We start from the raw sequence: 56963 nt of genomic DNA, 5'->3' as shown, positions 1-56963 counted from the left end.
TCGTCGGCGGCCTCGCCGTCGCGTGCGGCGACGGCGACGACGACAAGGGAGGCTCCGACAGCGGGCCCGTCGAGCTCACCGTCGACGTCTTCGGCGAGCCGGGTTACGACGCGCTCTACAAGCAGTACGAGCAGTCCCACCCGAACGTGAAGATCAAGCAGCGCAAGGTCTCCACGCTGGACGAGTACAAGCCGCGCATCCAGCAGTGGATGGCGACCGGCAGCGGCGCCGGCGACGTCGTCATGCTGGAGGAGGGCATCCTGCCGCTGTACATGCAGCAGAAGGCCAAGTTCCTCAACCTGTTCGACTACGGCGGCAAGGACCTGGAGAAGAACTTCCTGCCGTGGAAGTGGCAGATGGGCCTCAGCCCGGACGGCAAGCAGCTCGTCGGCCTCGGCACCGACGTCGGCCCCCTCGCCATGTGCTACCGCAAGGACCTGTTCAAGAAGGCGGACCTGCCCACCGACCGCGCCGAGGTCGGCAAGCTCTGGCCGACGTGGGACGCGTTCCTGTCCACGGGCCAGAAGTTCCAGCAGAAGGTGCCCGGCACCAAGTGGCTCGACGGCCCCACCGCCGTGTTCCGCGCCACCGTCCTGCAGAACGCCGGCGCCGGACCGGGCTACAGCTTCTTCGACAAGAGCAACAACCTCGTCTTCGACAGCAACCCGGCGGTCAAGCAGGCGTTCGACACGGCGCTGAAGTTCGAGCAGAGCAAGCTCACCTCCGACATGTCGATCTTCACCCCGCCGTGGCAGACCGCCCTCAAGCGGGACACCTTCGCGACCCTGCCGTGCCCGTCCTGGATGCTCGGCGGCATCGAGGAGTTCGCCGGCGACTCGGGCAAGGGCAAGTGGGACGTGGCGACCACGCCCGGCGGCGCCGGCTACTGGGGCGGCTCGTGGCTCGCGGTGCCCAAGCAGACCAAGCACGCCAAGGCGGCCGCCGAACTCGCCAAGTTCCTGACCTCCCCCGAGGGCCAGGTCGGCGCGTACAAGGCCTCGAACGTCTTCCCGTCCTCGCCGCAGGCCGCGCAGGACCCGGCGGTCGCGGGCGCCAAGAGCGCCTACTTCAACGACGCCCCCGTCGGGCAGATCTTCGGCCAGCTGGTGGCCGGGGTGAAGCCGGTCTACCTCGGGCCGAAGCACGAGGACGTGCGGGCCGCGGTGGAGAACGTCCTGGTCTCCGTGGGCCAGGGCCGGCAGAAGCCCGATGAGGCCTGGACGAAGTCCGTCGACGAGGCGAAGAAGGCCGCCCGCTAGCCGGCGGTCCCCCGACCACGGCGGCGGCGCCGGCCGACACCTCCCCGCCGGCGCCGCCGCCGTTCCCACTTCCCGCTTCGTCCCGTCCTCGGAAAGGAGGCGCACGACGTGACCACCGATCTGCGCCCCAACCGGAACGGCCCGCCGTCCGCCTCGCCCGCGGCGGCGCCGCCCGGGCCGCGCAGCGCCTGGCGCGCGCGGCTCACCCGGCTCGACGTGAAGGGCGCACCCTACGCCTTCATCTCGCCGTTCTACCTCGTCTTCCTGGTCTTCGGCGCCTTCCCGCTCGTCTACACGCTCTGGGTCTCCCTGCACGACTGGGAGCTGGCGTCCGGGACGCGCAAGTTCGTCGGGCTCGACAACTACGACTACCTGCTGGGCGACGCCGACTTCTGGCACGCCACGGTCAACACCCTCGGGATCTTCGTCCTGTCGACCGTCCCGCAGCTGCTGCTCGCGCTGCTCATCGCCAACACCCTGAACCGGCGGATGCGGCTGCCGACGCTGTTCCGGATCGGGATGGTCGCCCCGCTGGTCACCTCGACCGCCGCCGTCGCGATCGTGTTCACCCAGATGTTCGACCGGGACTGGGGCATGGTCAACTGGGCGATCGGGCTGATCGGCATCGACCCGATCAGCTGGCAGAGCAGCCGCGGCTGGTCCTGGGCCGCCATCGCGATGATGGTGGACTGGCGCTGGACCGGCTACAACGCGCTCATCTACCTCGCCGCCATGCAGGCGATCCCGAAGGACCTCTACGAGGCCGCCGCGATCGACGGCGCGTCCCGGATCCGGCAGTTCTGGCAGATCACGGTCCCGATGCTGCGCCCCACGATCATCTTCACGGTGATCATCTCGACGATCGGCGGGCTGCAGCTGTTCACCGAGCCCGTCCTGTTCAGCGTCGGCACCCCCAACAAGATGGACGGCGGCGCGGGCCACCAGTTCCAGACGATCACGATGTACATGTACGACAACGCGTTCGGCCATGACCGGTACGGCTACGGCGCGACCGTCGCCTGGGCGCTGTTCGTGATGATCATCGTGTTCTCCCTGATCAACTTCCTGGCCGTGCGGCGCACGGGAGGCTCCAAGTGACCACGCTCCTCGCCGGCCCCGACGGCCGGCCCCAGGGCGGCAGGCGCGCCGCCGCCCACCCCGGCCGCTACCGCGGCCTGTGGAACGCCAGCCCGCTGACCTACCTCACGCTGATCGTGGCACTGGCGCTGTCGATCTTCCCGATCTACTGGATGATCATCGTGGCGACCCGCACGAACAGCGTGGTCGCCGACGTCCCGCCGCCGCTGCTGCCCGGCGCCCACGGCGGCGACAACGTCGGCCGGCTGTTCGACAACCCCGAGGCCTACTTCGCCAAGGGCCTGCTGAACTCGGCGATCGCCTCCGCCGCGGTGACGGTCTCCACGGTCTTCTTCGCCTCGCTGGCCGGGTTCGCGTTCGCCAAGCTGCGCTTCCGCGGCAAGAACGGCCTGCTGCTCACCATCATCGCGACGATGATGATCCCGGTGCAGATGGGCATCATCCCGCTTTACATGATCATGGTGAAGCTGGGCTGGCAGAACCACCTGCAGGCGGTCATCGTCCCGTTCCTGGTCACCGGGTTCGGGGTGTTCATGATGCGGCAGTACGCCGACCAGGCCGTGCCGGACGAGCTGATCGAGGCGGCCCGCGTCGACGGGTGCACCACGTTCGGCATCTACTGGCGGGTCGTGCTCCCCGCGCTGCGCCCCGCCGCGGGCGTCCTCGGGCTGTTCACGTTCATGCAGACCTGGAACGAGTTCATGTGGCCGCTCGCGGTGCTGAGCCCGGACAACCCGACGGTGCAGCTGTCCATCAACAACCTGGCGAACGCCTACTTCAAGGACTACACGCTCATGTTCGCCGGCACCAGCGTGGCGATCCTGCCGCTGCTCGTCGTGTTCATCATTTTCGGCCGCCAGATCATCGGCGGGATCATGGAAGGTGCTGTGAAGGCGTGACCTCCCTCAAGGACGACACCAGCGCGGCTCCCGCCGCACCTTTCCCGACCGGGTTCCGCTGGGGGGCCGCCACCGCGGCCTACCAGATCGAGGGCGCCGCGGGCGAGGGCGGGCGCGGACCGTCCATCTGGGACACCTTCTCCCGCACGCCGGGCAAGACCCTGGGCGGCGACACCGGCGACGTCGCGGTGGACCACTACCACCGGTTCCCCGAGGACGTGGCGCTCATGGCCGACCTCGGCCTCACCGCGTACCGGTTCTCGATCTCCTGGCCGCGCGTGCAGCCCACCGGGGCCGGGGACTTCAACCCCGAGGGCCTCGACTTCTACCGGCGGCTGGTCGACGCGCTGCTGGAGGCGGGCATCGAGCCGTGGCCGACGCTCTACCACTGGGACCTCCCGCAGCCGCTGGAGGACAAGGGCGGCTGGCCCGAGCGGGACACCGCCCACCGGTTCGCCGAGTACGCCGACCACGTGCACGCGGCGCTCGGCGACCGCGTCACGAACTGGATGACGGTGAACGAGCCGTGGTGCGCGGCGTTCCTCGGCTACGCGTCGGGCGACCACGCGCCCGGGCGCATCGACCCCTCGGCGTCCCTGCTGGCCGCGCACCATCTGATGCTCGGCCACGGCCTGGCCGTGGACGCGATGCGCGCCCGCCGCCCGGACAACCGCTTCGGCGCCGCCGTCAACCTCTACGCGGTGTCCCCCGCCACCGAGGACCCCGCCGACCTGGACGCGGCGCGCCGCATCGACGGGCTGCAGAACCGGCTGTTCCTCGACCCGCTGCTGCTCGGCCGCTACCCCGACGACGTCCTCGCCGACACCTCGGTCTACGGGTTCACCCCGCCGGACGCGGACCTCGCGGTCATCAACCGGCCGATCGACCAGCTCGGCATCAACTACTACTCGCGGCACACCGTCGCGGGCACGCCAGGCGAGGCGGCGCAGACGGCGTCGTCGCCGTTCGCGACGAACTCCCCGTGGCCGGGCAGCGCCCACGTCCGGTTCGTCTCGGCCGGACGCCCGGTCACCGGGATGGGCTGGGAGATCGACGAGAGCGGGCTGCACGAGGTGCTGACCCGGCTGCACCGCGAGTACCCGGCCGTCCCGCTGTACATCACCGAGAACGGCGCCGGCTACGACGAGGTCCCGGACGACGATGGCACGGTCCAAGACGCCGGCCGCATCGCCTATCTCGACGCCCACCTCCGGGCGTGCCACGACGCCATTTCCGAGGGCGTCCCGCTGCGGGGCTATTTCACATGGTCGCTGCTGGATAATTTCGAATGGGCTTGGGGCTACTCCAAGCGTTTCGGGCTGGTCCACGTCGATTACGCCACGCAGCGCCGGGTGCCCAAGGACAGCGCACGGTGGTACGCCGGAGTGATCCGGCGGGGCGGGCTGCCCGAGCGGGGCTGACTCGGGGGCGACGGTACGGACGGAGGGGGCCACATGACGGGCAGGAGCACGCGCCCGACCCTTGAGGAGGTCGCGGCGCGGGCCGGTGTGGGCCGCGGCACGGTGTCCCGGGTGGTCAACGGCTCGCCGCGGGTCAGCCCGCAGGCCCGCGAGGCGGTGCTGAAGGCGATCGACGAGCTCGGGTACGTGCCGAACCGCGCGGCCCGCACGCTCGTCACCCGCCGCACCGACACCGTGGCGCTGGTGGTCGCCGAGTCGGACCAGCGGCTGTTCGGCGAGCCGTACTTCGCCGGGATCATCCGCGGGATCAGCAACGGCCTCGGCGACACCGGCCTGCAGCTCCTGCTCGCCCTCGCCCGCTCCCCCGACGAGTACGGACGGCTTGAGGAGTACCTCACCACCCAGCACGTGGACGGGGTGCTCCTCACCTCCCTGCACGCCGAGGACCCGCTGCCCGCCAAGCTGGAGGCCAACGGCGTGCCGACCGTCCTCGGCGGCCGCCCGCCGGGCCTGCACCCGGTCAGCTACGTCGACGTCGACAACCGCAGCGGCGCCCGCGAGGCCGTCGGCCACCTCATCGCGGGCGGCCGGCGGCGCATCGCGACCATCGCCGGCCCGCAGGACATGGGGGTCGGCATCGACCGGCTGGCCGGGTACCGGGAGGCGCTCGCCGAGGCGGGGCTGCCCGAGTACGTCGAGTACGGCGACTTCGGCGAGGCCAGCGGCATCACCGCGGCGGAGCGGCTGCTGGCCGCCGAGCCGGCCCTGGACGCGGTGTTCGCCGCCGACGACCCGATGGCGCTCGGCGCGCTGCGCGTCCTGCACCGCAGCGGGCGCCGCATCCCCGCGGACGTGGCGGTGATCGGCTTCGACGACTCGGCCGCCGCGCCGCTGGCCGACCCGCCGCTCAGCAGCGTCCACCAGTCGCCGGAGGAGATGGGCCGGGAGATGTCCCGGCTGCTGATCTCGCGGATCCGCGGCGAGACCGTCGCGGAACCGGTGGTCATCCTGCGCCCCCACCTGGTCCTGCGCGACTCCGCGTGAGGGGCGGGCCGCGCCCCGCCCCTATGATCATTCAGGTCGTCCCCGGGGCAAGGAGCTGAGCGATGGCCTACGAACCGACCGCCGGCGAGCGCGTCTTCCTCGACCGCTGCGTGGAGCTCGCGCGTGAGGCGCTGGAGTCGGCCGACGAGCCGTTCGGCTCGGTGCTGGTGTCGGCCTCCGGCGAGGTCCTGTTCGAGGACCGCAACCGCACTGCGGACGGCGACCAGACCCGGCACCCCGAGTTCGAGATCGCGCGCTGGGCGGCGGCCAACATGACGCCGGACGAGCGCGCGGCGGCCACCGTCTTCACCTCCGGCGAGCACTGCCCGATGTGCTCGGCCGCGCACGGCTGGGTCGGCCTCGGCCGGATCGTCTACATCATGTCGTCCCGGCAGCTCATGGAGCTGCGCGCCGAGCTGGGCGCCCCGGCCGGGCCGGTCAGCGCCATCCCGGTCCAGGACGTGGCGCCGGGCGTCCCGGTGGACGGCCCGGTCGCCGCCCTCGAGGCGACGATGCGCGAGCTGCACACGCGCGCCTGCGCCTGAGGGCGGCGACTCCCGGGCTCACCGCCGGGTCAGCGCCTCCAGCCGCTCGACGGCCTCGCGCCAGTCGGACGGCAGCAGGCACCGGGTCGCCCGGTGCCCGCGGTAGGTGAGCGTGTAGGTGAAGTGGTCGGCCACCTGGCAGCCGTCCGACGAGGACCAGGTGGTGACGACGCGGCCCAGCGCGTTCCGCAGGCCGCTCATCTCCGCCGCGCCGAGCGCGACCTTCTCGTCATTGACGAGGGCCGTTCCCGACATGTCAACGGTCACTTTCCGGTGAATTCCGGCGAATCCCCCGGAACGCTCGTAAGTGACCAGCACATCCGGTCCGGTGAAAGCGAGCATGAACGTCTCCTTTACAGCGCGGGCCGCCGGACAGCACCCCGCTCCCCATTCCGGCGGCCCGCAGACCATGGGTTACTAGCCGAAAAGGATTCCGCCGGTGGCGCGCGCGGCGGCGCACCGGTTCGGATACGTCCGGGTGAAGTACCGCGGAACGCCGTGCCAGACGCCGTTCGCGATCACCGTGACGGGCGCGTACTCCAGCGTGCACGGCTCCCGCCGCGCGGGGACGCGCCCGACGTCGCCGCCGGCGGCCTCGAGCTGGTCGCAGGCCTGGGACGCGGCGCCGAGCGTCCCGCCGTCGGGGTCGCACCACAGGGTGCGGGTGACGGCTGGGCCGTCCTGCGGCACGACCGTGAGCAGGTAGGCGCCGGCCGGTCCGTCCGCCCGCGCCGGCACCGCCGGGACGAGCATCGCCGCTCCGGCCAGGACGGCCGCCCACCGGAAACGGGCACGCGACATGTGCATGTCTTCCTCCCTGGATCGCCCGCCGCGATCTGCGGCATTGGCCGGCGGGGCATCGAATTGTGGTGAATGCCCCGCCGCATCCAGACATTAGGTGCCACAAACTCCACCAAACAAGGCCATTCTCCGTCCCAACCTAGCCACCCGTTCATTCTTAAATCAAGTCTGCCCGAATGTGCAATGCCGATTGGCAGTGAATTGCCCGCGGCCTGTGATATTCGCGGCCGTCCCGCCCATCGGGACCCGCCCGCCGCCGCACCCGCCCGCGGACGAGGATCGGACCATGCCCGCCGAGCAGCCGAGCCACCAGGCCGTCGCGAACCTCGTCCACCGCTACGCCGAATGCGTCGACCGCGCGGACTTCGCCGGCATCCGCGACCTGTTCGCCGACGCCGCGTTCACCGGCAGCCGCGGCACCCTGCGCGGCGGCGAGGCGATCGCGGCGATGTTCGAGCGGACGGTGATCGTCCATGCCGACGGGACCCTCCGCACCAAGCACGTCACCACGAACCTCGCCATCGAGGTGGACGAGGAGGCGGGCACGGCGACGTCCAAGGCGTACTACACCGTCTTCCAGGCCGTCCCCGGCCTCCCTCTCCAGCCCATCGCCTGCGGCACCTACAACGACGCCTTCTCGCGCACCAACGGTCGCTGGCACTTCACCGAACGCCGCATCACGCTCGACCTGGCCCGCGACCTGACCCGACAGCGCGTTGACCCTGATACCGGAGTCCCGGAGGGTGGTGGCGTAGATGAGCGTGACGGCGTTGAGCGCCGCCTTGGACGAGTTGTAGCCCAGCATCGTCGCGTACTGGGCGAACCACCTGCTGGAGCGGCTGGTCGACACTCCCGCGCTCGTCTGCGACGCCAAATACGACGTCCTCGCCTGGAGCCCCATGGCCGCCGCCCTGTTCGGGGACTTCTCCGCCGTTCCGGAGGACGAGCGCAACGTCGTCTGGCGTTTCTTCGCAAGGCCGCAGTCCCGGGACCGCATCGATCCCGGCGACGCCCGCCGGTTCGCCCGGGAGTCCGTGGCCGATCTGCGCGCGGTGGCCGCCCGGTATCCGCGCGACCCCGGCGTGCGCTCCCTCGTGGAGCGGCTGCTGGCGGCGAGCCCGGAGTTCCGGACGCTTTGGGCCGAGGGCGACGTCCGGCTCAGGCGCTCGACGCGCAAGCTCATCCGGCACCCGGTCGCGGGCCTGCTCGACCTCCAGTGCGAGGCCCTGCACGATCCGGCCCGCGACCAGTGGACCGTCTTCTACACCGCGGCCCCCGGTTCCCCCACCTCCGACGCCCTCCAGGCGCTGAGGGGCGCGAACCTGTGAGATCGCGCCCCTCGCGCCGGGACGGGGTCAGGGGGTCAGGGAGAAGGTGCTCAGGCGGGTCTCGCCCTTGAAGACCAGGTAGACGTCGTGGTTTCCGCGGGCGCCGGTCAGGGGTGCGGTGATCTCCTTGTAGGTGTAGTCGCCGCCGGTGGACGGGACGGTGAGGGTTCCGGCGCGGGGGCCGTCCGGGCGGTCCAGGCGGACCTCGATGGTGGTCGCGGACGAGCCCGCCACCCGCGCGGTGATCCGGCCGGCGGACGAGCCGAGGTCGGCGTCCGCGAACCGCAGCCAGGAGCCGGCCGCGCCCGCCACCGCGTCACCGGACGCCTTCGTCTCGTCGACCAGCCGGATCGCGTCGTGGTCGTCGAAGTCGGCGGCGCGGGTCGGCCCGGCGAGGTCGCGGGCGGGGATCGTCTCGCCGCGCACGTCGAGGGCCGCGCGGCGCCGGATGTCGGTGGACGAGGAGCCGATGAGCAGGTCGTGCTTCGACTTCTCCACCGTCCACTTGCCGCGTGTGACGTCCCAGACGGCGAGGTCCGAGGCGTTCAGCCGGAGTGTCGCGTTCACCGTCCTGCCGGGGGCCACGTGGACCTTGGCGAAGGCGCGGAGGCTCTTCACCGGCTGCTTCACCCGGGAACTCCGCTGGTGCGTGTAGAGCTGGACGACCTCGTCGCCGGCCTTCTTGCCGGAGTTGGTCACCGGCACCGTGACGGTCACCGTGCCGTCGCGTCCGATGGAGCGGCTGCTGAGGCGCGGCTCGCCGTACCGGAACGACGTGTAGGAGAGGCCGTAGCCGAACGGGTAGAGCGGCTTGCCCTTGAAGTACTGGTACGTGCGGTCCGACTTGATGATGTCGTAGTCGAGGATGTCGGGCAGGTCGCGGTCGGAGCGGTACCAGGTCTGCGGCAGCTTGCCCGAGGTGCTCTCGTCGCCGAACAGGACGGACGCCAGGGCGTTCCCCGTCTCGGCTCCGGCGTGGCTCGTCCACAGGATCGCCGGGACGTTGGCCTGCTCCCAGTCGAGCGTCGTCGGGTAGCTGTTCTCCACCACGACGACCGTGTTCGGGTTCGCCTTGCGGACGGCCCTGATGAGCTCCGACTGCCCCTCGGCGAGCGCCATCGTGGTGCGGTCGTGGTCCTCGCGGCCGTTGATGAACGGCATGCTGCCGACCACGACGACCGCGGCGCCGGCGCCGGTCACGGCCTTGACCGCCGAGTCCACGCCGCTGCTGACGACGTCCTTGGCGAAGCGGGACGCCTCGGCCTTCGCGGTGAGGACGAGCGTGCCGTCGTCCTGCGCCTTCACGTAGGTCTTCGCCGGGTCGGCCCAGTCGTAGGCCTTCTCGTACCCGGCGTAGCGGAGCAGGTAGTCGCCGCCGTCCTGCTTCTCCAGCTTGAACATCTGCTGGACGAACCAGCCGTTCGGCTGGTCCTGGTCGTTGGCGAAGGTGTCGCCCCAGTTGTAGCGGCCGACCGTCTTGCCGTTGGCGGCGCTGCGCAGGGTCACGACGCCCTGGCCCCAGTCGAACACGTCGAACTGCGCCGTGGCGTCGGAGGACGAGGCGGGCCCGGTCTTCAGGACCGCGCCGGAGCCCGTCCCGCCGGCGATGTACTTGCCCGTCTTCACGTCCTTGAGGGCGATGCGGTCGACGCCCTCGCTGGAGGCCACCGCGCCGGCGCGCTTCCTGATGCCCTCCAGCGGCGTGACCCTGTACGGCAGCGCGCCGGAGTACCAGTCGGTGTAGAGCGTGTCCGACAGCGGTCCCACGACCGCGACCTTCTGCGACGTGAGCGGCAGGGCCTTGCCCTGGTTCTTGAGCAGCACCATCTGCTCGGCAGCGGCGGTGCGGGCCAGGGCGCGGTGCGCGGGGCTGTCCACCGCGTCCTTGGTGATCTTGCCGTAGGGGCCGCCGCCCGGGTCGAACTCGCCGAGCCGCACGCGGAGGCTCAGGATGTGCTCCGCCGCCCGGTCGATGTCGGACTCGGCGAGCAGCCCCCGCGACAGCGCCGTCTTGACCGCGTTCACGGTGATGGACGAGTTGGTGTCGTCGGTGGTGAAGCTGTCCACGCCCGCCTTGAGGATCGCCGCGTCGCCGGTGGGCAGGTCGGGGTGGTACTTCTGGGAGCCGACGAGGTTGTTCGGGGCGCCCGCGTCGGTGACGTTGAACAGCGTCCGGTCCGACCAGGAGCGGACGAGCCCGCCGGCGTCGGGGCTGACCGTGGCGGGACGGCCGTTGACGAGGTTGTAGGACGTCATGATCCCGGTCGCCGCGTCGCGGGTCAGCGGGATCTTGAACGGGACCTCGTCGTACTCCTTCAGCACCCGGGGCCGCAGGCTGGAGGACGTCTGGTCGCGGCGGACCTCGTTGTTGTTGGCCATGTAGTGCTTGAGGACCGGCGCGGCCTTGAGGTGCTCGGGGTCGTCGCCCTGCATGCCCTGGCCGTACGCGGTGGCGAGAAGGCCGGTGAGCAGCGGGTCCTCGGAGTAGCCCTCCTCGTTGCGGCCCCAGCGCGGGTCGCGGAGCAGGTTCACGACCGGAGCCCACAGCTGGAGGCCCCACACGTCGGGGTTCTCGCTGTTGTAGCCGCGGGCCTCGTCGCCGACGGCCGAGCCGATCCGCTTCAGCAGGGCCGGGTCCCAGGTCGCGCCGAGCCCGACCGACTGCGGGAACACGGTGCCCTTCGCGGTCACGACGGCGCCGTTGTTGTGGACGTCGGTCGACCACGCGACCCCGTGCAGCGCCTCGGTGCCCGTCTTGAACCGGTTGATCCCGAGCCGCGGGATCGCGGGCTGGTACTGGTGCAGCAGGGAGATCTTCTCGTCGAGCGTGAGCCGCCCGACCAGGTCGTCCACCCGGGCCTGGACGGGCAGCCGCGGGTCGCGGAACGGGTAGGCCTCGCGTGCGGCGGCGGGTGCCGTCCACGCGAGGGGGGCCGCCAGCGCGACGGCCGCCACGAGGGTCAGCGACCGGCTGCGCCGGCCGGGGGAACGGGGATTGCGATGGGCTCTGTGCACCGGTTCTCCTTCTGGAAACATCCCCCGAGCGGATGGTGTATCGAAGCGCTTCGATAACGGGCCGGGACGGGCCCCTTCCTCCTTCGTCGGTGCGGCGGCGCCCGCTCGGTCAGCGGGGCGCGGGCGCGCTGCTGGCGCGCCTGGTCAGGGTGGGCGGGAGCAGGGTCGCGGCGGGCACGGGCGCGCCGTCGAGCTTGGACATCAGCAGTTCCACGGCGCGGCCGCCGACCTCCTCGGCGGGGATCGCGACCGACGACAGCGGCGGCTCGGCGTGCTCGGCGATCTCGTCAGGGCACAGCGCGACGACGGACACGTCCTCGGGGACGCGCCGCCCGGCCGCGCGCAGCGCCCGCACGACCGGGCCGACGACCGGCTCGTTGTGGACGAGGACGCCGGTGAGGCCGGGGCGCTCGGCGAGCAGCCGGGCGACGAGTTCGCGGGCCGCGTCGGCGGTCGACTCGCACGGGTACACCTCCTCCCCGGTCAGCCCGTGCTCGCGGACCGCGGCGGCGAACCCGTCGGCGACCCGCTGGGCGTAGCCGGTCTGCCGCGCGTACACCTCGGGCGGCGAGCCGATCAGCGCGATCTCGCGGTGGCCGAGCCCGGCGAGGTGCTCGACGCAGACCGCGCCGGCCGCGTGGAAGTCGAGGTCGATGCAGGTGAGGTCGCCCGCGTCGGCGGGGAAGCCGATCAGCACGCTCGGCCGGTCCAGGGAGCGCAGCAGCGGCAGCCGCGGGTCCTCCATCTGGACGTCCATGACGATCAGCGCGTCGACCAGGGCGCTGTCGGCGACGCGCCGCAGGCCGTCCTCGCCCTCCTCCTGGGTGAGCAGCAGGACGTCGTGGTCGTGGCGGCGCGCGGCGGTGACGACGGAGACCGCGAACTGCATGACGACGGGCACGGCGATGCCCGAGCGCAGTGGGATCATCAGCGCCAGCACGTTGGAGCGGCTGCTGGCGAGCGCGCGGGCGCCCGCGTGCGGCCGGTAGCCGAGCTCGCGGATGCTCTCCCGGACGCGCCGCCGGGTCTCCTCGGAGATCGAGCGCTTCCCGCTCAGCACGTAGGAGACCGTGCTCGGCGACACTCCCGCGTGCCGCGCCACGTCAGTGATCTTGACCACGGACCGTCCCGTCGTCCTCGTAGCGGTTCAGAGTGCGAATGATGGTAACCCCGCCCGAACCGGTCGGAGCGCGGACGCGCGCGGGCCGGTCGGCCCCGATCACCGCGAGCGCCGTCCCGGCGGCCGCGGCGCCCGCGAGGGCCGTGCCGCGCACGCCGGTCACCGGCAGCAGGACGCCGCCGAACAGGGCTCCGCCGGCGATGCCGACGTTGAAGGCGGCCGACGTCCAGGCCGAGGCGACGTCGGTGTCGCCCGGCGCCGACTCCATCACCCGGGCCTGGAAGGCGGTCGCGGCGCACGGCAGCCCGATCCCCAGCAGGACGAGCATGAGGACCGCGGGCACCGCCGCCGCGCCGAAGGCGAAGAGGCCGAGCAGGGCGGCCGCCAGCACCGCGGCGGACCCGGCGAGCAGGGCGCGCGGGCCACGGTCCACCACGATGCCGGCGACGACCACTCCCGCTGTGTCGGCGGCGCCGTTCGCCAGCAGGAGCGGGCTGGTGGCCGAGTCCGGGAACCCGCTGACGCGGGTCAGGAACTCGGTGATGTAGGTGAAGGCGGTGAAGACGCCGCCGACCAGCAGCATGATCGTGACGACCAGGAGCCGGAAGCGCCGCGCGTCCGGCGCGGACGCGGGGACGGGGTCGCGGCCGCCCGCCTCCCCGCGGGGCAGCAGGGCGGCGAGCGCGGCGAAGGACACCAGGCAGATGACGCCGAGCGCGGCGAAGGAGGCGCGCCAGCCGGCGGCCCGCCCGAGCCAGGCGCCGGCGGGGACGCCGAGGACGATGGCCAGGGACCCGCCCCCGAACACGTAGGCGGCGGCCCTGCCCCGCGCCTCGGGCGGCAGCAGCCCGGCAGCGGCGACCACGGCGACCGGCCAGAACACCGCCTGCGCGAGCGCGGTCACCAGGCGCGCGGCGAACAGGGACCCGTAGCCGGGGGCGGCCGCCGACGCGAACGTCATGACCAGGAAGACCGCCATGACGCCGGTGAGCAGCGGGCGGCGACCCACCCGGACCGTCAGCCGGACGAGCGGGACCGACACGACCGCGACCACGACCCCGTAGCCGGTGACGAGCAGCCCCACGGTGGAGGCGGAGACGTCCAGGTCGTCCGCCATGAGCGGGAGCAGCCCGATCGGCAGGTTCTCGGTCGTGCCGAAGGCGAACGCGCCCAGGGCCAGCGCCGCCACGGCCGCGCCCGCGCGTCCTGGGTTCACCGCGCGTCCGGCGTTCACGACGGGCCGCGGGCGATGGCGTCGCGGTACCAGGAGGCGCTGTCCTTCCAGGTGCGGTCGCCGGTGGCGTAGTCGACGTGGACGAGGCCGAAGCGCTTGGAGTAGCCGTAGGCCCATTCGAAGTTGTCCAGCAGCGACCAGGCGAAGTAGCCGCGGACGTCGGCTCCCGCCTGGCACGCCCTCTCGACGGCGGCGATGTGGTCGCGCAGGTAGGCGATGCGGCGGTGGTCGCGCACGCGGCCGTCGGCGTCCAACACGTCGTCGAACGCGGCGCCGTTCTCGGTGACCATCAGCGGGGTGTCCGGGTACTCGCGGTGCAGCCGCAGCAGGAGCTCTTCCATCCCGGTCGCGTCGATCGGCCACCCCATCGCGGTGTGGGGGCCGGGCTGCTCGGCGAACTCCACGGCGTCGCAGCCGACGAACGGGCTGGCCGCGCCCTGGCGGTGGCCGTCCGCGTGCGCGCGCGGGGTCGTGCCGTCCCAGTCCCGGACGAGGGTGGGCGAGTAGTAGTTGACGCCCAGGACGTCGAGCGGCGCGGCGATGATGTCCTCGTCCCCGTCGCGCAGGAAGCCCCAGTCGGTGAGGGACGCGGTGTCCTCCAGCAGGTCGGCGGGGTAGCCGTTGCCCAGCATGGGGTCGAGGAACACGCGGTTGGAGACGGCGTCCGCCCGCCGGACCGCCTCCGCGTCGCCGCGCAGGTGGTGCAGGTTGAGCGTGACCGAGTGCCGCGCGTGCGGCGACACCACGCCGCGCAGCGCCCGCACCGCCAGGCCGTGCGCGAGGTTCAGGTGGTGCGCGGCGGTGAGCGCGGCCACCGGGTCGGTGCGTCCGGGTGCGTGCACGCCGGACGCGTAGCCGAGGAACGCCGAGCACCACGGCTCGTTCAGCGTCGTCCAGGTGTGGACGCGGTCGCCGAGGACGCGCCCGACGCGCTCGGCGTAGTCGGCGAAGCGGCGGGGGGTGTCGCGGTCCGGCCAGCCGCCCGCGTCCTCCAGGGACTGCGGCAGGTCCCAGTGGTAGAGGGTCGCGACCGGGGCGATGCCGTGCTCCAGCAGCGCGTCGGCCAGGCGGGAGTAGAAGTCCATGCCCTTGGGGTTGGGCGTGCCGTCCGGCAGGACCCGCGACCAGGAGATCGAGAACCGGTACGCGCCGATGCCGAGTTCGGCCATCGTCGCGATGTCCTCCTCCCACCGGTGGTAGTGGTCCGTGGCGACGTCGCCGGTGTCGCCGTTCAGGACCTTGCCGGGAGTGTGGCTGAACGTGTCCCAGATGGACGGCGCGCGGCCGTCCTCCTGGGCCGCGCCCTCGATCTGGTAGGCGGCGGTGGCCGTGCCCCACAGGAACCCTTCCGGGAACCCCATCAGCTCTCCTCTTCCAGGGTGACGACCAGGTCGCCACCGGCGGCCTTGATGAGAACACCGTGCGGATGGTCTTCGGGCTCACCGCCCTCGACCCCGGCCACACGTGCGTTGACGAGGAGGACGTTCCAGGTTCCGTCGCCTGTCACGCGCACCTTTCCACCGTTTCTCACCGTCGTGAACGTGGTGTCTCCGACCCGGGTGACGACCGTGGCCCCCTCGGCGGGCTCGTACACGCGCAACGTGACGCCGTCCGCGTGGTCGTAGTCGGGACGGTCTTCCACCGCGCCCTCCGGCAGGACGGCGCCCGGACGGACCAGCAGCGGCACGCTGCCGAACCCGTGCCGCTCGCGGACCCAGCGGCCGCCCTCGACGCGTTCGCCGGTGAGGTAGTGCGTCCACACGCCTTCCGGCACGTAGTAGGCGACCTCTCCGCCGGACGAGAACACCGGCGCGACGAGCAGGTCGTCGCCCAGCATGTACTGGCGCTCCAGATGCGTGCAGGCGGGGTCGTCCGGGAAGTCGACGACCATCGCGCGCATCATCGGCAGCCCCTCCCCGTACGCCTGGCGTGCGGCGCCGGCCAGGTAGGGCATGAGCCGCATCTTCAGGCGGGTGAAGTGCCGCAGGACGTCCACGGACTCCTCGTCGAACAGCCACGGCACCCGGTAGGAGTGGCTGCCGTGCAGGCGGCTGTGCGAGGACAGCAGCCCGAACGCGATCCACCTCTTGAACAGCGCCGGATCGGGCGTCCCCTCGAAGCCGCCGATGTCGTGGCTCCAGTAGCCGAACCCGGACATGCCCAGGGAGAGGCCGCCGCGCAGGCTCTCCCCCATCGCCTCGAAGGTCGACTCGGCGTCGCCGCCCCAGTGCACGGGGAAGCGCTGGCCGCCGGTCGTGGCGGACCGGGCGAAGACCACCGCCTCCCCCTCGCCGCGCTTCTTGCGCAGCAGGTCGAAGACGGTCTGGTTGTAGAGGTAGGTGTAGTAGTTGTGCGCCCGCTCCGGGTCGGAGCCGTCGTGGTAGACGACGTCGGTGGGGATGCGCTCGCCGAAGTCGGTCTTGAAGCAGTCCACGCCCATGTCGAGCAGCGCTTCCAGCTTCCCCGCGTACCATTCCCGCGCCTCGGGGTTGGTGAAGTCGACCACGGCCAGGCCGGGCTGCCACTTGTCCCACTGCCACACGTCCCCGTCCGGACGCGTCAGCAGGTAGCCGCGCGAGCGCCCCTCCTCGAACAGCGGCGAGCGCTGCCCGATGTAGGGGTTGATCCAGACGCAGACCCGCAGGCCGCGGTCGCGCAGCCGGCGCAGCATGCCCTCCGGATCGGGGAACACCCGCGGGTCCCATTCGAAGTCGCACCACTGGAACTCGCGCATCCAGAAGCAGTCGAAATGGAAGACGCTGAGGGGCAGGTCGCGTGAGGCCATCCCCTCGATGAAGGAGGTGACGGTCTCCTCGTCGTAGGACGTGGTGAACGAGGTGGACAGCCACAGCCCGAACGACCAGTCCGGCAGCCGCGCGGGCCGTCCGGTGAGCGCCGTGTACTTGCGGAGGATCTCCTTCGGCGACGGCCCGTAGATGACGAAGTACCGCATCGACTGGCCCTCGACGCTGAACTGCGTCCTCGCGACGGCCTCCGACGCCACCTCGAACGAGACCCGCCCGGGATGGTCGACGAAGACGCCGTACCCCGCGTTGGTCAGGTAGAACGGCACGTTCTTGTACGCCTGCTCGCTGGCCGTCCCGCCGTCGGCGTTCCACACGTCCACGGCCTGGCCGTTCTTCACCAGCGGCCCGAACCGCTCACCGAGCCCGTAGACGAAGTGGTCCACGCCGAGGTCGAGTTGCTCCCGCACGTAGTGCCGGCCGTCGTCGGTGTCGATGACGGCCTGCGCCTTGGGCGCGCTGCCGGTCAGGCGGCGCCCGTCCGCGAGGAAGTCGACGCTCCACCGCTCGCCGCGCCCGACCCGGGCCGACAGGGCGCCCGAGGTCAGCACCGCCGCCTCGCCGTCCACGGACACCTCCCCGGCCGGGTCGGCGGCCAGCTCGAAGTCGGGTCCGCGGCGCCGCTCCCCCGCGAAGTGGGTGAGGGTGACGCCGATGACGTCCGGCATCGGCGACTCGCACGTCACCGTCACCACCGGGCCCTTGAGCAGGTCGCCCCGGTGCCGGATCCGCTGCACCGGCGCGTGGACCGTGAACGTCCCGGGCCCGGTGTCCACGTCGAGGACCTCCACCGGATGCGACGCCCGCACACCCTCGCGCAGCATCCAGTAGCCGTCGCTGAACTTCATTACTTGATAGCCCCCGCCGTCAGTCCGCGCGCAAGGGTGCGCTGGAAGATGAGGAAGAACACGACGGTCGGGAGGAGGCCGAGGAGCGACGCGGCGCTGGACATGGTGGCGTCCATGAGGCGCTGCCCCTGTAGCACGCCGAGCGCGACCGAGACCGTCTGGTTCTCGTTGGAGATGAGGAAGACCATGGGGATCAGGAACTCGTTCCAGGTCCACACGAAGAAGAAGACGAGCAGCACCGACATGGTCGGCCGGACGACCGGGACGACGACGCGCCACAGCACCTGCCACCGGCCGGCGCCGTCGATCCGCGCCGCCTCCAGCAGCGGGCGCGGGAACGCCGACATCACCGACGACAGCAGGTAGGTGCCGAACGCGCTCTGGATGACCGTGAACACGATGATCACGCTGATCCTGGTGTCGTACAGGCCGATCTGCTTCGACATGTAGTAGAGCGGGTAGACGAGCGCCTCCTGCGGCAGCGTGTTCGCCAGGAGCAGCAGGACGAGCACCCACATCCGCCCCTTGATCCGCCCGATGCCGAGCGCGTAGGCGTTGAGCACCGACAGCAGCACGGCGAGGATCGCGACGGAACCGCTGATGACCACGCTGTTCAGCAGGACGTGCCCGAAGTCGACGCGCTCCCAGAACTGCTGGAGGCCGTCCAGCGAGATGCCGTCCGGCGGCGACAGCGGTCCCGCCGAGGAGTACTCCTCGGGCGTCTTCAGCGCGTTGAAGACCACCACGACGAACGGGATCAGCATCACGCCTGCGAGCGCGACCAGCGCCACCAGCACCGCGTAGGCGGACGGCCCGCGGCGGCGGGCGCGCCGGGGCGCGCCCCTCCCGTCGCGCGGGGGCGCGCCGGACTTGCGCGTCAGCGTCGCGGTCATCGTTCCTCCCCGAGCTCACGTCCCTGCATGCGCAGGAAGACGACGGTCAGCGCGACGATGAGCAGCGTCAGCACCGTCGAGATCGCCGAGCCGTAGCCGACGTCGGACTTCTCGAAGAAGTTGACCCAGGAGTAGTAGGAGGGCACGTTCGTCGCCCCGCCCGGGCCGCCCTTGGTGAGCACGAAGATCTGCGGGAACGCCTTCAGCGCGGCGATCGTGGTCCACAGCAGCACGACGAAGATCTCCGGCCGGATCTGCGGGATCGTGATGTGCCAGAACCGGCGGCCCCACGAGGCGCCGTCGATCTCGGCCGCCTCGTACAGCGACGGGTCCACCCGCTGCAGCCCCGACATGAAGATCACGAGCGGGAAGCCGATCTGCATCCACACCATGACGCCGACGACGCTCCACAGCGCGGTGGCCGGGTCGCCGAGCCAGTCGTGCGCGAGGGAGCCGAGGCCTGCGGCGTCCAGCAGCGCGTTGACCGCGCCGTTCTCCGGAGCCAGCAGCCAGCTCCACACCACGCCCGCGATGACGACCGGCAGCACCTGCGGCAGGTAGAGGCAGGCGCGCAGGACGCTCGCGGTGCGCGGCCCGAAGTGCCGGTCGACCAGGTCGGTCAGGGCCGAGGCCAGCACCAGCCCGATCATCGTCGGGACGATCGCCATCCCGACGATGATCAGGACGTTGTGCCGGAACGAGGCCCAGAACTCCCCGTCCTCCACGAGCTCGCGGTAGTTGCCGAGCCCGATCCACTTCGGGGTCCCGACGCCCGTCCACTCGGTGAAGCTCGTCCCGATGTTCATCAGGAACGGCACGCCGATGACGGCGGTGAAGAGGAGCAGGCCGGGGAGCAGGTAGGGCAGGTACCCCCACTGCTCCCGCGACCGGCCGCGGCCCGGCGTCGTCACTTCGGCAGGCCGCCGTCGTAGGTCTTCTGGATGCCGCTCAGCACCTCGCCCGGCGCGGTTCCGTTCATCAGCTTCTGCGTCTGCGCCACCCAGGCGTCGTAGAAGCCGGCGACCGGCCAGTCCGGGTAGTAGGCGAGCCCGTCCGACGCCGACAGCCGGTCGAAGTCGGCGATGAGCTTCTTGGCCTTGGCGTCGGTGATCGCGGCCGGGTCCGCCGCGACCGGGACGCCGCCCGCGTTGCCGAGGGTGTTCTGCGCCTGCTTCTTCATCGTGATGTCGATGAAGTCGTAGGCGAGCTGCTTGTTCTTCGACCCCTTGGGGACGACCCACAGGTTCCCGCCCGAGCCGAGCGTCATCTTGGCGCCGGGCCAGACGGCGGTCTCCCAGTCGAACTTCGACTCGGCGGCGACCCGGCCGAACCACCAGCTCCCCGAGAACATCATCGGGAACTTGCCGCTCATGAACGCGACGCCGGCGTCCTCGGCCTTGAGGCTGACGGAGTTCTTGGCGACGTAGCCCTTCTTCACCCAGTCGGCGAAGGTGGTGGCCCCGTAGGTCCAGGCGGCGTCGTTGAAGTTCGCCTTGCCGGTGTAGCGCTGGAAGGCGTCCACCCAGGCGCGGTCGGCCTTGTCGAGGGCGAGCTGGTAGACGAACTGGTGCGCCATGTACTCGGCGCCCGCGTTGGTCAGCGGCGTGACGCCCTTCGCGACGAACTTGTCCATCGCGGCGGTCAGCTCGGCGAACGTCGTCGGGATCTCGACGCCGTTCTTCTTGAACAGGTCCTTGTTGTAGTAGACCTGCACGTACTCCGCATAGTCAGGAACGCCGTACCATTTGTCACCGCCCATGGTGCCCTTGGCGTCGTACTTGGCGGTGACCTGGACGTTCGGCTTGATCAGCTTGTCCCAGCCGCGCTTGGTGACCTCGGGGGTGAGATCGGTGAGCAGGCCCTGCTTGGACAGCAGCCCGGCGGTCGCGTTGCCCTTGTTGTACTCCATGACGTCGGGCGCGTCCTTGGAGTTGAGCACCATGGGCGCGGTCTTCTGGATCTGCTCGAAGCCCTTCTCCTCGAACTTCACCTTCACGCCGGGGTGGGTGGCCTCGAACTCCTTGACGGCCTCGGCCCACGCCTTGCCCATGGCGCTGTCGGGGGCCTCGTAGTGCCAGAGCTTCAGCTCCTTGCCGCCCGAGCCGCCGCCGTCGCCGTCGCCGCACGCCGTGAGCGACAGCGCCGCCGCGGCAAGGGCGGCGATCAGCGCCGCGCTCCTGCCTGCCTTGATCATGGGTCTTCCTCCGGGGTGGGCCGAGCGCCTGTCGAAGCGCTTCGATTGCCGGGATGTTAAGCCCTGGGTGAGCCGCGACACAATAGGTCGAGCCACATCAATTCGCCTCAAAACCCGCTGACCTGCGGCGATCGATTGGGAGCGCTCCCAGAAGCGGTCAGCCGCGGCACTCCGCCCCGTTCAGGGTGAACCGCGACGGCGCGCCGTTCGCGCCGTCCCGGCTCCCCAGGAACCCGAACTCGGCCGTCCCGTGCGGCGGGATCGACCGGTTCCACTCCGCCGCCGTCACCGTGACCGACGCCCCGTTTTGCACCCGGCTCCCGTTCCACAGCTGGGTGATCGTCTGCCCGTCCGGGAAGGCGAAGGCCAGCGTCCAGCCGTCGATCGCGCCGGCCCCGGCGTTGGTGATCCGGACGGTCGCCTGGAAGCCCCGCGGCCACGTCCCGTCGACCCGGTACGCCACCGAGCACGCGGTCGCGGCGGCCGTCGACCTGCCCGCCGACGGGGGCGGCGCCGCCGGTTTCGCATCGGACGAGTCGGACGAGTCGGGCGCGAGGGCCGCCAGGAGCGCGGCCACCGCGCACAGCGCCCCGGCCGCGACCCCGGCGATGAGCAGCGGACGCCGGCCGGACCCGCGCCTGGAGGGGGCGGGGTCGTCCAGGACGCGGGTCGGGTTCCCCGGCCCTTCCGCAGGCGGAGGGCCTTCACCGGCGGGCGCGTCGGCGCCACCGGGCACGTGGAGCCGGATGCCGGCGGCACCTGCCAGCACGCGGGCCGCTTCTACGGCGGTGGGCCGCGCGGCGGGGTCCGGAGACAGGCAGTCGCGGCAGAGCGCCGCGACCTCGTCGGGGGTGCCCTTCCGGAACGCCGATGCGGGTGTGGGCGGCGCGCCGGTCAGGCACTCGTGCAGGACGACGCCCAGCGAGTAGACGTCGGCCGCCGGGGTCGGCGACGCGCCGGTGACCAGTTCTGGCGCCATGTAGGCGGGGGTGCCCATCACCGGTCCGCCCGCCGTGCCGGTGAACGCGATGCCGAAGTCGAGGACCTTCACCTCGACCGGGGTGAGGAACACGTTCCCGGGCTTGATGTCGCGGTGCACGATGCCGGCCTCGTGGGCGGCGGCCAGGGCGTCGGCGACCCGCGCGCAGATCCCGGCCGCCTCCCGCCACGGCAGCGGGCCGCGCGACAGGCGCACGGCCAGGCTCTCGCCGTCCAGCAGCTCCATGACCACGTACGGGATCGGGCGGCTCTCGCGCCGCGAGGCGCCCTCCGAGCCGGCGCGGTGCTCGCCGTAGTCGTACACGCCGGTGATGCTCGGGTGGGTGAGCGCGGCGGCGGCCTGCGCCTCCTGGCGGAGCCGCCGCGAGAACTCCTCGGGCCCGCCGTCCTTGGGGACCTTGACCGCGACGGCCCGGTCGAGGACGGTGTCGACCGCGCGCCAGACGGTCGCCATGCCGCCGGCGCCGAGGGGCCGCTCGACGAGGTAGCGCCCGCCGAGGCGTTCGCCCGCGGCGATGATCTCGGGCATGGACGAAGCCTAGACCGGACTCAGGGCACGAGGTACCGGGTGTCGCGGACGTCCGTGATCGCCATGTGGCCGGGGGCGTGCCCGATGGCGAGCTTCGGCCGGGAGGCCATCACCGCCGCCTGCGGGGTCACTCCGCAGGCCCAGAAAACGGGGATCTCGTCGACCCGGATCTCGACCGGGTCGCCGAAGTCCGGCGCGGACAGGTCCTCGATGCCGAGTTCGACGGGGTCACCGACGTGGACGGGCGCGCCGTGGACCGACGGGTACCGGGCCGTCACCCGCACGGCGTCGGCCACCTGCGCGGCCGGGACGGGGCGCATCGAGACGACGAGCGGGCCGCCGAACTCGCCCGCGCGGCGGCACATCCGGTTCGTCCGGTACATCGGGACGTTGCGGTTCTGCTCGATGTGCCGGACGGGGACGCCGGCCTCGCGGAGCGCGTCCTCGAACGTGAAGCTGCACCCGATGAGGAACGAGACGAGGTCGTCGCGCCAGTGGGCGGTCGCGTCGGTCACCTCGGCGACCGGCTCGCCGTGCTCGTAGACGACGTAGCCGGGCAGGTCGGTGCGCAGGTCCCCGGCGAACAGCGCGGCCGAGGTCGCGCCGGGCTCGGTCACGTCCAGGACGGGGCACGGCTTGGGGTTGCGCTGCGCGAACAGGAGCAGGTCGTAGGCGTACTCGCGCGGCACGGCGATGAGGTTCGCCTGCGTCCAGCCCGCGCACCAGCCGGACGTGGGGACGCGCAGGCCGGCCCGGAACAGGGCCCTCGCCTGGTCCGGCGTGAGCGCGCCCGGGTCGAGGGGTGCGGTCATGATCTTTCCTCCCGGAGGTTCGGTGCGGGATGCGGCCGGAACCGGAGCCGCTGGCCGGGCCGGGCCTGGGCGGCACGTCCGATGTCGGCGGAGGCGACCACCGCGATCACGGGGTAGCCGCCGGTGAGCGGGTGGTCGGCGAGGAACAGCACCGGCCGCCCGGACGGCGGGACCTGCAGCGCCCCGGTGACCGTCCCCTCGCTGGGCAGCTCGCCGCGCCCGGCGTGCTCCAGTCCGGGGCCGTCCAGGCGCATGCCCACCCGGTCGATCTCGCTGGTCACCGTGTAGGCGGAGGAGAAGAGGGCCTCCAGCGCGCCGGGGGCGAACCAGTCGTGGCGGGGGCCGGGCATCGCGCGCAGCTCGATGTCGCCGCCGTGCGGCGGGCGGACGGGCGCGGCGTCCAGCAGCGGCGGGGCGGCGGGCGGCGGTCCTACGGGGAGGAGGTCGCCGGGCTTGAGCGGGGCGGGGCCGAGGCCGGAGAGCGTGTCGGTGGAGCGCGACCCGAGGACGGGCGGGACGGCGACGCCGCCGCGCACGGCCAGGTAGCTGCGCAGGCCCGCGGGCGGGGCGCCCATGCGGAGTTCGGCGCCGTCCGGCATGTGCACCACCGAGTAGGGGGCCTCGGCCCGGCCGTCCACCAGCAGCGGGGCGGGCGCGCCGGTCACCGCGGCGAACACGCCGCCCCGGCAGCGCACGTGCAGGCCGCCGAAGGTGACCTCGATCGCGGCCTCCCCCTCGGCGTTGCCGAGCAGCCGGTTCGCGAGGCGGAGCGAGCCCGGGTCCGCGGCGCCCGACACCCCCACGCCGAGCGCCGCGTGACCCGAGCGGCCGAGGTCCTGGACCGTGGCCAGGAACCCTGTGCGGAGAACGTCCAGTCGGCGCCTCAAAGTTCCCTCCGGAGCCTCATGGTTCCCGCCGGACGAAGCGGACCCGGGTTCCCGGGCGCAGCAGGGCGGGCGGGTCGCGTTCGAGGTCCCATAGGACGGCCTCCGTGCGTCCGATGAGCCGCCAGCCGCCCGGGGACTCGACAGGGTAGACGCCGCTGAAGCGCCCGGCGAGGCCGACCGCGCCCGCCGGGACGCGGACGCGGGGCGTCGCGCGGCGCGGGACGTCCAGCCGCGGGTCGCCGCCCTCCAGGTAGCCGAATCCGGGCGCGAACCCGGTGAACGCGACCCGCCACGGGGTCCCGGTGTGCGCGGCGACGACCTCGTCCGGGGCGAGCCCGGTGAGGCGGGCGACCTCGCGCAGGTCGTCGCCGTCGTAGACGACGGGGATCTCGACGTCCCCGGCGGCGCCGTCCGCCGCGCCCGGCCGGGTGGCGCGCACCGCGGCGGCGACCGCGGCCGGGTCGGCGGAGGGGTCGAGCAGCAGGGTCAGGGTGCGAGCCGCCGGGACGAGGTCGGCGACGCCGGGCGGCGGGGCCGCCGCGAGCGCGGTGTACAGGCCGAGCATCGCCGGGAGGTCCGGCAGTTCGACCAGCAGCGCCGCGTCGCCGCTCGGGAGGATCCGCACCCCGCCCTCACTTCCACAGGTCGTCGAGCCCGGACAGGCTGTTCCAGCCGAGGTAGAGCGACAGGACCCAGGCCGCCACGCCGATGGCAAGGAGCCAGACCGGGTACCGGTGGCCGCCGAGCAGGTCCCGGCGGCGGGCGGCCGCCCAGAGCAGCACGGCGAGTCCGAACGGCAGGATCAGCCCGTTCAGCGCGCCCGCGAGGACGAGCAGCTTCGCCGGGGTGGTGCCGACCGCGAGGTAGATGGCGGCGGAGACGAGGATGAACGCGACGACCAGCCGGTTGCGGTGCCGCTCGACGAAGGAGGAGAACGACACCAGGAACGACACCGAGGTGTAGGACGCCCCGATGACCGAGGTGATCGCGGCCGACCACATGATCAGGCCGAAGACGCGCAGCCCGGCCTGGCCCGCCGCGTGCTCGAAGGCCGAGGCGGGGGCGTTCTCCTTGGCGAGGGTCACTCCGCCCGCGACGACGCCGAGGACGGCGAGGAACAGCAGCACGCGCATCAGGGCGGTGACGAGGATGCCGGTGACCGCGCTGCGGTTGATCTCCCGGACGTGCTCCGGCCCGGTCAGCCCGGACTCGATCATGCGGTGCGCGCCCGCGTAGGTGATGTAGCCGCCGACCGTCCCGCCGATCAGCGTGGTGATGACCAGGAAGTCGACGGTCTCCGGCGCGATGCTCTGCCGGAGCGCGTCCCCGAGGGGCGGTTCGGACACCACCGCCGCGTACAGGGTCAGCAGGATCATCACGCCGCCGAGCACGACGACGATCCGGTCCATGGCGACGCCGGCCCGCCGGACCAGGAAGATCGCGATCGCGGCCAGCGCGGACACCGCGCCGCCGATCTTGACGTCCAGGCCGAGCAGCGCGTTCAGACCGAGCGCGGTGCCGGCGATGTTGCCGATGTTGAAGACCAGGCCGCCGAACACGTCGAGCGCGGCGAGGCCGTACCCGGCGCCGGGCAGGACGCGGTTGCCGAGTTCCTGGGCGCGCATGCCGGAGACGCCGACGACGCGCCACACGTTCAACTGGATCGCGATGTCCACCAGCACGGACACGAGGATCGCGAACGCGAACGCGGCGCCGAGCTCGGCGGTGAACACGGTGGTCTGGGTGATGAAGCCGGGTCCGATGGCGCTGGTGGCCATCAGGAACATGGCGCCGGTGAGGGCGGCGCGGCGGGAGCGGGCGGTGGGGGCGGTGGTCGTGTCGAGGGTCGCTGGGTCCGTCATGGCGGGGGCCCTTCCGGGGGGTTCGACTTTCCGCAAGCGTAGGGATTGTTCAACAATCCATCAAGAGACCTGTTGATGCATTCTCCGGTCGCCGGGGATAGGCTGGCCTCCCCGGATCTTCGTGCGCGGCGTCCCGCGCCTGCCCCCCGGAAGGTGGTCGATGCCCGTGCCGGCGCAGGGCTCGTGGCTGACCGACATCGCCGCCGCCCGGCACGAACTGTCCCGGAGCAGCACCGCCGCGCGGATCGCCGACCTGCTGCGCGAGCAGATCACCGACGGGCGGCTCGCCCCCGGGGAGCGGCTGCGCGAGGAGGAGCTGGGCGAGGCCCTGAAGGTCTCGCGCAACACCGTGCGCGAGGCGTTCCGGCTGCTCGCCATGGAGCGCCTGCTCGTCCACGAGTTCAACCGCGGCGTGTTCGTGCGCCGGGTCACCGCCGACGGCCTCGCCGACCTCTACCGGGTGCGGCGGATCCTGGAGTGCGAGGGCGTGCGGTGCGCGCGGGAGGCCCCGGCCGGGGCGCTCGGCCGCGCGGAGGCGGCCGTCCTGGACGGCGAGAGCGCCGCCGCCGCCGGTCGCTGGCCGGACGTCGGCACCGCCGACATCCGCTTCCACCAGGCCATCGCCGCGCTGGTGGGCAGCCCGCGGGTGGACGAGATGATCCAGCACCTGCTGGCCGAGATGCGGCTGGTCTTCCACGAGATGGGCTCGCCGCGCGAGTTCCATGAGCCCTACCTCACCCGCAACCGGCGGATCCACGACCTGATGGCGCGGGGCGAGCTCGCGGAGGCCGAGCGGGAGCTGCGCTCCTACCTCGACGACGCGGAGGCCCAGCTCACCGCGGCCTACCGCGAGAAGGCCCGCTCCGAGGCCCACTGAGAGGCCCACTGAGAGGCCCGTCAGACGGCCCGGCGGAAGGCCTCGCCGGAAGGCGCGGTTACGGAGCGTAGTTCATGACGTGGTCGTGCAGGAGCTGCGGCGCGGCCGGGTCGGCGCGGCGGAACGCCTCGATCAGCTCGGCGTGCTCGGCCGACTTGGAGTAGATCTCCGTGTGGTGCAGCCGCAGGGACAGGGTCGTCCACAGCTCGATGCCGAGGCTCTCCCACACCGAGACGAGCAGCCGGTTCCCGGCCGTCTCGACGATCTCGCGGTGGAAGGCGATGCTGAGCCGCATCTGCTCGTGCAGGTCGCCCTCGCGCGCGGCCTCGCCGAGCCGGCGGTTGTGCTCCTCCAGCGCCTCCAGGCAGCCGGAGAGCCGGGGCAGGGCCAGCTCCACGGCCGTCCGCTCCAGCCCGGCGCGGACGGGGAAGATCTCGGCCAGGTCCTGCTCGGTGAAGTCGCGGACCCGGGCGCCCCGGTTCGGCAGCGTCTCGATCAGCCGCTGCGCCTCCAGCTGGCGGAGCGCCTCCCGGACCGGCCCCTGGCTCACGCCCAGCTCGGCGGCGATGCGGCGCTCGACGACGCGCTCGCCCGGCTCCCACCGCCCGGAGCTGATGCCCTCCACGATGAACTCGCGGATCTGGTCGGCGAGCCCGGTGCGGAGCAGCAGCTGGTCGGAGGTCTTCACAGAACTGGATGGTAGCGCCACGGCCGGTAAGTGCCTCTTGACAGGGGGGCGGGTTCCAGCGGGTAGAATATGATCGATCATAGATCAATGATGATCGGGAGCGTTGTGGCGATCCTACGGCGCTGCCCCGGACAGAGGAAGGTCGCCGATGGCTGAGACCGTTCAGTCGGCCGGCAGGGCCGCCCCGGCGCGGAGCCGCCGGGCGCGCGCCACCAAGGCCCCCAGGCCGAGGACCGGCGCGACGCCGGCGGCTCCCCCGGCGGCAGACGCCGCCACGCTCGTCGGCTACTACCGGCAGATGCTGCTGGTCAGGCGGTTCGAGGAGCGGGCCGCCCGCGCCTACACCGAGGCCAAGATCGGCGGCTACTGCCACCTGAACCTCGGCGAGGAGGCGACGGTCGTCGGACTGATGGCCGCGCTGCGCCCCACCGACTACCTGTTCACCAACTACCGCGAGCACGGCTATGCACTCGCCAAGGGCATCGGCGCGGACCGCGTGATGGCCGAGCTGTACGGGCGCTCGACGGGCGTGTCCAAGGGCTGGGGCGGGTCGATGCACCTGTTCGACGCCGAGGCCCGGCTGCTCGGCGGGTACGGGATCGTCGGCGGGCAGGTGCCCCTCGCGGCCGGCGCGGCGCTCGCCGTCTCCTACAAGGGCGGCGACGAGGTCGTGATGTGCCACATGGGCGACGGGACGACCGCGATCGGCGCGTTCCACGAGTCGCTGAACATCGCCGCCCTCTGGGACCTCCCGGTCGTCTTCGTCGTGATCAACAACGGCCTCGGCATGGGCACCACCGTGGAGAACTCGGCGGCCGAGCCGGAGCTGTACCGGCGCGGCGCCGCGTACCGGATGGAGAGCCTGCGGGTGGACGGCACCGACGTGCTCGCGGTGCGGGACGCCGCGCGCACCGCCGTCGAGCGCGCCCGCGCCGAGAGCAAGCCGTACCTGCTGGAGACCGTCAGCCCGCGGCTGAAGGGCCACTCGGTCGTCGACCCGGCCCGCTACCGGTCCAAGGAGGAGAAGGAGGCCCTGAAGGCCGCCGACCCCCTCGCCCGGATGGCGCTGGAGCTGGAGGAGGCCGGGGTCCTGTCCGCCGACGAGCGCGACCGGCTCGACGCCGAGGTGAAGGCCGAGGTCGACGCCGCCGCCGCGTTCGCCGACGAGAGCCCGGCGCCCGAGGTGTCCACGCTGTTCGACTACACCTACGCCACCCCCGTCCCGGGCGAGCTGCGCCGGCTCCCCGCCGACCCCGTATTCGGCTCCTGAGAGGCACCCCATGGCAACCGTGACCTACCGCCAGGCCCTCCGGGACACGCTCCGCGCCGAGATGCTCCGCGACGAGAACGTCTTCCTGATGGGCGAGGAGATCGGGCTCTTCGAGGGCTCCTACAAGATCACCGAGGGGCTGCTGAAGGAGTTCGGGCCGCGCCGCGTCCGCGACACCCCGATCGCCGAGGAGGGCTTCGTCGGCGCCGCGATCGGCGCCGCGATGCTCGGCCTGCGCCCGGTCGTGGAGATCATGACGATCAACTTCTCGCTGCTGGCGCTGGACCAGATCGTCAACCACGCCGCGAAGATCTACGGCATGTTCGGCGGGCAGGCCAGCGTGCCGATGGTGATCCGCACGCCGGGCGGCGGCGGGCAGCAGCTCGGCGCCACCCACTCGCAGAACGTCGAGCTGTTCTACTCGTTCATCCCCGGGCTGAAGGTCGTCGCGCCGAGCACGCCCGCCGAGGCGTCGGCGATGCTGAAGGCCGCGATCCGCGACGACGACCCGGTGCTGTTCCTGGAGAACCTCGCCCTCTACAACACCAAGGGCGAGCTGCCCGCCGCGGTCGAGGACATCGAGCCCGCCGAGATCGGGCGCGCCGCCGTGACCCGTCCCGGCACCGACATCACGATCATCGGCTACTCCCGGATGGCCCGCGTCGCCTCCGAGGTCGCCGAGACCCTCGCCGCCGAGGGCGTCTCCGCCGAGGTGGTCGACCTGCGCAGCCTGCGCCCGCTCGACCGGCAGACGGTCGTGGACTCCGTCCGCAAGACCGGCTGCGCCGTCGTGGCCGAGGACGACTGGCTCACCTACGGCATCGGCGCCGAGATCGCCGCGACGATCCAGGAGGGCGCGTTCGACTGGCTCGACGCCCCCGTCCGGCGCGTCGCGATGGCCGAGGTGCCCCTCCCCTACGCCAAGTCCCTGGAGACGGCGGCGCTGCCGTCCGCCGAGTCCCTGCTCACCGCCGTCCGCGCCACGCTCCGCGCGACCGGCCGCACCGCGCCGGGGGCGGACGCCACGTCCCCGCGACCCGTCCTGGAGCCCGTGCGATGACCGAGATCCTCATGCCCCGCCTCTCCGACACGATGGAGGAGGGCGTCATCAGCTCCTGGCAGAAGCAGCCGGGTGACGAGGTCGCGGTCGGCGACGTCATCGTCGACATCGAGACCGACAAGGCGGTCATGGAGTACGAGGCCTACGAGGCCGGCGTGCTGGAGAAGATCCTGGTCGCCGAGGGCGAGACCGCCGCGATCGGCGCCCCGATCGCGGTGATCGTCCCGGCCGGCGGCGCCCGCCCCGAGCCCGCGGCGGAACCCGCCGCCGAGCCGGAGCAGGCTCCGGCCGAGGCGAAGCGGTCTCCCGCCGCCGAGGCGGCGCCCGCGCCCGCGCCCGCCCCGCAGGCCGCGCCCGAGCCGGCGCCGGTCGCCACGGCCGCCCCCGCGCGGGCCGTCGGACGCCCGGCCGGCTCCCGCCCGCCGTCGTCGCCGCTGGCGCGCCGGCTGGCCCGCGACCACGGCATCGACCTGGCGACGCTGACCGGCTCAGGCCCCGGTGGCCGCATCGTCCGCGCCGACATCGAGGCCGCCGTCCGCGCCGGCGCCCCGGCCGCGTCCGCCCCGGCCGCCGCCCCGGCGTCCGCGGCACCGGCCGCCGCCGCTCCGGCTCCCGCCCCGGCGGCCCCCGCCGTCCAGGACCGGGCCGACGACCCGGACGTGGAGGCCGTCCCGCTGAACCGCTTCCGCAAGGTGGCGGCCCGGCGGCTGACCGAGAGCAAGCGCGAGGCGCCGCACTTCTACCTGAACCGCGAGGTGGACGCCGAGGCCCTGCTGGCGTTCCGCGCGACCCTCAACGAGGCGCTCGCCCCGGCGAAGGTCAGCGTGAACGACCTGGTCGTGAAGGCGGTGGCGACCGCGCTGCGCGAGCACCCGGCGGTGAACGTCTCCTACACCGAGGAGAACCTGCTCTTCCACAAGCGGGTGCACGTCGGCGTCGCGGTGGCGGTCGAGGACGGCCTCGTCGTCCCGGTCGTCCGGGACGCCGACCGCAAGAGCGTCTCGGAGATCGGCAGGGAGACCCGCGAGCTCGCCGGGAAGGCCCGCGACGGAAAGCTGTCCGCCCGGGAGATGAGCGGCGGCACCTTCAGCGTCAGCAACCTCGGCATGTTCGGGGTGGACTCGTTCTCCGCGGTGATCAACCCGCCGGAGGCCGCCATCCTCGCCGTGGGCGCCGTCCGCGACGAGCCCGTCGTCCGCGACGGGCAGGTCGTCCCCGGCAAGCGCATGGCGGTCACCCTCTCGGTCGACCACCGCGCCACCGACGGCGCGACGGCCGCGAGGTTCCTGGCCCGCCTCGCCGAGCTGCTCCAGAAGCCGCTGCTCATCGTCGCGTAGCCGAGCACGCATCGTGGAGGCCCCCCGCCGAGGACGGCGGGGGGCCTTCCGCGTCAGGGCATGACGCGGTGGTTCAGCGGTGGCCGTATCCGGCCAGAGGGCGGGACGGACCAATCAGATCCGGCGCGGGGTGCGAAGTAACCGCGGGCATGGCGAAGAGACCGGTCGATCCGGCGTCGCGGCAACGCAGCCCAGCGCCACGGAAAGGCGCCGCCGCGGCGGGCACCCGGAGACCGGCGAGGGTTCCACGATGCCGACACTCCATCCAGCCGGGGGAACGTCCAGGGCACGGGTCGTCGCGATGGTCGCCGCCGGGGGCCTGCTGTGCGCGGGCGGGTTCGCCGGGCTCGCGCCTGAGCGGGGCACCGCGTCCAGCCACCGCGAGGCGCCGCTCATCTCGGGGCAGCCGCAGTACGACAACACCGACGTCTACGCGTTCGTCAGTCCGGACAAGCCGGACACCACCACCCTGATCGCGAACTTCATTCCGTTCCAGGACCCGGCGGGCGGGCCGAACTTCTACAAGTTCGCGCGGGACGCCCGGTACGACCTGAACGTCGACAACGACGGCGACTCGCTGCCCGACCTCACCTACCGGTTCCGCTTCCACGACCGGCTGAAGAACGCGAACACCTTCCTCTACAACACCGGGCCGGTGACGAGCCTGGACGACCCCGACCTCAACTTCACGCAGACCTACGACCTGACGCTGGTCCGCCGGACCGGCGGCCGGGTGCGCAGCGTGCACACGCTCGCCGAGAACGCGCCCGTCGCGCCGTCCAACGTCGGGAAGGCGTCCATGCCCGACTACGCGAAGCTGCGCGGCCAGGCCGTCAAGCCGCTCGGGGACGGGGCGACCTCCTTCGCCGGGCAGGCCGACGACTCGTTCTTCCTCGACCTGCGCGTCTTCGACCTGCTGTACGGCGCGAACCTGAAGGAGGTCGGGAACGACACGCTGAGCGGCTACAACGTCAACACGGTCGCGCTGCAGATCCCGACACGCCACCTCGTGAAGGGGAAGGACCCGGTGATCGGGGTGAACTCGACCGTGTCGCGGCTCTCCGCGTCCGGCGGGTACGCGCAGGTGTCGCGGCTCGGGAGCCCGCTGGTGAACGAGGTGGTCATCCCGCGCGGCAAGAAGGACACCTTCAACGCGTCCACCCCGTGGCAGGACGCGCGGTTCGCCGGGTTCGTCACCGATCCCGAGCTGCCGAAGCTCATCGAGAAGATCTACAAGATCCCGGCGCCGCCCGGGCCGCGCAACGACCTCGTCCAGGCGTTCCTCACCGGCGTGCCGGGGTTGAACCAGCCGGCGCACGTGCGGACGGCCGAGCTGCTGCGGCTGAACACCTCGGTCGAACCGGCCGCGAAGCCGGACCGCCTCGGCGTGCTCGGCGGCGACAAGGCGGGCTTCCCCAACGGGCGGCGGCTCACCGACGACGTGATCGACATCTCGCTCCAGGCCGTCGAGGGCGAGCTGCTCGGCAAGAAGAACGACCTCGGCGACGCGGTCAACGCCAACGACGCCGCCTTCGAGAAGAGCTTCCCGTACGTGGCGCAGCCGCACTCGGGGTCGGACGTGCGCGGCGTGCGCAAGCCCGGGACGAAGGCCGCGGGCTCGGCGGGGAAGGGCGAGGGCGGGCCGGTGAACTTCCTCAACGCGGGCGCCACCGAGAGCACCTCGGACGACGGGAGCGGGGTGGGCCCGCTGCTGCCCGCGGCGGCCGCCGGCGCCGGCGCGTTCGTGCTGACCGGCGGGCTGCTGTGGCTGCGGCGACGGCGTCCTACGGCGGGACGGCACGAGAGCTGATGCGTCCCGTCCTCACCGGGGCCTCGGCGGCGGGGCTCGTCGCGGCGCTCACCCTCGGATCGGCGGTCGCGTTCGGCCGCCCGTCCGGGGAGGGTGCCGCGGCCGCCCCGGCCGGGGCCCCCGCCTCGGGCATCGCCGGCCTGCAGAAGCGGCTGCGCGAGCAGCCGCGCGACGCCGCGGGCTGGGCCTCCCTCGGCCTCGCGTACGTGGAGCAGGCCCGGGTGACCGCCGACCCGACGTACTACCCGAAGGCCGACGAGGTGCTGCGCCGCTCCCTCCGGGAGGCCCCCGGGAACGACGGCGCGCTGGCGGGGCTCGGCGCGCTCGCCGCGGCGCGCCACGACTTCCACGGTGCCCTGGGGTATGCGGACCGGGCGCTCAAGGCGAACGCCTACGGGCAGCGGGCCGCCGCAGTCCGGGTGGACGCGCTGGTGGAGCTCGGCCGCTACGGCGACGCCCTGGCCGCCGCCCGGCGAGCCGACGCCCTCCGCCCGGGCATCCCGATCTTCACGCGGCTCGCGTACGTGCGGGAGCTGCGCGGGGAGGTCGCGGAGGCGCGCCGGGTGCTGGGGCTCGCGCGGGCCTCCGCCGCCGACCGCGGCGACCTGGCCTACATCGCGGTGCAGCTCGGGGAGCTGGCCTGGAACGACGGCGACCTCGACCGCGCGCGCCGCGAGTACGCCGAGGCGCTGCGCCTCTCCCCCGGCCACCTGCCCGCGATGGACGGCGACGCCCGCGTCAGGGCCGGGCGGGGCGACACGGCCGGGGCGCTCGCCGAACGGGCCGAGATCGTCCGGCGGCTCCCGCTGCCGCAGTACCTCACCGAGTACGGGGAGCTGCTGGAGTCCGCCGGACGCCGCGACGAAGCGGAGCGGCAGTACGCGGTCGCGACGGCGTGGGCGCGGATCGCCAGGGCCAACGGCGTCGACGCCGACCTGGAGACCGCGCTCTCCGAGAGCGACCACGGCGACGCCGGGGACGCGCTGCGGGCCGCGCGGGCCGAGTACCGGCGGCGCTGCCCCGGCCCGAAGGTGCGGCAGTGCGGCGTGCACGCGGCGGACGCGCTGGCCTGGGCGCTGCACGTCAACGGGCGGGACGGCGAAGCCCTCCGCTACGCCCGCCAGGCGACGGCCACCGGGTACCGCCGCGCGTCGTTCCGGTTCCATCTCGGCGTCATCGAGAAGGCCGCCGGCGAGCGCGCCGCCGCGCGGCGCGACCTGGCCGAGGCGCTGCGCCGCAACCCGCGCTTCTCGCCGCTGTGGGCGCCGCGCGCCAGGGCCGCCCTGGACGACCTGGAGGGGGCGTCGTGATCGTTCTCGCGCTCGCCGCCGGGATGCTCGCCGCGCATCCCCTCGGCAACTTCACCGTCAACCACTACGACGGCCTCGTCGCGGCGCCGCACGAGCTGCGGATCGACCACGTCGAGGACCTCGCCGAGATCCCCGCCGCGCAGGCGATGCCGGAGGTCGACGCCGACCGCGACGGGCGCCCGTCGAGCGGCGAGCTGGCCGCCTGGGCGGGCGGGGCCTGCGCGCGGGCGGCCTCGTCCCTGCACGTCACCGTGGACGGGCGCGCCGTCCCCGCGACGGTCGCGTCGGCCGCCGCGTCGGCGCCGCGCGGGCAGGCGGGGCTGCCGACGCTGCGGCTCGAATGCCGGATCACCGCGCCCGCCGGGCCCGGGAGGATCGTCTTCCGCGCGGGCGGGGGCGACGGGCGGGTCGGCTGGCGGGAGGTCACCGCACGCGGCGACCGGATGACGCTGGCCGCGTCCGACGTGCCGGAGTCCTCGCGCAGCAGGCGGCTCGCCGCCTACCCGGCGGACATGCTCGCCTCCCCGCTGGACCGGCGGTCGGCGGTCCTCGACGTGCGCGCGGGCGGGCCGCCGCTCGCGGCCCCCGCGTCCGGCGGCGGTCCCGGGCGGCTGCTGCCGCGCGGCGCCGACGGGCTCACCCAGCGGTTCACGTCCCTGGTCGCGCGGCACGACCTGACCCCCGGCTTCGCCGCCCTGGCGTTCCTGCTCGCGCTGCTGCTCGGCGCCCTGCACGCGCTCGCACCCGGCCACGGAAAGACGATCATGGCGGCGCACGCGATCGGGGACGGGCGGCGCCGGACGCGGGACGTCCTCGCGCTGGGCCTGACGGTCACGCTCACCCACACCGCCGGCGTGCTGGCCCTCGGCCTGCTCGTGACGACCGGGACGCTGCTGGCGCCCGAGGCGCTGTTCCCATGGCTCGGCGCGGCGGGCGGCGTCCTCGTGACGGCGGCGGGGGCGCTGCTGCTGAGGCGCGCCCTGCGCAACCGCCACCACACCCACGGACACGGGCACGGACACGGGCACGGGCATGACCACGGGCAGGCGGGTTCGCGGCGCGGCGGGGTCGTGCTCATGGGGCTGGCGGGCGGCATGGTGCCGAGCCCGTCGGCGGTGGTGGTGCTGGTCGGCGGCGCGGCGATCGGGCGGGCCTGGTTCGGGGTCGTCCTCGTCCTGGCCTACGGGCTCGGCCTCGCCGCCGCGCTCATGGCGGTCGGCCTCCTCGTCACCGGGTCCGCGCGCGCCCTGGCGCGGCGCATTCCGGCCATGCGGCCGCGGCTTCCCGGCGCGATGATGCCGATAGGGACGTCCGCGACGGTCGTGGTCCTCGGGCTCGGGCTCACGCTGCGGAGCCTGGTGCCGTGACCTCCGACCCGGGACGGCCGCGGATGCGTAGTGCCGGGTGGACGGCCTACGGAGGGGAGCGCGGCATGCCGGCAGAGACGAGACCGCCGGACGGGGGCACGGTGTCCGGGCATGACGCGGACATGCTGCTCGCCCGGACGGCGCGCGGCGACGAGCGCGCCTTCGAGGTGCTGTACGACGCGGTCGCGGCGCCCGTGCACGGGCTGGTGCGGCGGGTGGTCCGCGATCCGGCGATGGCCGAGGAGGTGACGCAGGAGGTGATGATCGAGGTGTGGCGGTCCGCCGCCCGGTACGACCCGGCCCGCGGCGGCGCGACGGCGTGGATCCTGACGATCGCGCACCGCCGGGCCGTGGACCGCGTGCGGCGCGAGCAGGCCGCGGGCGAGCGCGAGGCGAGGACCGTCCGCCCCGGGCCGGGCGGCGCCCACGACCCGGTGGGCGAGCGGGTCGAGGCGCGGCTGGAGTACGAGCGGGTGCGGCGGTGCCTGGGGGCGCTCACGCACCTGCAGCGCGAGTCGGTGACGCTCGCCTACTACGGCGGGCACTCCTATCGTGAGGTGGCCGCGCTGGTGGGCGCGCCGCCGAACACCGTGCGGACCCGGATGCGCGACGGCATCATCCGGCTGCGCGACTGCCTGGGGGTGGAACGGTGACGGACGACCTGCACGCCCTCGCCGGCGCGTACGCGCTGGACGCGATCGACGACGCCGAGGAGCGGCGCTCGTTCGAGGAGCACCTCGCCGGATGCGAGACGTGCGCGACCGAGCTGCGCGAGTTCCGGGCGACGACGGCCCGGCTGGGCATGGCGGTCGCCGAGGCCCCGCCGCCGCGGCTGCGCGCCCGGGTGCTGGCGGACGTCCGGAACGTCCGGCAGTTGCCGCCCGCCTCTCCCCGCCGCACCGCGGGCGTGCGGCCCCTGCGGCCGCGCCGGTGGCGGCGCGCCGCCGCGGCCGGGCTTGCCGCGGCCGCGTGCCTGGTCACGGCCGCCTCCGTCGGGGTGGCGGTCCACGAACGGCAGCGCGTGGAGCGGACGGAGTCCGCCTACCGGGACGTGGCGTCCGTCCTGTCGGCGCCGGACGCGCGGGCGGCGACAAGCCGGGCCGCGGGCGGCGGGACGGTGACGATCGTCGCGTCCGCGTCGCGGGGCGGGGTGGTCGTGGCGTCGTCCGGTTTGCGGGCGCTGCCGTCCTCGAAGGCGTACCAGCTGTGGCTGATCGGCGCGGACGGCCCGCGCTCGGCGGGCCTGCTGCCCGGCGACCCCGGGCGCCCGGTCGTCGCCGGGACGTGGACTCCGCGGGACAGGCTCGGCGTGACCGTCGAGCCGGCCGGCGGGTCCGCGCGGCCGACGACCACGCCGATCGTCCTGCTGGGCGTCGCCTGATTCCCACTTGTCGTCTGTCTGACGATATGTGATCATTGCGGGCATGTCGGTGAACGTCCCGCTCGGTCCGCTGCTCGACCCCGCCTTCCACCTCGGGTCGGTCCCCACGACGTGGGCCGAGCTGCTCGGCTTCGCGACCGGCGCGGTCAACGTGTGGCTCGTCGTCCGGCAGAACATCCTCAACTGGCCGATCGGCATCGCCAACGTGATCCTGCTCGGCCTGGTGTTCCTGGACGGCGGCCTCTACGCCGACGCCGGGCTCCAGGTCGTCTACGTCGCGCTCCAGTTCTACGGCTGGTGGGTGTGGCTGTACGGCGGGGACGGCCGCGACCGGCTCCCGGTGCGGCGCACGCGGGGCGCGGAGTGGGCGGCCCTGATCGCCGCGGGCGCCGCGGGCACCGCGTTCCTGACCTGGGCCCTGGCCACCTGGACGGACTCCACCGTGCCGTTCTGGGACGCCCTCACCACGGCGCTCTCCCTCATGGCGACCTACGGGCAGTCGCGCAAGCTGCTGGAGTCGTGGTGGCTGTGGATCACCGCCGACCTGGTCTACATCCCGCTGTACTTCTACAAGGACCTGAAGCTCACCGGCGTCCTTTACATCGTCTTCCTGGCCCTGTGCGTGTCCGGTCTGCTGGCCTGGCGCCGCGACCTGCGCGGGCGGCCCCTCGCCCCGGCGGCCGCCGCGTGACGCACGAGCACGGCCTCGTCATCGGCAAGTTCTACCCGCCGCACGCCGGGCACCACCATCTGATCGACACGGCCGCCGCGGCCTGCGCGCGGGTGAGCGTGGTCGTCGCGGCGTCCACCGTGGAGAGCATTCCGCTCGCGCTGCGGACGGCGTGGCTGCGCGAGGCGCACCGGCAGCCGCACGTGGAGATCGTCCCGGTGGTGGACGACGCGGAGATCGACTACGAGTCCGACGAGGCCTGGTCGGCGCACGTGGCGGCGTTCCGGGCGGGCCTGGCGATGCGGTCGGGGCTCGGCGCGTCCGTCCCCCCGGTGGACGCGGTGTTCAGCTCGGAGGCGTACGGACCGGAACTGGCGGAGCGCTTCTCGGCCGTCCACGTCCCGGTCGACCCGCCGCGCGAGCGCTTCCCGGTGAGCGGCACCGCGGTGCGGGCCGACCCCGCCGGGAACTGGGAGTTCCTGTCGCCGCCCGTCCGCGCGCACCTGGCGCGCAGGGTCGTGGTGGTGGGCGCCGAGTCGACCGGCACGACGACGCTGGCCCGCGCGCTCGCCGCCCACTACGCCGGGCGGGGCGGGGTCTGGGAGGCGACCCGGTGGGTGCCGGAGTACGGCCGGACCTTCACCGAGGAGAAGCTCGCCGCCGCCCGCCGGCGGGCGGGCGACCCGTCCCTGTGGCTGGACGACCTGGTGTGGGAGTCGGCCGAGTTCACCGAGATCGCCGAGCGCCACGCGGCCATGGAGGACGCGGCGGCCCGGTCGGGCTCGCCGCTGCTGGTCTGCGACACCGACGCGTTCGCGACCGCCCTCTGGCACGAGCGCTACCTCGGCGACCCGGCCCCCGAGGTCGAGGGCGTCCACGCGCGGACCCCGCACCACCTGTGGATCCTGACCGATCCGGAGGGCGTCCCCTTCGAGGAGGACGGCTGGCGCGACGGCGAGCTGATCAGGTCGTGGATGTCGGGACGCTTCCGGGAGGAACTGGAGAAGCGGGGCCTTCCCCCCATCACCGTGACGGGCCCCCACGAACGGCGCCTGGCCGCCGCCGTCGAGGCGACCGAGGCCCTGCTCGCCGACGGCTGGCGGTTCAGCGCCCCGCTGACCCCCCAGGCCCTCGCCCTGGGCTCACCCGAGCCAGATCATGTTCGTGACGCGGAACTCCTTGATGTCGGCGAGGACGAGGTAGTCGAAGAACATCGAGGTGCCGTCGACCACCATCCTGAACTCCAGACGGGCGTCGTCCAACGGCCTTCCGGGGGGACTCCCTCCGGTCTCGGCGGCCAGGCCGCCCGCCACCGCGAAGTCGCAGAAGAACCGGATCACCAAGTCCTTCAGCGCGGGGGGCATGGCCTCGATGACGTCGGAGGCCTCTTTCTCGCAGTAGACCGTCCAGCCTCGGCGGCCGGCGGTCACCTCCCCGGGTCTTCCTCCGCCAGGAACCGGCTCTTGAGCTCGTCCAGCGAGACGAGGTCGCTCCGGTCCGCCCTGCGCGCCCTGGCGCGGCGTTCCGCGCGGTCGGGGATCTGGGCCAGGTGGGCCTCGGCCCACCAGTCGTCCATGACGCGCTGGTAGTCGTCCTCCTCCGTGGCGGCCATGACCTCCTTGAGGAACCGGGCGCGCTTCTCCTCCGTCAGCCAGTCGGCGATGCCCCTGATCGTCCGCGGGACCCGGTGGACCTGCCCCGGGAGGAACGGCTCTACCGGTTGTGCGCTCATGTCGCTCCCGTCCGTCCGGCGCGGTCCCTCATCACCCGTGCACCCGAGACCCTATCGAGCCCCACCGACAGGACAGGGGTTCATTCGACGGCGGGCGGCGTGTCGGTCGGGTCGAGGCGGAACAGGTCCTCGTCGATCCGGTCGAGGGCGAGCCGGACGGCGCCGAGGCCCACCGACTCGTCCCCGAGCTCGGACCCCTCGATGCGGACGGGGCTCAGGCACAGCGGGGCGACCCGGCTCCGCAGCGCCGCGACCAGCGGGGCACCGGCCCCGGCCAGCGGCCCGCCGACCACGATCGTCTCCGGGTCGAGGGCGAGGGCCATCGCCGCGACGCCGCGCGCCATCCGGTCGGCGAGCCGCTCCACGCGCTCCCCCGCCTCGGCGGACCCGCGCCCGGCCGCCTCCAGGACGCGTTCCGCCTCCTCGAAGACGGCGCCGCGGCCGGCGTCCGGGACCAGGGAGGCGGCGGTGTCGCGCAGGCCCAGCTCGTCCAGGATGCCGATCTCGCCCGCGGCGCCCCAGCGCCCCCGGTGCAGCCGGCCGCCGATGATCGCTCCCATGCCGGTGTGCAGGGCGGCGTAGACGCAGACGACGTCGTCGGCGTCGCGGGCGGCGCCGCGCCACCGCTCGGCCATCGCGGCGAGGTTGGCGTCGTTCTCGACGAGGACGGGGCAGGAGAACGAGCGGCCCAGCTCCCGTGCCAGGTGGACGCCCTGCCACCCGGGCACGACCGTGCAGGACGTGACCGTCCCGTCCGGGGCGACGACGCCGGGGGTGCCGACGGCGACCGCCCGCAGCGAGCGCCGGTCGACGCCCGTCTCCGCGAGGCACGCCTTGACCGCGGCGCGCACCGCCGCGATCCGCTCGCCCGGCGGGGCGCCGCCGTCCAGGCGGGCGCGGTGCCCCCCGCCCACGACCTCGCCGGCGAGGTCGGCGACGAGCAGCCGCACCCGGTGCGCGTCGATGTCGATGCCGAGCGCGTGGCCCGCCTCCGCCCGGAACCGGTAGCGGCGGGCGGGGCGGCCGAGGCCGCTGCCCGGACGCGGCGCGTCCTCGGCGGCCAGCCCGCGGTCGATCAGCTCGCCCAGCACGCCCTCGGTGGTGGGCCGCGACAGCCCGACGCGCCGGGCCAGCTCCGACAGCGTGGCCTCGCCGCCGTCGCGCAGCGCCCGCAGGGTCGCGGCCGAGTTGAGCCGGCGGAGCACCGAGGGGTCGCCACCGTGGAGAGAGTGTTGCGGCACGGGCACCCCTTGACAGCGATCGGCGGACGGACGACATTATTGCCAATCCACTTATGAAAGATACTTGCATAAGTACGGCGACCAGGCCGGGAGGGCGCGATGCAGCAGACGGGGCCGGCGATCGCCGTGGCGGGGGCCGGACTGCGCGGCCGCGCCTACGCCGCGCGGATCCGGGCGACCGGGGCCGGCCGCATCGTCGCGGTCGCCGAGCCCGACCCCGTGCGGCGCGCCCGGTTCGCGGTCGAGCACGGCCTCCCGCCGGAGCGGGCGTTCCCCGGCTGGCGCGAGATGGCCGCGGCGGGCCGCCTCGCCGACGGCGTCATCATCGCGACGCAGGACGCCGAGCACGCCGAGCCCGCGATCCGCTTCGCCGGCCTCGGCTGCCACATCCTGCTGGAGAAGCCGATGGCGACGTCCGAGGCGGACGCGCTGCGGATCGTGGACGCCGTCGAGCGCGCCGGAGTGATGCTCGCCGTCTGCCACGTCCTGCGCTACACCGCCTACACGCGCGCCCTCAGGGCGCTGATCGCGGACGGCCGGATCGGCGCGCCGGTCAGCGTCCAGCATCTCGAACCGGTCGGCTGGTGGCACCACGCCCATTCCTACGTGCGCGGCAACTGGCGGCGCTCGGACGAGTCCGGGCCGATGCTGATGACGAAGTCCTGCCACGACGTCGACTGGCTGATCCATGTGCTGGGCGAGGTCCCCGCGCGGGTGTCCTCGTTCGGGCGGCTGTCGCACTTCCGCCCGGAGAACCGGCCGCCCGGCGCCGCCGCGCGCTGCGTCGACTGCGCCGTCGAGGCGCGCTGCCCGTACTCGGCGCCCCGGCTCTACCTGTCGTGCCTCGGCGATCCCGCCCGCGAGGCATGGCCGCTCGGCGCGGTCACCGACGAGCGCACGGAGGCGGGCGTCCTGCGGGCGCTGCGCGAAGGGCCCTACGGCCGCTGCGTCTACGCCTGCGACAACGACGTGGTCGACCACCAGGTCGTGAACATGGAGTTCCCCTCAGGCGCGACCGGCGTGTTCACCATGACCGCGTTCTCCCCTGCCGCCCCGCGCCAGACGCGCGTCTTCGGGACGTCCGGCTGCCTGGAGGGCGACGGCGTCCGCATCACGGTCCGCGACTTCGTCACCGGCGGCACCGAGATCGTCGACCCCGGCGCCGCCCCTGGCGGCGGAGCGTTCGACGGCCGCCACGACCACGCCGACGACGCGCTGGCCGACGCCTTCACCGCCGCGCTCGCCGGAGGCGACCCCGCCCTGCTCAGCTCCGGCCCCCGCGAGAGCCTCGCCTCGCACCGCGTCGTGTGGGCCGCCGAACGCGCGCGACTGGACGGCACGATCGTCGAAACGGCCCCGCAGTCACCCCCCGCGAAAGGCACGGTTCGGCCATGACCATCAGACCTCTGTGGTGCGCCGCGGCGGCGCTGTCCCTGGCCCTCGCGGCCGCTGCCTGCGGCGGCTCGTCCGGCGAGTCGTCGCCCGCGGGCAACGACGGGCGGGGCCCCATCACCGTCGCCACCGGCAAGGACCTCACCCGGACCGTGCAGCGGCTCGTCGCCGAGTGGAACGACGGCCACCCCAAGGAGAAGGTGCGGCTCGTCGAGCTGCCCGAGGACGGCGACCAGGCGCGGCAGCAGCTCGTCCAGAACATGCAGATCAAGTCGGACGCCTACGACGTCGTCCGGCTGGACGCGGTGTGGACGGCGGAGTTCGCCGCGCGCCGCTGGATCCTGCCGCTGCCCGACGGGCTGGTCGACGCCTCGTCCTTCGTCCCGGCTGCCCTGGAGACCGGCAAGTACCGCGGGAGGCTGTACGCGGCGCCGTGGCTGACCGGAACCGGCGTCCTCTACTACCGCGAGGACCTCCTCGCCAAGGCCGGCGTGAAGGCTCCGCCGAAGACGTGGGCCGAGCTGCGCGACGACTGCGCGAAGGTCCGCGGGACGGCCGGGGGCAAGGGGGTCGACTGCTACGCGGGCCAGTACGGCAAGTACGAGGGGCTCACGGTCAACTACTCCGAGGCCGTCCAGTCCGCGGGCGGCGAGGTCTTCGACTCCTCGGGCAGGCCGCAGGTGAACACCCCGCAGGCCAAGGCCGGGCTCCGGTTCCTCGTGGAGGGCTTCAAGAACGGGACCATCCCGCAGAAGGCCATCACGTTCAAGGAGGAGGAGGGCCGCCGCGCCTTCCAGGAGGGCCGCCTCGTCTTCCACCGCAACTGGGCCTACGTGTACGCGCTCGCCTCCGAGAAGGACGGTTCGAAGGTGGCCGGGAAGTTCGGCGTCGCGCCGATCCCCGGCGAGGGCGGGCCGGGCTCCGGCACGCTCGGCGGCAACAACCTGGCCGTGTCGGCGTTCTCCAAGCACCAGGCGACCGCGCGCGACTTCGTCGCCCACATCGTCGGCCCGGCGGTCCAGAAAGAGTACGGCCGCGCCCAGTCGTTCCCGCTGTCCCTCGCCGCCCTCTACACCGATCCCGAGATGGTCAGGCGGTATCCGTACCTGCCGGCGCTGAGGCAGGGCATGGACAAGGCGAGGCCGCGCCCGGTCGTCGTCCGGTACAACGAGGTCAGCGCCGCCGTCCAGGAGCACGTCACCGCCGCGCTCACCGGGAGGAAACCGGTCGACCGTGCGGCCGAGGACCTCCAGACGGCACTGGCCGCGCTGGCCGACTAGCGGCGCGGTAGGCGCTCGGGGTCATGCCGAGCCTGCGGACGAAGTGCTGGCGCAGGGAGTCGGCGCTGCCGAGGCCGCTGCGGTGGGCGACCTGGTCCATCGGGAGCGCGGTGCTCTCCAGCAGCTCCCGGGCCCGGTCGATCCGCTGGTGCAGCAGCCATTGCAGCGGGCTGTGCCCCGTCTCCGCGTGGAACCGGCGCGTCAGCGTGCGGGTGCTGACGCGCGCGTGCCGCGCCAGGTCGGTGAGGGTGAGCGGCTCGCCCAGGCGCCGCACGGCCCAGGCGCGGGTCTCCGCGAGCGACACGTCAGGTCCGGCTGGCAGTGGGTCGTCGAGGCGCTGGACCTGGTCGGCGGGACGCGGGGGCGCCGCGACCGTCAGGCGCGCCGCCGCGGCCGCCGCCGCGGCGCCGTGGTCCTCGCGGACCAGATGCAGGCACAGCTCGATCCCGGCGGCGGCCCCGGCCGAGGTCAGCACCGTTCCGTCCGTGACGTACAGGACGTCGGGGACGACCTCCGCGGCGGGGAAGCGGCGGGCAAGGTCGCCGGTGAGGCCCCAGTGCGTCGTGGCGCGGCGGCCGTCCAGCAGGCCCGCCTCGCCGAGCACGAAGGCGCCCGTGCAGATGGCCGCGACGCGCTTGCCCGCGGCCGTCGCGGCGCGCAAGGCGTCCAGGACGGGTCGCTCGATGCCGGTGCGGCCCCCGCTGCCCACGACGATGACGCTGTCCGCGCTCTCCACGGCGTCCAGCCCGTGCTGGGCGACGACGTCCAGGCCGCCGACGGCCTCCAGCGGACGCCCCGGCTCGGCGGCGCAGAGCCGCAGCTCGTAGGCGGGGCCGCCGCCCGCCTCGGCGGCGCCCAGCACCATCTGCGGGATCGTGACGTCGAAGCTCATCACCGGCGGGACGACGACGACCGCGACCGTGTGCATCTGGCCAGAACCTCCGGACGGTTGGCGATCAGGCCCCTGCCGTCCGGGCGCGGCGGACCGCAGAGTGGTTCGCGCAACGGCCGGATGCCCGGCCACTACCTCACTGGAGTGAATTATGCCGTTTCATGTCGTCGTCGGCCGGGGAGCCACCGCCACCGCGACCGCGCTCCTGCTCGCCGGCGCAGGCGACCGCGTCCGGATGGCGTCCCGCAGCGGAGCGGGTCCGGAGCACCCGCTCATCGAGCCGATCGCCCTGGACGCCACCGACACCGGCGCGCTCAGCCGGCTCGCCGAGGGCGCCGAGACCGTGTTCAACGCGGCGGCGCCCGCCTACCACACGTGGCCGGAACTGCTGCCCGCGCTGTTCGGCTCGATCCTGACCGCCGCCGAGCGGTCCGGCGCGGGGTACGTCATGCTGGGCAACCTCTACGGGTACGGGCCGGGAGACGGCCCGGTCACCGAGGACCACCCGCTGGAGGCGACCGGCCCCAAGGGGCGGGTGCGCGCCGAGATGTGGCTGCGGGCCAAGGAGGCGCACGACGCCGGAAGGGTGCGGGCCGCCGAGGTCCGCGCCGGCCAGTTCCTCGGCGCCGGCGCCTACTCCGTCTTCACGCTCATGGTGCAGCCGAAGGTGCTCGCCGGACGCCCGGCGCTCGTCCCGGCGGAACTCGACGTCCCGCACGCCTACTCGGCGATCGGCGACACCGCCCGCGCGCTCGTCGCCGTCGCCCGCGACGGGCGCGGATGGGGCCGGCCGTGGCACGCCCCGACGATCACCGCGTCGGTGCGCGAGGTCGCCGAACGCCTCGCCGCGCTCGCCGGCGTCCCCGGACCGCGCCTGGACACCATGACGGACCGCGAGCTGACCCTGCTGAGCCTCACCGATCCGTTCTGGGACGAGATGTGGGAGACGCACCACATGTCGCACCGGCCGTTCACCGTCGACTCCGCACCGATCGAGGAGACGTTCGGGGTCGCCGCGTCACCGCTGGACGACGTCCTCAAGGAGGCGCTCAGCCATATGTGAGGCCGTACCCGAAGGGGAACAGGGGCTTCTTGCCGTCGCCCCTGTTGATGGGCTGCTGGGAGGCGTCGCGCATCCACGTCACCGGCAGCTTGCCGGTGGGGGCGGTGGCGCCGTACAGGACGTCGGCGACGCCGCCCCCCTCGGTGCCGGGCAGCCACGCCTCGACGAGCGCGTCCCACCCGGGCAGTTCCGAGGCGATGTCCAGCGGGCGTCCCGACACCAGCACCACGACCACCGGGACGCCGGACGCGCGCAGCCGGCCGATCGTCCTCAGGTCGGAGTCGTCGAGGCCCATCCCGTCGCTGAGGTCGCCCTGGTACTCGGCGTACGGCTTCTCCCCGACGACCGCGACCGCCGCGTCGTAGGACCGGTCGATGCCCGTCCCGTCGACGCTGTAGGCGACGGTCGCGGACGGGCCGGCCGCCTCGCGGAGGCCCTGCAGGATCGTCGTCCCCTTCGTGGTCGGGCCCGGCGCGCCCTGCCAGGTGATCGTCCAGCCGCCGGACTGCATGCCGATGTCGTCGGCGCTGCGGCCCGCGACGAAGACCTTGCCGCCCGCGGCCAGCGGCAGGACGCCGCGCGCGTTCTTCAGCAGCACCTGCGACTCGGCGACCGCGCGCCTGGCGAGCGCGCGGTGCTCGGCGCTCCCGACCGTCCGCAGGTACGCGCGGTCGGCCATCGGCCGCTCGAACAGGCCCAGCCGGAACTTCTCGGCCAGGATGCGGCGGTTCGCGTCGTCGACCCGGGAGAGGGGGACGGCGCCGTCCCGCACCGCGTCCCGCAGGTAGTCGATGAACCTGCGCCACTCGGTCGGCACCATGACCATGTCGATCCCGGCGTTCACCGCGGCCGCGACCTCGGCCCTGGTGAACCCCTCCTCGCCGTCGATCCGGTCGACCCCGTTGTAGTCGGACACGACGAACCCCGTGAAACCGAGCTCCCGCTTGAGGACGTCGATGATCAGGTACCTGTTCTGGTGCATCTTCAGCCCGTTCCACGAGCTGTAGGAGACCATCACCGAGCCGACGCCGCGCTTCACGGCCTCGCGGAACGGCGGCAGGTGGACCGCCCGCAGCTCCGCCTCCGGGATGCGGGTGTCGCCGCGGTCGTGGCCGCCCTCGGTGCCCCCGTCCCCGAGGTAGTGCTTCGCCGTGGCCAGGACGGACGCGGGCCCGCCCAGCCGCTCGCCCTGCAGGCCGTCGATGATCGTGGTCATGGCGGCGGGCAGTTCGGGCACCTCGCCGAACGACTCGTACGTCCGGCCCCAGCGGTCGTCGCGGGCCACGCACAGGCAGGGCGCGAAGTTCCAGTCCACGCCCGTCCCGGTCATCTCCGCCGCGGTCGCGGCCCCGATCCTGCGGACGAGGGCGGGGTCGCGCGTCGCGCCGAGCCCGATGTCGTGCGGGAAGATCGTCGCGCCCACCACGTTGCTGTGGCCGTGCACCGCGTCCGCCCCGTAGATCATCGGGATGCGCAGCGGCGTGGCCAGCGCGCCCCGCTGGAAGCCGTCGTACATGTCCGCCCAGCTCTCCGGCGTGTTCGGGCTGGGCGCCGACCCGCCGCTGGACAGCACCGACCCGATCCGGTAGCGGGTGACGTCCTCCGGCGTCACGTACCGGCGCTCCGGTTGGGTCATCTGGCCGAGCTTGTCGGCGAGGCTCATCCGGCCCAGCAGGTCGGTGACGCGGTCCTCGACCGGCAGCCGGGGGTCGAGGTAGGGAGCGGGGCCCGCGGCCGCCCGGACGGGGGCGCCGTGGACGGCGAGGGCCAGCGCGGCGAGCACGCCGAGGACGAGGCCGCGGGACCGGAGCCGCAGGGAGGAAAAGCGCATGCGGAAGTTTTTTCCAGGGCCGATCAAAATCAGCGCAACCGGATACCAGCGCCTGAGCAATATCTGCCGGCCACGTCCGAAAAATTGGAATAGGGCGATCGGTCGGGATCGAACCGACACCTCCAGGACCACAACCTGGCGTGCAGACCACTACACCACGAACGCCGTATCTCCGGCAGGAATCGAACCTGCGACCTCCGGGTCCGCAACCCGGCGCGCTCTCCACTGCGCCACGGAGACCTGTTCCTTGCGTGCTGAGCGCAGGAATCGAACCTGCCTGCCGCGGCTTATGAGACCGCTGGACGCACCAGCGTCCCTGCTCAGCGCGGAGGGTGCGAGATTCGAACTCGCGCAGGGGTGACCCTGACGACGGCTTAGCAAGCCGCTGCCTTCCCGCTCGGCCAACCCTCCGGAAACGAAAAAAGACCGCCCGTGGTCTTCGGGCGGTCGGCTTCGGGACGTGCGGTTCACGTCCGTCGGCGGCTCCCGAGACCGGAATGGCTGCCGTGCATTCGATGACGTCGCATCGCGGCTCTCCCTTCCGATCCCGTCCGTCGTTCTCCCCTTACGACGTCCATGGTGCCGGGGCGGTTCCGCCCCGGCAACCTGTTTATCTCCTCATTCCTCGAAATCGGTGCCGCGGGAGAGAGGCTCCCAATCGGTGAACTCCTTGCGCGCCCCGGTCAGGGCGGCGTCGACGGCGTCGGCGGCGTCGTTGCCCAGCGGCAGCCGCAGCGGCGTGTCGTCGGCGTCCAGCGCCTTCAGGATCGCGGCGGCGGCCTTGGCCGGGTCCCCCGGCTGCTTCCCGTCGCTGCCCGGCAGGTTCGCCCGGACCGGGCCGACGGTGCCGTCGTACTCCGGCATCGCGGCCGTCTGGTGCAGGCCGCCGCCGGCGAACGACGTCCGGAACGCGCCCGGCTCGACAACCAGCACCTTGATCCCGAACGGCGCGACCTCCTGGGCCAGGGCCTCCGACATCCCCTCCAGCGCGAACTTGGTCGCCGAGTAGGCGCCCACGCCGGGGAAGGAGAACCGGCCGCCCATGCTCGACATCTGCACGACGGCGCCGCTCCCCCGCCGGCGCATGTGCGGCAGCACCGCCCGGACGAGGGCCGCCGGGCCGAAGAAGTGCAGGTCCATCAGCTCGCGCAGCTCGCGGTCGGTGGTCTCCTCCACGGCGCCGACGACGCCTCGCCCGGCGTTGTTGACCAGCACGTCGACACGGCCGTGCCACAGCACCGCGTCCGCGACCACGTCCGCGATCCGCGCCTGGTCGGTGACGTCCAGCTCGACCGCGTTGACCCGGCCCGGGTGGCGCGCGACCAGATCGTCCAGCGCCTCCGGGCGGCGCGCCGTGATCGCGGACGCGGGCAACCTCGGCCGGGCCGCCGAGGCCCTGTACGTCAGCCAGCCCGCGCTCTCCTACGCGCTGCGGAAGCTGGAGGCCGAGCTCGGCGTCCGGCTGTTCGACCGGCACGCGGGCGGCGTGACCCCCACCGCCGCCGGCCGCGACGTGATCGCCGAGGCGCGCCGCACGGTCCGGCAGGCCGACCGGGTCGCCGCCGCCGCGGAGCGGCACCGGCGCGGGCAGACCGGCGTCCTGCGCGTCGGGTTCGAGGCCAGCGGCGCCGGCGAGCTGACGACCCGGGCCCGCGCCGAGTTCGCCCGCGCCCATCCCGGCGTCCGTGTCGAGCCCAAGCGCTTCGACTGGGGCGGCGAGGCCGCCGCGCTCCGCGCCGGGCAGGTGGACGTGGCGTTCGTGTGGCTGCCCGCCGACCTCTCGGGCCTGCACTCGGAGACCGTTCACACCGAGCACCGCGTCGTGGGCCTCCCGGCCGGCCATCGGCTCGCCGCCGCCGAGGGCGTCTCGATCATGGACGTCAAGGACGAGCCCCTCATGTGGACCGAGCGCGCCCCCCGCGAATGGGTGGACTGGTGGGCGGTCAACCCGCGGCCCGACGGGTCCGCGCCGCGCTGGGGCCCCACCAACGACAACGTCGAGGAGATGCTCGAACAGGTCGCCGAGGGCACGGCCATCTGCTTCGCGCCGTCCAGCATGGCGCTGTACTACGCGCGCCCGGGGCTGGTCTGGGTGCCGCTCACGGACGTGGAGCCGCTGCGCGTCGCGCTCGCCTGGGCGGACGGGGGCCCGCTCGTGGAGGCGTTCGCCGCGATCGTCCGCGACCTCGCGGGAGCGGCCGTCAGACGAACGTCCGGGGCGCCTCCACGGCCGCGCTGAGCGCCCGGAGCGCGTGGTAGACGCGGACCTTGACCACGTCGACCGGCACTCCCAGCGAGGCGGCGGCCTCGTTGACCGAGCGGTCCCGGAAGACCGTCTCGGTGAGGATCTCGCGGTGCGCGGGCGGCAGCGCCTGGAAGGCCCGGGCGACCACCGCGGGGCGCATCCGCTCCCCCGGCGAACCGGGGGCGAACGAACCGGTGTCTTTGCCCATTCGCAGTGCCACACCACGAACCTCGCACCGTTCCCCCGCCCCGCCGCCCTCCTTATGGCGCCTTTAAGGAAGCACTGAGGAGGACTTATCCGGCCCCCCGACGGCACGGCCTCAGGCGGTCGCCCAGGGCGCTGTTCACCTGCGGAAACCGATAATGGAGGGCGGCGGCGCCGTCCGCACCTGCGATCGGCGCCGGCCCGGCCCGGCCGCCGGGCGACCGAGGACGCTGGCACGAGCGAGTGAAGTACCAATTTCGGCTATGCCTTGACAAGGGCGATGAGCGTCAAATCTACTATGGGAGCGCTCCCAAATTCGGCGACGGGCGGCAAATGGACGGCTTTGGGAGCGCTCCCACACCGTTGACCTGTGGTTCGGCCTGACCGGCGAGGACGACGAAAGGTCTGCGAAGCAGCCATGACGGTACGAGACGAAACCTCGCCCCCCGAGGCGGCCGGCGACCCGGCGGGGACGGGCGCGGCAGGCGGGTCCGGCGCGGCCGGCGCGGGCCGCTGGGCCCCGCATGTCTGGTGGATCGCGCTCGCCGCGGGCGTCGCGGGCGCCGCGTTCGTCTGGCTCGCGCTGCCGCACGGGCGCGACATCGAGTCGCCGTGGGAACTGGTGGCCAAACTGGTCGTCTTCGGCTGCCTGTGCTGCGCGATCGCGCTGTTCCCCTGGGCCCCGCGGCTCCCGCACTGGGTGCTGTACGCGCCATTCGTTTTCTTCACCGGATACGTCGTCCCGCGCATCAGCGGCTTCTACTACACCGATGCCCAGCGGGCCCACGGCGACAGTTTCTACACGCACGTCTACCTGCTTCTCTATCCCGGAATCGTGCTCACCGCGGGTGCCGCCTACCGGATCGGCGGAGGCTCTCCCGGACGCACCCTGAAAGTGCTCGTGACCGGCATCGTCATCGTCTTCTCGGGCTTTCTCGACCTCATGTGGTACGTCGTCAACCCGGTCGGGATCCCGGACCGGATCGACGCCCCGCACATCAACGTGATCACCGGCGGGCCGATCTCGTTCGGCGCGACGGTCCTGTTCGCGCTCGCCCACGTGCCGATCCTCGTCGGCGTCAACCTGCTGCCCCTGGACCGGTGGATCGGGTACCGGACCGGGGCGGCCCCAGCCCCCGCCGCGCGCGGGACGGAACCGTAGTCCAGTGCAGGGAGAGGACATCGTGCCCAGGGCCACCCCCGTGTCCGGCTCCGCGCCCGGCGCCGTCGCGATCTCCGTCGCGGCGCCGGCCTACAACGAGGCGGAGAACATCGCCGCCGTGGTCGCCGAATGGCGGGCCTACCTGGAGGGGAACCCGCGCATCGCCGACTGGGAGATCGTGGTGTGCGACGACGGGAGCACCGATGCGACCGGCGCCGTCCTGGCCGCGCTCCAGGAGGAGTGCCCGCGGCTCGCCGTCACCCGGTTCGACCGCAACCGCGGGGCGGGCGCCGCCATCGCCGCCGCGATCGCCCGCACCCGGCTGGAATGGGTCGTCCTCCTCGACTCCGACGGCCAGTTCCCCATCGCCAACCTCGACCGCTTCCTCGATCCCGTCCTGGCCGGGAAGGCCAGGGCGTTCTCGGGCGCCAGGATCCGCAAGGCCGACAGCCTGCCCCACCGGTGGGGCTCGGCGGCCAGCGGCGCCGTCAGCAACCGGCTGCACCGGACCCGGTACCGGGACTTCAACTCGGTGTTCAAGGTGGTCCACGGCCCGCTGTTCCGGTCCCTGCGGCTGGAGTCCGGCGGGATGAACTGCTCGACCGAGATCACCGCCCGGGTCGCCGAACTCGGCCACACCTGGGTGGAGATCCCGATCGAGCACCGGGAGCGCGCCGCCGGGGCCCGCGGTTGGCGGTTCTGGGGCGGGGCGCGCGATCGGGCGCTGCTGGTCGGCTATCTCGGCTACCGCCACTGGCTGCAGCGCCGCGGTGTCCTGCGCGCCGAGGCCGGGGACGGACGCGACCCGGCGGCCGGCACGACCGGGCGGGCGTGCGAGGGCGCGGTCCGGGCGGGAGAAGTGCGGTGACCAAGCGGCGGCCGGGCCCGACGCGGGTCGCCATGTTCAGCGGCGGGCGCGGTGGCGCGGGCATCGCACGGCGGCTCCTGCGGACCCCCGGCGTCCGGCTGACCCTGCTCGTCAACGGGTACGACAACGGCCTGTCCACGGGCGCGCTGCGGCGCTTCCTGCCGGGGATGCTCGGCCCATCCGACTTCCGCAAGAACCTGCTGCCGCACCTCGACCCGGCGGACCCGGCCCAGGCGGCGCTCTTCGCCGTCCTCGAGCACCGGCTCCCCGCCGGGACGGCGCCGCGCGACCTCGGCGACCTCGCCGGCGCGCTCGCGGCACCGGAGACCTCCCCGCCGGAGTTCGCCGCGCTGCCGCGGCGCGCCCGCGCGGCGATCACCCGGGACCTGGCCGCCTTCCTGCACCGCCTGGAGGAGGACCCGGACGGGCTCGACCTCGCCGGCTGCGCGCTCGGCAACCTCGTGTTCGCCGGCGCCTACCTGCGCGCAGGGGAGGACTTCAACGCGGCGGTCCGGTCCTGCGCGCGGACGTTCGCGACCCCGGCCCGCCTCCTGAACGTGACGGACGGCGGCGACGCCCACCTCGTCGCGCTGAAGGAGAACGGGCGGCTGCTCGCCGACGAGGCCGACATCGTGGCGCCGCAGGACGCGGCCCGCATCACCGACCTGTTCCTGCTCCGCCGCCCGCTCGGGCCGGCGCAGCGGGACGAGCTCGAGACGCTGCCCGTCCAGCGGATCCGCTGGGTCCTCGCCCGCCGGCGGGCGGCGGTGTCTGCCAACCGGGCGGCGCTGGCCGCGCTGGCGGACGCCGACCTCATCGTCTACGGCCCGGGCACTCCGCACTCGTCGCTGCTGCCGAGCTACCTGACGCCCGGCGTGGCCGAGGCGATCGCCGCGAACCGCGCGGCCGCCAAGGCGTTCGTGGTCAACATCCGCGAGGACCACGACGTCCAGGGCATGAGCGCCCCGGCGCACGTCGACCTAGCCCTGTCCTACCTCGGCGACCCGGGCAACGAGCGGCGGACGGTCACGCACGCCGTCTGCCACCGGCCGAGGACCGGACGGCCGGACGTCCCGGCGATGCCCGGCGACATCGCCGAGGCCGGCGTGCGGACGAACACGCAGTGGATCATCGCCGACCTGGCGGACCCCGGACGGCCGGGGGCGCGCGACGGCGCGCGGACCGCCGACCTGCTCACCCGGCTCGCGGCGGGCGCGGCGTCCGACCCGGCGCTGGAGCCGGCCGGATGAGGGCCGTGCCGGCGCCCGCCGGGGCGCTCGCCGGGCGGCGGGTCTGGCTCTGCGACCTCGACGGGACCCTGGTGGACTCCGGCCCGGCCCACGAGGCCGCGTTCCGGGCCGCGCTCGCCGAGGTCGCCCCCGCGCTGGCCGGCGGCTTCCGGTACGGCGACCACGCGGGCGCGGCGACCGAGGACGTCGCGGCGGCCCTGGGCCTGGCGTCCGGCGACGCCGAGCGGTTCGTCCGGCGCAAGCGGCGGATCTACCGCGCCGGCGTGGCGGCGGGCCGGGTGGCCGTGTTCCCCGGCGCCCACCGGTTGCTCGGACGGCTCTCCGAGCGGGGGCGCGCGGTATACCTCGTGACCGGCGGGAGCAGGGGGTCGGTGGAGCGCGTCCTCGCGGCCGCCTCGCTGCGCCGGTACTTCACGGACGTCTTGACCGGTGACGACGTCCCCTGCGGCAAGCCCGACCCCGCCTTCTACCTGGCGGCCTGCCACCGGTGGGGCGTCGACCCCGCCGACGCGGTCGCCGTGGAGGACTCCGCGCACGGGGTCGCCTCGGCGGTCGGGGCGGGGCTGCCGACGCTCCAGGTGCACGCGGCCGAACCCGCACCGGGCGCGATACCGGTGCGCGGCCTGGAGGACGTTCTCGCCCTCCTCGACCGGAAAGGCGATGGCGATGACCGACGTGCCGGCGACTGACACGGCGAAGAGCGGCGCGCCCGTGCCCGGGGCGGGCCGGGTCTGCGCGGTGATCCCCGCGGCCGGCCGGGGGACGCGGCTCGGCCTCGGGGTCCCGAAGATCCTGCTGGAGCTCGCCGGCGGGGTCACCGTGTGGCACCTGCTCCACCGGCGGCTCCGGCCGGTGGCCGGGCACGTCCACGTCGTCGTCTCACCGGAGGGCGAGGCTCCGTTCCGGCGGGCCGCGGCCGAGGAGATCGCGCGCGGGACGGTGTCGGTGAGCGTCCAGGAGACGCCGGCCGGCATGGGCGACGCGGTCTTCGGCGCCGCCCCGCACTGGGACGGCCACGACACGCTCCTCGTCGTCTGGGGCGACCAGGCGGGACTGTCCACGCGGACCGCGCGGCGGGTCGTGCGGGCGCACCGCCCGGGCGGGCTCACGATCCCCCTGGCGGCGATGCCGGACCCGTACGTCGAGTACGAGCTGGCGGGCGGCCGGCTCCTCCGGATACGGCAGTCCCGCGAGGGCGACGAGTGCCGGCCCGGCGGGCTCGGCGACGTCGGCGTGTTCTGCCTGGGCACCGCGGGGCTCGTGGACGCGTGGAACCGCTACCTCGCCGACGCCGCACGCGGAGACGTCACCGGCGAGGTGAACTTCCTGCCGTTCCTCACCCACCTGTCCCAGGAGGAGGGCCGGGAGGTCACGGTCGTCCCGGTCGCCGACGCCGACGAGGCGCGCGGCATCAACACCAGGGACGACCTGGAGTTCGCCCGGCGGGCGTACCAGCGGTGCGCGGACTGATCCCCCGGACCGGTGCGTGGCGCGGGTTCGCCGCCCACCGCCGGACCGCCGTGCCCACGCTGCTGAGCACCGCGGCCAGCGGCATCTCGGCGGCGACCACGCTGGTCGTCGCCCGGGGCACGGGCGCCGCGCAGTTCGGCCGGTTCACCGTGGTCCTGTCGATCGCGCTGATCGTCACGGTCGGGATGCTGATGAGCCTGCACTACGTGATGCTGCAGGAGCTGCCGCGCCGCGACCCGGCCGGGCATCCGGCCCTGACGACGACCGCGCTGCTGTCCACGCTGGCGCTCGGGGGCGGCGTCGCGGCCGGCGGCGCCGCGGCGTCGCCCGTGCTCGCCCCGGCGCTGGGGGTCGACCCGCGATCACTGTGCCTCGGGCTGGCGCTGGCGCTCGCGATGACGCTGAACCAGCTGACCGAGAGCTTCCTGCGCGGCAGGCGCAGGTACGGGTTCGTGGCCGGGCTCAAGCTCGCCGTCGCCGTCGCCTACCTGTCGGGCTCCGCGTTCTCGCTGCTCGTCCTCGGGATCCGGGACGCCGAGTACTACCTCCTCGCGCTGACCGGCAGCTACGCCGCGTTCAGCGTCGCCGCGCTGACCGGCGTCGAGATCGTCCCGCGCGCCTGGTCGCGGGCGGCGGCGCGCGCGCAGTACCGGCACGGGGCCTACGTCACCGCCATCGCGGCGCTGACCGGCGTCCTGTTCGGGCTCGACGTCATCTTCCTCAACCGCTGGGCCGGGCAGGCCGACGTCGGCGTCTACTCCGTCTACAACGGCTTCCCGAAACGCCTGCTCGGTGTCGTCTTCACCGACGGGATCGGCCTCGCGCTGCTGCCCGCCCTGGCGGTCGCGGACAAGCCCGCCGTCATGCGGCGGATCGCGCGGCTGGCGCCGCTCGTCGCGGCCGGCACCGGGCTCGTGTCCTTCGCGGCGAGCACGGTGTTCTTCTTCCTGCTCCGCGCCGAGTACCCGTACTCGCTCACCCTCATGGGGCTCTCCTCGGCGGGCATCGGCGCGCACGCCGTCTTCAACCTCTACTCCGTCGCCCTGTCCATGGACGGCGTGCGCGGCGCCCGGCTCCTCATCGCGTGCCTGGCGGCCGGCACCCCCGTCGCTCTCGCCTGCCAGGCCGCCTGCATCGCCTGGTGGGGGCTCTACGGGGGGCTCGCCGGTTTCGCGGTGAGCAACCTCGTCCTCGTCGCCGCCGTGGCCGCCGCCGCGGGCCGCGCGTACCGGCGGCCGAGCGCGGCGGACCGTCCCCTGCCCGTTCTGGAGACCGGACATTGAACCGTGAAGCGGCGCCGGACCGGCGCCTGAAGATCGCCTACGTGGTCAACCAGTACCCGCCGAACGTGACGACGGGCCTCGGCCGGTACGTCGAGCTGATCACTCCGCACCTGGCGCGCGGGCACCGGCTCGCGGTGTTCACCCTCAACGCCGGGCGGCAGCCCGTCCACGAGCGGCACGGCTCCGTCACCGTGCACCGGCCCCCGGGGCGGATCCTCGGCGCGGTGAGCAGGCGGCGCCGGCTCAACCGCACCCGCAGGCTGGATTTCCTCCTGCTCACGGCGAACGTGGTGGTGAGCAACTGGCGGTACTTCCTCCGGCTGCGCCGCGCCGCCGAGCGGCCCGACCTGGTCGCCGTGCACGATTCGACGAACTTCCTGTGCGGCCTGCTCTGCCACCACGTCCTGCGGCTGCCGGTCGTGTTCCACGTCCACACCACCGAGTACGGCGTGGCGCCCCGCCGCACCATCGCCGACCCGCTGAACGCGTTCGCGGCGCTCGAACGCCACCTGGGCCGGATCGCGCGCCGCGTCGTCGTGCCGACCCCGGAGGTCCGCGACCAGCTCGCCGCGGCCGGCTGGGACCCGGCGAGGATCGAGGTCGTGCGGCTCGGCGGGACGTTCGAGCCGCTCGTCGCCGGGCTCGACCGGGAGCGGCTGCGCCGCCGGGCCGGCGACCTGCGCGCGCGGCTCGGCATCCCGGCGGACGCGCCCGTCCTGCTGTTCGTCGGACGCCTCGAACGGCAGAAGGGCGTCCACGAGCTGCTCGAAGCGGTGCCGCGGATGACCGAGGCCGTCCCCGGCCTGCGCCTCGTCCTGCTGGGAGAGGGGGACGAGGCCGCGGCGCGGGCCGCCGGGGACCGGGTCCTGACGCGCGGGTTCGTCTCCGGCCCGGCGCTGACGGAGTACTACGCGATGGCCGACGCCTGCGTCTTCCCGTCGCTCTTCGAGCCGTTCGGCCTGGTCGCCACCGAGTCCATGGCGCTCGGCAGGCCGACGATCCTCGGCGCGGGCTTCTCCCGGATCTTCGCCGGCGACCCGGCGCGCCCGGCGGTGCGGTTCGTCGGCGGCACCGGCCCCGCCGACATCGCCGACGCCGTGATCGACGTCATGACCGACCCCGAGGCGCGCCGCGCGCTCGGCGAGCGCGGGGAGCGGTTCGTCCGGGAGGAGCTGAGCTGGACCCGCGCGGCCCGCGAGACGCTCGCGCTCTACGAGGAGTCGGTGTGACCTCCGTCTGCGTGATCGTGCCGTGCTACAACGCGGCCAAGACGCTGCGCCTGTGCCTGGAGGCCGTCCTGGCGCAGACCCGCCGCCCCGACGAGATCGTGGTCGTCGACGACGCCGGCTCCGACGGCTCCGCCGGGATCGCGGCCTCGCTGGGCTGCCGCGTCGTGCGGCTGCCGGAGAACCGCGGCGTCTCGGCGGCCAGGAACGCGGGCGCCGCGGCGACCACCGCCGACGTGCTGTTCTTCCTCGACTCGGACGTGGCGCTGCGCCCCGACGCGCTGGCCAACGCCCTGGCCGTCCTCGACGCGGACCCCGGGTGCGGCTGCGTCCAGGGCGTCTACGAGACCGAGCCGCTCATCGACGACGGCCCGGCCGAGTGGTACCGCGTCCTGCACGCCGCGTTCTGGCGCCGCCGCCACCTCGGCGAGGTCACCGGCCTCGTGTTCGCGCTGGCCGCCG

Annotated in this window: 51 protein-coding genes, 4 tRNA genes and 1 pseudogene (2 of these 56 running past the window's edge); 31 read left to right on the top strand and 25 right to left on the bottom strand. The window is 73.5% G+C overall.

Going from position 1 to position 56963, the window contains the following annotated elements:
- The 6 genes from AB0C21_RS22295 to AB0C21_RS22270 form a co-directional block, all read left to right on the top strand.
- A protein-coding gene (locus AB0C21_RS22295) for an ABC transporter substrate-binding protein (RefSeq protein ID WP_235037158.1) crosses the window boundary here: on the top strand, positions 1–1259 show its 3' portion. Its footprint begins 49 nt before the window's first position; only the last 1259 of its 1308 coding nucleotides appear in the window; the start codon falls outside the window, past its left edge; the stop codon is at positions 1257–1259.
- A gap of 108 nt (positions 1260–1367) precedes the next feature.
- A complete protein-coding gene (locus AB0C21_RS22290) occupies positions 1368–2357 on the top strand; it encodes a carbohydrate ABC transporter permease (RefSeq protein WP_235037157.1) in 990 nt (329 codons plus the stop codon).
- Positions 2354–3256: a carbohydrate ABC transporter permease gene (locus tag AB0C21_RS22285; protein WP_149262378.1), complete on the top strand. Its 903-nt coding sequence runs from the start codon at positions 2354–2356 to the stop codon at positions 3254–3256. The genes AB0C21_RS22290 and AB0C21_RS22285 overlap by 4 nt, the downstream gene beginning before the upstream one ends.
- Positions 3253–4677: a GH1 family beta-glucosidase gene (locus tag AB0C21_RS22280; RefSeq protein WP_500206583.1), complete on the top strand. Its 1425-nt coding sequence runs from the start codon at positions 3253–3255 to the stop codon at positions 4675–4677. The genes AB0C21_RS22285 and AB0C21_RS22280 overlap by 4 nt, the downstream gene beginning before the upstream one ends.
- A 33-nt stretch (positions 4678–4710) precedes the next feature.
- Positions 4711–5721 (top strand): LacI family DNA-binding transcriptional regulator, encoded by a 1011-nt coding sequence (locus AB0C21_RS22275; RefSeq protein ID WP_500206581.1) that lies wholly within the window; start codon positions 4711–4713, stop codon positions 5719–5721.
- Positions 5722–5783: 62 nt separating this feature from the next.
- The gene (locus tag AB0C21_RS22270) at positions 5784–6266 is read left to right on the top strand and encodes a nucleoside deaminase (protein ID WP_353820562.1); all 483 of its coding nucleotides are present in this window, start codon (positions 5784–5786) and stop codon (positions 6264–6266) included.
- An 18-nt stretch (positions 6267–6284) separates the two neighbouring features.
- On the opposite strand, the gene AB0C21_RS22265 is transcribed toward AB0C21_RS22270, so the two are convergent.
- Positions 6285–6521, bottom strand: a complete 237-nt coding sequence (locus AB0C21_RS22265; RefSeq protein WP_500206579.1) for a hypothetical protein — start codon at positions 6519–6521, stop codon at positions 6285–6287.
- Positions 6522–6683: 162 nt separating this feature from the next.
- Entirely contained in the window at positions 6684–7073 is a 390-nt protein-coding gene (locus AB0C21_RS22260; protein WP_500206577.1) for an SSI family serine proteinase inhibitor, read from the bottom strand.
- Between the two features lie 280 nt (positions 7074–7353).
- On the opposite strand from AB0C21_RS22260, the pseudogene AB0C21_RS22255 reads away from it, so the two are divergent.
- A pseudogene (locus AB0C21_RS22255) lies at positions 7354–7683 on the top strand (nuclear transport factor 2 family protein); the annotation flags it as partial.
- A gap of 187 nt (positions 7684–7870) precedes the next feature.
- A complete protein-coding gene (locus AB0C21_RS22250) occupies positions 7871–8395 on the top strand; it encodes an MmyB family transcriptional regulator (protein WP_500206642.1) in 525 nt (174 codons plus the stop codon).
- Between the two features lie 27 nt (positions 8396–8422).
- Here AB0C21_RS22250 and AB0C21_RS22245 read toward each other — a convergent pair whose 3' ends face one another.
- From AB0C21_RS22245 to AB0C21_RS22185, 13 genes are all read right to left on the bottom strand, one after another.
- Positions 8423–11410, bottom strand: coding sequence for a glycoside hydrolase family 3 C-terminal domain-containing protein (locus AB0C21_RS22245; protein WP_500206575.1), 2988 nt, complete (start codon positions 11408–11410; stop codon positions 8423–8425).
- Between the two features lie 109 nt (positions 11411–11519).
- Positions 11520–12530, bottom strand: coding sequence for a LacI family DNA-binding transcriptional regulator (locus AB0C21_RS22240; RefSeq protein ID WP_500206573.1), 1011 nt, complete (start codon positions 12528–12530; stop codon positions 11520–11522).
- Positions 12514–13746 carry an MFS transporter gene (locus AB0C21_RS22235; RefSeq protein WP_500206571.1) on the bottom strand — a complete coding sequence of 411 codons (1233 nt, stop codon included), beginning with the start codon at positions 13744–13746 and terminating at the stop codon, positions 12514–12516. Before AB0C21_RS22235 ends, AB0C21_RS22240 begins: the two co-directional genes overlap by 17 nt.
- A 14-nt stretch (positions 13747–13760) precedes the next feature.
- Positions 13761–15125 (bottom strand): GH1 family beta-glucosidase, encoded by a 1365-nt coding sequence (locus tag AB0C21_RS22230; protein WP_500206570.1) that lies wholly within the window; start codon positions 15123–15125, stop codon positions 13761–13763.
- Positions 15125–17416 (bottom strand): alpha-xylosidase, encoded by a 2292-nt coding sequence (gene yicI, locus AB0C21_RS22225; protein ID WP_500206568.1) that lies wholly within the window; start codon positions 17414–17416, stop codon positions 15125–15127. The genes AB0C21_RS22230 and yicI overlap by 1 nt, the downstream gene beginning before the upstream one ends.
- Positions 17416–18309, bottom strand: coding sequence for a carbohydrate ABC transporter permease (locus AB0C21_RS22220; RefSeq protein ID WP_500206566.1), 894 nt, complete (start codon positions 18307–18309; stop codon positions 17416–17418). Before AB0C21_RS22220 ends, yicI begins: the two co-directional genes overlap by 1 nt.
- A complete protein-coding gene (locus AB0C21_RS22215; RefSeq protein WP_500206564.1) occupies positions 18306–19220 on the bottom strand; it encodes a carbohydrate ABC transporter permease in 915 nt (304 codons plus the stop codon). The genes AB0C21_RS22220 and AB0C21_RS22215 overlap by 4 nt, the downstream gene beginning before the upstream one ends.
- On the bottom strand, positions 19217–20503 hold the full coding sequence (locus tag AB0C21_RS22210; RefSeq protein WP_500206562.1) for an ABC transporter substrate-binding protein: 1287 nt from the start codon (positions 20501–20503) through the stop codon (positions 19217–19219). The genes AB0C21_RS22215 and AB0C21_RS22210 overlap by 4 nt, the downstream gene beginning before the upstream one ends.
- Before the next feature lie 157 nt (positions 20504–20660).
- Positions 20661–22031, bottom strand: a complete 1371-nt coding sequence (locus AB0C21_RS22205) for a protein kinase domain-containing protein (protein ID WP_500206560.1) — start codon at positions 22029–22031, stop codon at positions 20661–20663.
- 20 nt (positions 22032–22051) lie between these two features.
- Positions 22052–22843, bottom strand: coding sequence for a putative hydro-lyase (locus AB0C21_RS22200; protein ID WP_500206557.1), 792 nt, complete (start codon positions 22841–22843; stop codon positions 22052–22054).
- Positions 22840–23730, bottom strand: coding sequence for a 5-oxoprolinase subunit C family protein (locus tag AB0C21_RS22195; RefSeq protein ID WP_500206555.1), 891 nt, complete (start codon positions 23728–23730; stop codon positions 22840–22842). Before AB0C21_RS22195 ends, AB0C21_RS22200 begins: the two co-directional genes overlap by 4 nt.
- 16 nt (positions 23731–23746) lie before the next feature.
- Positions 23747–24355 (bottom strand): 5-oxoprolinase subunit B family protein, encoded by a 609-nt coding sequence (locus tag AB0C21_RS22190; protein WP_353820553.1) that lies wholly within the window; start codon positions 24353–24355, stop codon positions 23747–23749.
- A 7-nt stretch (positions 24356–24362) separates the two neighbouring features.
- On the bottom strand, positions 24363–25592 hold the full coding sequence (locus tag AB0C21_RS22185; RefSeq protein ID WP_500206552.1) for an NRAMP family divalent metal transporter: 1230 nt from the start codon (positions 25590–25592) through the stop codon (positions 24363–24365).
- Positions 25593–25752: 160 nt separating this feature from the next.
- Between AB0C21_RS22185 and AB0C21_RS22180 the strand changes: the two genes are divergently transcribed.
- On the top strand, positions 25753–26469 hold the full coding sequence (locus tag AB0C21_RS22180) for a GntR family transcriptional regulator (protein ID WP_500206550.1): 717 nt from the start codon (positions 25753–25755) through the stop codon (positions 26467–26469).
- Between the two features lie 58 nt (positions 26470–26527).
- Here AB0C21_RS22180 and AB0C21_RS22175 read toward each other — a convergent pair whose 3' ends face one another.
- Complete coding sequence (locus AB0C21_RS22175; protein WP_235037155.1) at positions 26528–27157, bottom strand: GntR family transcriptional regulator; 630 nt, start codon at positions 27155–27157, stop codon at positions 26528–26530.
- A gap of 148 nt (positions 27158–27305) precedes the next feature.
- Between AB0C21_RS22175 and pdhA the strand changes: the two genes are divergently transcribed.
- From pdhA to AB0C21_RS22125, 10 genes are all read left to right on the top strand, one after another.
- On the top strand, positions 27306–28427 hold the full coding sequence (pdhA, locus tag AB0C21_RS22170; RefSeq protein WP_500206548.1) for a pyruvate dehydrogenase (acetyl-transferring) E1 component subunit alpha: 1122 nt from the start codon (positions 27306–27308) through the stop codon (positions 28425–28427).
- Positions 28428–28437: 10 nt separating this feature from the next.
- Complete coding sequence (locus tag AB0C21_RS22165; protein WP_500206546.1) at positions 28438–29487, top strand: alpha-ketoacid dehydrogenase subunit beta; 1050 nt, start codon at positions 28438–28440, stop codon at positions 29485–29487.
- A complete protein-coding gene (locus AB0C21_RS22160) occupies positions 29484–30824 on the top strand; it encodes a dihydrolipoamide acetyltransferase family protein (RefSeq protein ID WP_500206544.1) in 1341 nt (446 codons plus the stop codon). Before AB0C21_RS22165 ends, AB0C21_RS22160 begins: the two co-directional genes overlap by 4 nt.
- Before the next feature lie 250 nt (positions 30825–31074).
- Positions 31075–32634, top strand: a complete 1560-nt coding sequence (locus AB0C21_RS22155) for a DUF4331 domain-containing protein (RefSeq protein ID WP_500206542.1) — start codon at positions 31075–31077, stop codon at positions 32632–32634.
- Positions 32589–33944, top strand: coding sequence for a tetratricopeptide repeat protein (locus AB0C21_RS22150; protein ID WP_500206541.1), 1356 nt, complete (start codon positions 32589–32591; stop codon positions 33942–33944). The genes AB0C21_RS22155 and AB0C21_RS22150 overlap by 46 nt, the downstream gene beginning before the upstream one ends.
- Positions 33941–35311, top strand: coding sequence for a High-affinity nickel-transporter (locus AB0C21_RS22145; RefSeq protein WP_500206538.1), 1371 nt, complete (start codon positions 33941–33943; stop codon positions 35309–35311). The genes AB0C21_RS22150 and AB0C21_RS22145 overlap by 4 nt, the downstream gene beginning before the upstream one ends.
- A gap of 65 nt (positions 35312–35376) precedes the next feature.
- Complete coding sequence (gene sigK / locus AB0C21_RS22140; protein ID WP_500206536.1) at positions 35377–35964, top strand: ECF RNA polymerase sigma factor SigK; 588 nt, start codon at positions 35377–35379, stop codon at positions 35962–35964.
- Complete coding sequence (locus tag AB0C21_RS22135) at positions 35961–36692, top strand: anti-sigma factor (protein ID WP_500206535.1); 732 nt, start codon at positions 35961–35963, stop codon at positions 36690–36692. The genes sigK and AB0C21_RS22135 overlap by 4 nt, the downstream gene beginning before the upstream one ends.
- A gap of 43 nt (positions 36693–36735) precedes the next feature.
- Positions 36736–37383 carry a nicotinamide riboside transporter PnuC gene (gene pnuC / locus AB0C21_RS22130; RefSeq protein ID WP_500206533.1) on the top strand — a complete coding sequence of 216 codons (648 nt, stop codon included), beginning with the start codon at positions 36736–36738 and terminating at the stop codon, positions 37381–37383.
- Positions 37380–38951: an AAA family ATPase gene (locus tag AB0C21_RS22125; protein ID WP_500206531.1), complete on the top strand. Its 1572-nt coding sequence runs from the start codon at positions 37380–37382 to the stop codon at positions 38949–38951. Before pnuC ends, AB0C21_RS22125 begins: the two co-directional genes overlap by 4 nt.
- Positions 38952–39174: 223 nt before the next feature.
- On the opposite strand, the gene AB0C21_RS22120 is transcribed toward AB0C21_RS22125, so the two are convergent.
- Positions 39175–40335: an ROK family transcriptional regulator gene (locus AB0C21_RS22120; RefSeq protein ID WP_500206529.1), complete on the bottom strand. Its 1161-nt coding sequence runs from the start codon at positions 40333–40335 to the stop codon at positions 39175–39177.
- 99 nt (positions 40336–40434) lie between these two features.
- On the opposite strand from AB0C21_RS22120, the gene AB0C21_RS22115 reads away from it, so the two are divergent.
- Together AB0C21_RS22115 and AB0C21_RS22110 are read left to right on the top strand one after the other, a co-directional pair.
- Positions 40435–41730, top strand: a complete 1296-nt coding sequence (locus tag AB0C21_RS22115) for a Gfo/Idh/MocA family protein (RefSeq protein WP_500206527.1) — start codon at positions 40435–40437, stop codon at positions 41728–41730.
- Positions 41727–43007 carry an ABC transporter substrate-binding protein gene (locus tag AB0C21_RS22110; protein ID WP_500206525.1) on the top strand — a complete coding sequence of 427 codons (1281 nt, stop codon included), beginning with the start codon at positions 41727–41729 and terminating at the stop codon, positions 43005–43007. The genes AB0C21_RS22115 and AB0C21_RS22110 overlap by 4 nt, the downstream gene beginning before the upstream one ends.
- Here AB0C21_RS22110 and AB0C21_RS22105 read toward each other — a convergent pair.
- Positions 42937–43935: a GlxA family transcriptional regulator gene (locus AB0C21_RS22105; RefSeq protein WP_500206523.1), complete on the bottom strand. Its 999-nt coding sequence runs from the start codon at positions 43933–43935 to the stop codon at positions 42937–42939. The genes AB0C21_RS22110 and AB0C21_RS22105 overlap by 71 nt on opposite strands.
- A gap of 115 nt (positions 43936–44050) precedes the next feature.
- Between AB0C21_RS22105 and AB0C21_RS22100 the strand changes: the two genes are divergently transcribed.
- Positions 44051–44962, top strand: a complete 912-nt coding sequence (locus tag AB0C21_RS22100) for a Rossmann-fold NAD(P)-binding domain-containing protein (RefSeq protein ID WP_500206521.1) — start codon at positions 44051–44053, stop codon at positions 44960–44962.
- On the opposite strand, the gene AB0C21_RS22095 is transcribed toward AB0C21_RS22100, so the two are convergent.
- From AB0C21_RS22095 to AB0C21_RS22070, 6 genes are all read right to left on the bottom strand, one after another.
- Positions 44949–46793 (bottom strand): glycoside hydrolase family 3 protein, encoded by a 1845-nt coding sequence (locus tag AB0C21_RS22095; RefSeq protein WP_500206520.1) that lies wholly within the window; start codon positions 46791–46793, stop codon positions 44949–44951. The two genes, AB0C21_RS22100 and AB0C21_RS22095, sit on opposite strands and share 14 nt — an antisense overlap.
- A 92-nt stretch (positions 46794–46885) precedes the next feature.
- Positions 46886–46959: transfer RNA gene (locus AB0C21_RS22090), tRNA-His, on the bottom strand.
- 1 nt (position 46960) lies between these two features.
- Positions 46961–47033, bottom strand: a tRNA-Arg gene (locus AB0C21_RS22085).
- Positions 47034–47045: 12 nt separating this feature from the next.
- Positions 47046–47118: transfer RNA gene (locus AB0C21_RS22080), tRNA-Met, on the bottom strand.
- A 1-nt stretch (position 47119) separates the two neighbouring features.
- Positions 47120–47204 (bottom strand) — tRNA-Ser (locus tag AB0C21_RS22075).
- Between the two features lie 207 nt (positions 47205–47411).
- Positions 47412–48167, bottom strand: a complete 756-nt coding sequence (locus AB0C21_RS22070) for an SDR family NAD(P)-dependent oxidoreductase (protein ID WP_500206518.1) — start codon at positions 48165–48167, stop codon at positions 47412–47414.
- Between AB0C21_RS22070 and AB0C21_RS22065 the strand changes: the two genes are divergently transcribed.
- Complete coding sequence (locus AB0C21_RS22065) at positions 48148–49032, top strand: LysR family transcriptional regulator (RefSeq protein ID WP_500206517.1); 885 nt, start codon at positions 48148–48150, stop codon at positions 49030–49032. The two genes, AB0C21_RS22070 and AB0C21_RS22065, sit on opposite strands and share 20 nt — an antisense overlap.
- Here AB0C21_RS22065 and AB0C21_RS22060 read toward each other — a convergent pair.
- The gene (locus AB0C21_RS22060; protein ID WP_500206515.1) at positions 48995–49258 is read right to left on the bottom strand and encodes a sigma factor-like helix-turn-helix DNA-binding protein; all 264 of its coding nucleotides are present in this window, start codon (positions 49256–49258) and stop codon (positions 48995–48997) included. The genes AB0C21_RS22065 and AB0C21_RS22060 overlap by 38 nt on opposite strands.
- A 402-nt stretch (positions 49259–49660) precedes the next feature.
- Between AB0C21_RS22060 and AB0C21_RS22055 the strand changes: the two genes are divergently transcribed.
- The 8 genes in view from AB0C21_RS22055 to AB0C21_RS22020 are tightly spaced (at most 22 nt apart) and all read left to right on the top strand, a layout consistent with a single transcriptional unit that may run on beyond the window.
- A complete protein-coding gene (locus AB0C21_RS22055) occupies positions 49661–50404 on the top strand; it encodes a hypothetical protein (RefSeq protein ID WP_500206514.1) in 744 nt (247 codons plus the stop codon).
- 22 nt (positions 50405–50426) lie between these two features.
- A complete protein-coding gene (locus AB0C21_RS22050; protein WP_500206512.1) occupies positions 50427–51272 on the top strand; it encodes a glycosyltransferase family 2 protein in 846 nt (281 codons plus the stop codon).
- Complete coding sequence (locus AB0C21_RS22045) at positions 51269–52522, top strand: 2-phospho-L-lactate transferase CofD family protein (RefSeq protein ID WP_500206510.1); 1254 nt, start codon at positions 51269–51271, stop codon at positions 52520–52522. Before AB0C21_RS22050 ends, AB0C21_RS22045 begins: the two co-directional genes overlap by 4 nt.
- Complete coding sequence (locus AB0C21_RS22040; protein ID WP_500206508.1) at positions 52519–53211, top strand: HAD family hydrolase; 693 nt, start codon at positions 52519–52521, stop codon at positions 53209–53211. Before AB0C21_RS22045 ends, AB0C21_RS22040 begins: the two co-directional genes overlap by 4 nt.
- Positions 53189–53992 (top strand): NTP transferase domain-containing protein, encoded by an 804-nt coding sequence (locus tag AB0C21_RS22035; protein WP_500206507.1) that lies wholly within the window; start codon positions 53189–53191, stop codon positions 53990–53992. Before AB0C21_RS22040 ends, AB0C21_RS22035 begins: the two co-directional genes overlap by 23 nt.
- The gene (locus tag AB0C21_RS22030) at positions 53980–55275 is read left to right on the top strand and encodes a lipopolysaccharide biosynthesis protein (RefSeq protein ID WP_500206505.1); all 1296 of its coding nucleotides are present in this window, start codon (positions 53980–53982) and stop codon (positions 55273–55275) included. The genes AB0C21_RS22035 and AB0C21_RS22030 overlap by 13 nt, the downstream gene beginning before the upstream one ends.
- Positions 55272–56504, top strand: a complete 1233-nt coding sequence (locus tag AB0C21_RS22025) for a glycosyltransferase family 4 protein (protein WP_500206503.1) — start codon at positions 55272–55274, stop codon at positions 56502–56504. The genes AB0C21_RS22030 and AB0C21_RS22025 overlap by 4 nt, the downstream gene beginning before the upstream one ends.
- A protein-coding gene (locus tag AB0C21_RS22020) for a glycosyltransferase family 2 protein (protein WP_500206501.1) crosses the window boundary here: on the top strand, positions 56501–56963 show its 5' end (the start). The gene runs 515 nt beyond the window's last position; the window shows 463 of its 978 coding nt (coding positions 1–463); it begins with the start codon at positions 56501–56503; its stop codon lies beyond the right edge, outside the window. The genes AB0C21_RS22025 and AB0C21_RS22020 overlap by 4 nt, the downstream gene beginning before the upstream one ends.

Source organism: Spirillospora sp. NPDC049024 (assembly GCF_040649235.1).
Taxonomy (GTDB): Bacteria; Actinomycetota; Actinomycetes; order Streptosporangiales; family Streptosporangiaceae; genus Spirillospora.
This window is presented reverse-complemented; position numbering and strand designations above follow the sequence as displayed.

Bases quoted from the DNA above. Each gene is read 5' to 3' on its own strand.
- AB0C21_RS22040 (WP_500206508.1), top strand. From the start codon at position 52,519: ATGAGGGCCGTGCCGGCGCCCGCCGGGGCGCTCGCCGGGCGGCGGGTC.
- AB0C21_RS22205 (WP_500206560.1), bottom strand. From the start codon at position 22,031: ATGCCCGAGATCATCGCCGCGGGCGAACGCCTCGGCGGGCGCTACCTC.
- AB0C21_RS22220 (WP_500206566.1), bottom strand. From the start codon at position 18,309: ATGACCGCGACGCTGACGCGCAAGTCCGGCGCGCCCCCGCGCGACGGG.
- AB0C21_RS22265 (WP_500206579.1), bottom strand. From the start codon at position 6,521: ATGTCGGGAACGGCCCTCGTCAATGACGAGAAGGTCGCGCTCGGCGCG.
- AB0C21_RS22260 (WP_500206577.1), bottom strand. From the start codon at position 7,073: ATGCACATGTCGCGTGCCCGTTTCCGGTGGGCGGCCGTCCTGGCCGGA.
- AB0C21_RS22095 (WP_500206520.1), bottom strand. From the start codon at position 46,793: ATGCGCTTTTCCTCCCTGCGGCTCCGGTCCCGCGGCCTCGTCCTCGGC.
- AB0C21_RS22160 (WP_500206544.1), top strand. From the start codon at position 29,484: ATGACCGAGATCCTCATGCCCCGCCTCTCCGACACGATGGAGGAGGGC.
- AB0C21_RS22180 (WP_500206550.1), top strand. From the start codon at position 25,753: ATGCCCGTGCCGGCGCAGGGCTCGTGGCTGACCGACATCGCCGCCGCC.
- AB0C21_RS22275 (WP_500206581.1), top strand. From the start codon at position 4,711: ATGACGGGCAGGAGCACGCGCCCGACCCTTGAGGAGGTCGCGGCGCGG.
- AB0C21_RS22185 (WP_500206552.1), bottom strand. From the start codon at position 25,592: ATGACGGACCCAGCGACCCTCGACACGACCACCGCCCCCACCGCCCGC.
- pnuC (WP_500206533.1), top strand. From the start codon at position 36,736: ATGTCGGTGAACGTCCCGCTCGGTCCGCTGCTCGACCCCGCCTTCCAC.
- AB0C21_RS22100 (WP_500206521.1), top strand. From the start codon at position 44,051: ATGCCGTTTCATGTCGTCGTCGGCCGGGGAGCCACCGCCACCGCGACC.
- yicI (WP_500206568.1), bottom strand. From the start codon at position 17,416: ATGAAGTTCAGCGACGGCTACTGGATGCTGCGCGAGGGTGTGCGGGCG.
- AB0C21_RS22230 (WP_500206570.1), bottom strand. From the start codon at position 15,125: ATGGGGTTCCCGGAAGGGTTCCTGTGGGGCACGGCCACCGCCGCCTAC.
- AB0C21_RS22035 (WP_500206507.1), top strand. From the start codon at position 53,189: ATGACCGACGTGCCGGCGACTGACACGGCGAAGAGCGGCGCGCCCGTG.
- AB0C21_RS22155 (WP_500206542.1), top strand. From the start codon at position 31,075: ATGCCGACACTCCATCCAGCCGGGGGAACGTCCAGGGCACGGGTCGTC.
- AB0C21_RS22165 (WP_500206546.1), top strand. From the start codon at position 28,438: ATGGCAACCGTGACCTACCGCCAGGCCCTCCGGGACACGCTCCGCGCC.
- AB0C21_RS22115 (WP_500206527.1), top strand. From the start codon at position 40,435: ATGCAGCAGACGGGGCCGGCGATCGCCGTGGCGGGGGCCGGACTGCGC.
- sigK (WP_500206536.1), top strand. From the start codon at position 35,377: ATGCCGGCAGAGACGAGACCGCCGGACGGGGGCACGGTGTCCGGGCAT.
- AB0C21_RS22055 (WP_500206514.1), top strand. From the start codon at position 49,661: ATGACGGTACGAGACGAAACCTCGCCCCCCGAGGCGGCCGGCGACCCG.
- AB0C21_RS22200 (WP_500206557.1), bottom strand. From the start codon at position 22,843: ATGACCGCACCCCTCGACCCGGGCGCGCTCACGCCGGACCAGGCGAGG.
- AB0C21_RS22270 (WP_353820562.1), top strand. From the start codon at position 5,784: ATGGCCTACGAACCGACCGCCGGCGAGCGCGTCTTCCTCGACCGCTGC.
- AB0C21_RS22105 (WP_500206523.1), bottom strand. From the start codon at position 43,935: ATGCACACGGTCGCGGTCGTCGTCGTCCCGCCGGTGATGAGCTTCGAC.
- pdhA (WP_500206548.1), top strand. From the start codon at position 27,306: ATGGCTGAGACCGTTCAGTCGGCCGGCAGGGCCGCCCCGGCGCGGAGC.
- AB0C21_RS22110 (WP_500206525.1), top strand. From the start codon at position 41,727: ATGACCATCAGACCTCTGTGGTGCGCCGCGGCGGCGCTGTCCCTGGCC.
- AB0C21_RS22210 (WP_500206562.1), bottom strand. From the start codon at position 20,503: ATGATCAAGGCAGGCAGGAGCGCGGCGCTGATCGCCGCCCTTGCCGCG.